Below are 56,567 nucleotides of genomic sequence, written 5' to 3'. Positions count from 1 at the left end.
ATCAGGCTCGTTTGGATCTTTGGGATGGTATCGCTGCCAAAGCGAAATTCCCGCAACCGCAAGCAGTGTCACGGCGAGGCCATACCAGGTTACCGCATATTGCAGGTGGCTGTTTGGCAGATCGATGATCGTCACACCGCCGACCGGCAGGCCCCCGGGATTTGGCGTCTTGTCGGCATCGATGAAAAAAGGAACCAGCTTGTCATCTGCAATGCCCGACTGTCCCGCCATCGTTGGCAGGTCTTTCCAATAGTAGATATTGGTCATGAGGTCGTTATTCGGCACGATCGACGAAGGCTTGTCATAAAGCGGATTGCGCGCAAGCCCCGTCACAACCATCTGTCCCTCGACTTCGCCTTGTGGCCGTGTCACGGAATTCTTCTTGTCATAGGGAACAAAGCCGCGATTAACGAAGACTGCGCGACCGTCGTCAAGCAAAAGCGGCGTATAGACGTAGAACCCGGAAGTGCCGTCATAGGTCGCGAAATAGTGACGCTCGCGATCATTAAGCAGCCGGCCGGTCACTGTCACTGTCCGGTAGTCGACATCCTTTTCAGCCGCCCAGACTTTCTCGATCTCGGCGAGCGAAGAGGGCTTCGCATGCGTTCGAGCATCTATCTCCGCCAGCAGGCCTTCCTTCCAGTACAGGCGTTCGACCTGCCAGGTCCCGAGGGCGATCAAGATTGCGAAAACGATTGCACCCAGGACAACTTTTATCCACGGGAAGCGGTTGCTTGGTAAAGGTGTCACACGCTCAGTCATGGCTATCCAGCGTATCAAGCCGACCCTCTGCGGCTTTATGCTTGTACTGCAAGGCTATCAGAATGCCCTTCATCCAGCGGAGCGCCGTAAGGCAGAGCACGAGGGCCAGGGGTATCCACATGATAAAATGCAGCCACAATGGCGGATCGAGCGTCACCTCCATCCAGAGGGCAAGGCCGACGACAATGAAGCCGATCAAGAGCATCACCAGAACTGCCGGGCCCTCGCCCGTGTCGATGAATGAATAGTCCAGCCCACAGGTGGAACAGTGCTTCGCCGGCGTCAGGAAGCCATCGAACAGCTTGCCCTGTCCACAGCGTGGGCACCTCGCCTTAACGCCGGCAGCTACCGGGTCAACTGGGGGGTAAAGCGCCGTGTCTTGATTCATGGTCATGTGCCTCAAGGCCGGAGGGGCTTTGCAGTGAGTATATCGGATGGTTGCGCAGGAATGTGCTGAAAAAGTGAGAGCGGCCGTGTTTCCACGACCGCCCGCAAATTTTAGACAAAGTCCGCCTATTCCACGGCTATCGGAGCACCCCAGGATGCCCATACATAGATCGAGAAGAACAGGAACAGCCAGACCACGTCAACGAAGTGCCAATACCAGGCCGCAGCCTCGAAGCCGAAATGTTTGGTCGGCGTAAAGTCACCCCGGAGCGAACGAAGCAAGCATACAGCGAGGAAGATGGTTCCAATGATGACGTGGAAACCGTGGAAACCAGTCGCCATGAAGAATGTTGCACCGTAGATCGAATCCTTGAACGCAAATGGAGCGTGAATGTATTCGTATGCCTGCACCGAGGAAAAGAGCAGACCAAGCAGGACGGTGAGCGTCAGGCCCGTGATCAGGCCCTTGCGATCATTGTGGATCAGAGCATGGTGCGCCCACGTGACCGTCGTGCCGGACAAAAGCAGGATAACGGTGTTATAAAGCGGCAGGTGCAACGGGTCGAGAACTTCAATACCCTTCGGGGGCCATACACCGCCGGTGAATGCTGTCCGCGCTACTTGCGCTGCTTCCCCGGGGAAAAGACTGGCATCGAAGAAAGCCCAGAACCAGGCAACGAAGAACATCACTTCTGACGCGATGAACATGATCATGCCGTAGCGCAGATGCAACGAGACCACGCGCGTGTGATGGCCTTCCTTGCTCTCCTTGATCGTGTCGGACCACCAGCCGTACATCGTATAAAGAACGATCATCACGCCTATAAGCAGGATCCAGGGGTTTGTGAGATTAGCACGGAAAAGGACAAGCTCGCCGCCGGCATGATAACGCATGAAAGCGATGCCGCCGATTGCGAGAACAAACGCGCCAACCGAGCCAAGAAACGGCCAAGGGCTGGGATCGATGATGTGGTAATCGTGGTTCTTTTGGTGCGTCTCGGCCATTCTAACCCTCGCAAGGTCTGTTCATTGGTTTTGACACCGGGCTAAGCCGGCGCAGTTTAGAGTTGTCCTGATGTACCATTCTTCTTGACCTCGGTATTGGCAGCAATGGGTGCCGGCATAGGGATCGGGAAGAATGTGTAGGATAGAGTGATTGTGTTGACGCCCTTCAGCTCAGGCGCATTGACGATGTCCGGATCGACAAAAAAGACGACCGGCATTTCCAGATCTTCACCTGGCTTCAGGACCGTATCCGTGAAGCAGAAGCACTCGACCTTGTTGAAGTAAGCACCCGCAGCCTGCGGCGTCACGTTGAATGACGCGCGCCCGGCGGTCGGCTTGTCGACAATATTCTTGGCCTCGTATTTGATCAGCTTGGTTTCGCCGATATTCATCGTGACTTCGCGCTGTACAGGCTCGAACTGCCACGGCAAGCCACCAGAAGTATTGGCGTCGAAACGCACAGTGATTTTTTTGTCAAGAATTGTATCGGACATCTGTTCAACACGCTGGGTCGTGCCACCATATCCCGTGACCTGGCAGAACATGGCGTAGAGCGGGACGGCAGCAAACGCCATACCCACCATGCCGAAGAAGAACGCGAGGCAAGAAATTGCGATCGTCCGGTCGGAAACCTTGCGCTTCGGTGCATCGCTCATTGTGCGGGCCTCGTTACGGGTGCCGTTTGCGAAGAGTGATTGGCCCCGATTTTGGCCCATGTCCCGACATAGACAACGACAACAAACGCGGCCAACGCCAGCGCGAGCGCCAGGGAGCGACTGCGCTGTGCCCGCTTCTGCTTGTCCGTGAGAGTTACCATGTCGTTGCTCATATTAAACACCAGCCACCAGAAATGCCTTGCGCACCAGAATCTCGCCGAGGAGCACCGCATATAAACTGAAAAGATAGAAAATGGAGAAAGCGAACATCTTCTTGGCAGGCTTCAACATCGCATCGCCAACTGGAGCACGCCATACAGTGAAGGCCGAAGCAAGAAAGGCACCGCCCATCGCTATGGCAAACAGGCCATACCCTGGCCCCGCGAATCCCATGATCCAAGGGAGGACACCAACTGGTGCTACCAGCAAAGTATAGAGAAAAATCTGAAACTTCGTCGATGCGGCTCCCGCCACATTGGGCATCATCGGGATTTTCGCCTTCTCATAGTCATCCGACATGAAGAGCGACAAAGCCCAGAAATGCGGCGGCGTCCACAGGAAGATGATGAGAAAAAGGACGATGCTTTCCATGCTCACAGAATTCGTGACCGCCGCCCAGCCGATCATGGGTGGAAACGCACCCGCTGCTCCTCCGATAACGATGTTCTGCGGCGTGGAACGCTTCAGCCACATCGTATAAATGACAGCATAGAAGAAGATCGTGAATGCCAGAAGAAATGCCGACAAGAGATTGACGAAAAGGCCCAGCGTTACGACTGAAAAAGCCGACAGTAGGAGACCAAATGTCAACACCTCGCCGCGCGAGATACGTCCTGCAGGGATCGGTCGCTTCGAGGTGCGCTTCATAATGGCGTCGATGTCGGCATCGTACCACATGTTGAGTGCACCTGAGGCGCCTGCCCCGACTGCAATGCAAAGGATGGCGATTGCGGCCAAGACGGGATTTATCTGGCCAGGAGCAGCCATCATTCCAACGAAGCCAGTAAAGACAACCAAGGACATGACGCGTGGCTTGAGCAGCGCAATATAATCCGACGCATTGGCTTCCGAGAGGCCAATACTCGCATCAAGATTTGCGTTTTTCTCAATCAGTGCCATTTGATCCGTCTTGTATTATTCGATGCCGGGACAACCTTTGGCAGTCCCGGCATTGACGTGTTTACTTGATGCGCGGGAGCTGTTCCCACTGGTGGAACGGCGGCGGCGATGAAAGCTGCCATTCGAGTGTCGTGGCGCCCGCACCCCAAGGATTGGCTCCAGCCTCACGCTTCTTGGCGAACGCCTCGAATACGCCGAAGAGGAAGATCAGAACGCCAACGCCTGAGATGTACGAACCGATCGACGATACTTCGTTCCACCCTGCAAAAGCATCCGGGTAATCGATATAGCGGCGCGGCATGCCGGCGAGACCAAGGAAATGCTGCGGGAAGAAAACCAGATTGACACCAATGAACATCACCCAGAAATGCGTGTGGGCAATTTTATGGTTGTACATGTAGCCGGTCATTTTCGGGAACCAGTAGTACCAGCCGGCGAAGATGCCGAACACTGCGCCCAACGACAGCACGTAGTGGAAATGCGCGATCACGTAGTAGGTGTCATGCAGCGAACGGTCGAGACCGGCATTAGCCAATTGAACGCCCGTCACACCGCCAACGGTGAACAGGAAGATAAAGCCGATCGCCCAGACCATTGGCGGCTTGAACTCGATGGACCCACCCCACATCGTGGCGATCCAGGAGAAGATCTTGACGCCGGTTGGAACCGCGATGACCATCGTGGCGAAGACGAAGTAGCGCTGCGTGTCGAGTGACAGGCCCACTGTGTACATGTGGTGGGCCCAAACGATAAACCCGACGACGCCGATGGCAACCATGGCGTAGGCCATTCCGAGATAACCGAAGATCGGTTTACGCGAGAATGTCGATACGATGTGGCTGATGATGCCGAATGCCGGCAGGATCATGATGTAAACTTCAGGGTGACCGAAGAACCAGAACAGATGCTGGAACAGGATCGGATCACCACCGCCTTCAGGCGCGAAGAACGCCGTGCCGAAGTTGCGGTCGGTCAGAAGCATCGTGATACCACCCGCCAAAACCGGGAGCGCCAGCAATAGCAGGAATGCAGTGATCAAAACCGACCAGGCAAACAGCGGCATCTTGTGCAATGTCATGCCGGGAGCGCGCATATTGAAGATCGTGGTAATGAAATTGATGGCACCAAGGATCGACGACGCGCCAGCAATGTGAAGCGCGAGAATGGCAAAATCCATCGCCGGGCCAGGCTGACCTGATGTCGAGTATGGCGGATAGATTGTCCAGCCACCGCCCGTACCGAAGCCACCGGCAGGACCCGGAACGAACATCGACAGTATCAACAACAGGAGTGCGGGCGGGAGCAGCCAGAACGAAATATTGTTCATGCGCGGGAAGGCCATGTCCGGGGCACCGATCATAATCGGAACCATCCAGTTGGCGAAACCGCCGATGAGCGCAGGCATGACCATGAAGAAGATCATGATCAGACCGTGTGCGGTCGAAAACACGTTGTACATCTGCTTGCCGGCATCGATAGCCGCGTCACCTTCAAAGCCGTAAACCATGGAGGCCAGACCGTGGAAAATCTGGATGCCTGGCTGTTGCAACTCGGCGCGCATGGCGATCGAAAGCGAACCACCGATAAGGCCAGCTATGATCGCGAAGATCAGATACAGCGTACCGATGTCCTTGTGATTGGTCGAATAAACCCAACGCGTCCAGCCTGTCGGCTTGTGAGCGTCGTGTGCTTCGTGAGCTGCAGAACCTGCCATCAAAGTGCTCCCGTTCCTCAATAAATTGCGTAAAACCGGCTTAGTTGCCAGCCACGCTTACATTCTTGTCTGCGTCAATTGCTGCGGTCAGCGCCTTGTAGGCACCCGGAAGATCTTTCCCGGCGGCAGTAAACCACGCATTGTACTGATCCTGTGAAACGACATGGATCGCAATCGGCATGAAGGCATGATCCTTACCGCAAATCTGCGAGCACTGACCATAGTACATGCCCTCCTTGTTAGCCTTGAACCAGGTTTCGTTGCTGCGGCCAGCAACGGCATCCATCTTCACACCAAAGGCAGGCATGGAGAAAGAGTGGATGACGTCGGCACCGGTGACTAGCAAACGCACAGTCGTATCAACAGGGACGACCATTTCGTTGTCGACCGCCAGCAGGCGCGGGTAGGCCTTTTTGTCTTCCTTCCCGGTAGCGGCGCGATCCGTCTCTTTCAACATGACAGAATCAAACGAAACAGGGGCTTCGCCTGCCTGATATTCGTAACCCCAATACCATTGATAGCCGGTGGCCTTGATCGTCAACTTCGGCTCTTCGGGCGAATACTGCGCCGTCAGCAACTGGAAGGAGGGAATCGCCAAGAAGAGAAGAATGACGACAGGGCCTACGGTCCAGACGATCTCAACCGCCGTATTGTGGCTGGTTTTTGACGGGACCGGATTGGCACTGGCGCGATAGCGATACATCACCCAGGCCAGCAGTGCCATCACGAAAAGCGTAATGGGAACGATAAACCACAATGTATAGCGTTCAAACCACTCGATCTGCTCCATAATGGCGGAAGCTGCCGGTTGGAAAGTCATTTGCCAAGGCTCCGGCTGGGCTGCATAAGCAGTGCCGGCACCGAGCAGGCCACTCAGGATACCCATCAGCGTGACAATATTCTTCTTCACCTAGAAATCTCCCGAATGAAGCATTGATTCCATAGAATAAGACTGGGCAGCGTGATGGCCCGATGTATGGCGCGTTCAAACCACACATTAGCTTACATCGCAAGGAAGGCGAACGTGATCTCATGCGGCATTTTTGCGCGCGGCTTTCCAGCAGCAAGCCCCAGACCGCTCGAAGCAGCAGTTTTTTCGTTCTTGCAGCTGTTTTGCAGCACACAGGGCCATTAGGCTCACAATCCGGCCATTTTTCGGCTACACCACGTCTTATAGGCCGCGCTATGCTGGGGAGCGTTTGAGCGGTATTCTTTTCATCCGGGGCGGAGCGGTTTAACGTCTGGATGATTCGTTTTGGAGCCTACATGTTCTCTTTCGCGCTACGTAGCATCGCTGCTGGTCTGCTTGCTCTGTCAATGACTGTCGTTGCGGGCACCGCAATGGCAGCGCAGCAAAGCGGCACAGTCAAGTCCACCCATGGCGCATGGTCGATCCTCTGCGATACGCCGGCGGGTGCCAAATCGGAGCAATGCGCGCTGATCCAGAACGTCGTCGCGGCGGATCGTCCGGAAATGGGCCTCTCCGTCGTCGTTCTGAAAACGGCGGACAACAAAGCGAAGATCTTGCGTGTACTTGCCCCCCTTGGTGTACTCCTGCCCAACGGCCTTGGCCTCAATGTGGATGGTAAAGATATCGGCCGGGCTTACTTCGTTCGTTGCTTCGAGGATGGTTGCTATGCCGAGGTCATTCTGGAAGATCAGCTTGTCCAGACGCTAAAGACCGGCAAGGCGGCAACATTCATTGTCTTCCAGACACCGGAAGAAGGTATCGGCATTCCGGTCGAACTTAATGGGTTTGGCGAGGGTTTTGACGCACTTCCATAAGTTTCGAGGGAGTTTGCGGTTGTCGAAAGGGCTATGAAGGCCTACATCCCGTTCACACCATTTGAACCGGACCCATTCTCATGAAAAGTCTCATCGACAGTTTTGATGCGCCGCGCGACAAAATCCTTGAAACCGTAAAGCAGAGTCTCGACGGGGCGGATGATGGCGAACTCTTCATCGAATACAGAGAATCAGAGGGTCTCGCCTTTGACAATGGCCGGCTGAAAAACGGTTCATTCAACCAGGATCAGGGTTTTGGGCTGCGCGCCGTGGCCGGTGATTCGGTCGGTTATGCTCACGCCGGCGAGTTGTCGCTAGGCGCATTGAAGCGTGCCTCGGATGCAGCTTCGGCGGTAAGGACTGGCTACGCCGGAACTTATACCGCAGCGCCGCCCGGAACAAACCGGAGCCTCTACAGCGATGAAAATCCGCTTGGCTCGCCGAGTTTCGAGGCGAAGGTGAAACTGCTCCAGGAGATTGATGCCTATCTCCGGGCGAAGGACCCGAAGGTGCGGCAGGTTTCCGTCTCGCTTGCGGCTTCATGGCAGCAGGTAGAAATTCTGCGTGCCGATGGACATTTTGTGCGCGATGTTCGCCCCATGGTCCGGCTTAACGTGTCCGTTGTTGTCGGCGATGGCGACCGGCAGGAAAGCGGTACATATGGTGCAGGCGGCCGCAAGGGCTTCGGCGAATTCATCGTCGCAGATAAATGGCAATATGCTGCCGATGAAGCACTACGGCAGGCTCTGGTAAATCTGGAAGCAATCCCCGCCCCCGCTGGCACATTTGACATCGTGCTTTCCAGCGGTTGGCCGGGCGTGATGCTTCACGAAGCTGTAGGCCACGGTCTCGAGGGGGATTTCAACCGGAAGAAGACGTCTGCCTTTGCCGGTTTGCTCGGCCAGAAGGTAGCATCGAAGGGCGTAACCGTCGTTGATGACGGTACCATCTCCGAACGGCGGGGCTCACTGACTGTCGACGACGAAGGCATGCCGACCAACAAGACTGTGTTGATCGATGACGGCATTCTTGTCGGCTACATGCAGGATCGGCAAAACGCGCGCCTGATGAGAATGGAGCCAACCGGCAACGGACGGCGCGAATCCTACGCTCATGCACCGATGCCGCGCATGACCAACACATATATGCTTGGCGGCGACAAACCGCCGGAAGAAATCATCGCCTCGGTCAAGAACGGAATCTATGCCGTTTCCTTCGGTGGTGGCCAGGTGGACATCACCTCCGGCAAATTCGTGTTCGGCTGTACGGAGGCCTACATGATCGAGAACGGCAAGCTCGGCGCGCCCGTCAAGGGCGCCATGCTGATCGGCAATGGACCCGACGCGATGCAACGCATTTCAATGATCGGCAATGACCTGCAGCTTGATACGGGCATCGGCAATTGCGGCAAGGGCGGTCAATGGGTGCCGGTGGGTGTCGGCCAACCACATCTGCGCATGGATCAGATGACCGTTGGCGGGACGGCGGTCTAACTAGGTCCCTATTTTTTGCTGAGCAAGGCCACCACTTCGACGTGCGATGACCAGAGAAACTGATCGATTGGCACCACGCGGTCGATTTTATAGCCACCCTTGACGAGGATGCTCAGGTCGCGGCCGAGGGTGACGGGATTGCACGAGATCGCCGCAACTTTCGACACGGTGGATTTCGCGATCTCGATTGCCTGTGCTTCCGCGCCCGCACGCGGCGGATCAAAAACGAGACCCGCATACGGCTTCAGTTCCCGCGCCAGAAAAGGTCGCCGGAACAAATCACGGCGCTCCGCCGTGACCGGCTTGAGACCCTGAACATGCCGGATGCTGCGATCCATCGCATCAACGGCGGACTGCTCGCCCTCAACAGCGTGGACTGCTGATTTCTCTGCCATTCTGAATGTGAAGGTGCCAGAACCGCTAAAGAGGTCGATCGTCTTCTTTGCCTTGGCCAGATGCCCGGTAACCAATGCAGACATGGCTATCTCGGCTTCCAAGGTCGCCTGGAGAAAGCCGCCAGCGGGCAGAAATACTGGAACTTTGCCAAAATGGACAATAGGCTTTCGTGGCTCGACGATGATTTCGCCTTCAAAGCTTAGTCGGGCAAAATCCTTTTTGATAACCAGCGCTGTCAGCGCCTGACGTTTGGCGGCGTCGGGTGCGCCACACCCTGATGCCACAATATCCAGGCCTGAAGCCGTGGATGTGACTGTCAGCTTGAAGGGTTTCATACCGCCACCAAGAACAGCAACCAGTTCGCGGAGGTCGTCAAGACGCGCAACGATTTCCGGCACTGTTACTGGACATTCCACAATATCCACCAGTTCGTGACTGAGATGCTTGTTGAAACCGAGTACGGCACCCCTCTCACTCGTGCGGACGGCAAAAACTGCACGGCGCCGGGTCTGCGGGGCACACGGCACAAGCGGATCGAGCGTGAACGCGAACCCCCGGCCCGCAAGCGTATCGTGGACGAGCGATCTTTTCCAATCGCGATAAGCGCTGTCCTGCCAATGCTGCAAGGTGCAGCCTCCGCACTCCTCAAAGTGGCGGCAGGCGGGCGCAATGCGCTCGGGCGATGGTTCCAGCAGCGCCACAAGCGTGGCACGGCCATTTTCCAGCGCCACATTGGCAACCTCGCCGGGCAACGAAAACGGCACATAGGTGCTTCCCGCGGAAGTGGCGGCAATGCCGTCGCCGCCGGCGCCCATCCGTTCGATCGTTACGCGCGTACTCATCAGATTTTACTTCTCAATCGTGGCTTTCAGGCCGGTCAGCAGAAACTCGCGATTGCCATCGCCGCCCTCTATGGGCGAAGGGCAGTACCCAAGAGCTTTCCAGCCCGGCAATCCATCCAACCAGTTCCTTAGATCATTTGCGGCGCGTTCACCATCCTTCGGATCGCGCAAAATGCCGCCTTTCCCGATAGCTTCGCGACCGGCCTCGAATTGCGGCTTGACGAGAAGAACGCAGTGGCTGCCAGGCTCTGCCAGATGCAAGGCCGGTGGCAGCGCAAGTTTTAGTGAAATGAAGCTGACGTCAGAAACGACGAGATTGATCTTGCGACCCTCAAGATGCTCGCGGACCAATTCCCGGGCATTGAGCATTTCAAGATTTATGACACGTGCATCGGCTTTGAGACTCCCATGCAGCTGGCCATGACCAACGTCGACGGCAATGACATGGTCCGCGCCTCTTTCCAGCAGGACCTGCGTGAACCCGCCGGTCGATGCTCCGATATCGAGTGCTGTGCATCCTTTCACGTCGATGGCAAAATGATGGAGGCCGGTGACAAGTTTCAACGCTGCGCGCGAGACATAGCTACTGGCGGGATCATCGGCAAGGACTGCTGCGTCGATGGAAACCGTGGTGCCCGGCTTGGTGATGACAAAACCGTTGACTTGCACCGTGCCGCGTATGATGGCGTCGCGCGCCCGTGACCTGCTTGCAAAAAGCCCCTTATCAACCAGAAGCTGATCGAGCCGCATCGACGTTACGCGCGGGCTGGCGAAATAATGTGCTCGCGGCCAAGTGCGCCAAAGACAGTTCGCACGATGCCCGCACTGTCGAGACCCGAACGGGCATACATTGCTTCGGGTTTGGCGTGGTCGAGATAAAGGTCAGGCAATGTCAACGTCCGGACACGAAGGCCATTGTCCAACAGGCCGTCCCGGCTAAGGAAATGCAGAACGTGGGAGGCGAAACCACCAATCGCACCCTCTTCCACCGTAATGAAGACCTCGTGCTCCCGTGCCAGACGACGAATCAAATCCTCGTCCAACGGCTTGGCAAACCGTACGTCGGCAACGGTTGTAGAAAGTCCCGCTGCATCCAACTCGTCTGCTGCGGCCAAACATTCTTGCAGGCGGGTGCCAAACGAGAGTAATGCGATCTTCGACCCTTCACGGACAACTCGGCCTTTGCCGATCTGCAGAATCTGTCCCCGCTCAGGCAAATCGATACCGACGCCGTCACCGCGAGGATAGCGAAACGAGATCGGCCCCTCATCATACTCGGCCGCCGTTCGCACCATATGGCGCAACTCGGCCTCATCAGATGCGGCCATGACGACGAAGCCCGGCAAAGCAGCCAGGAAACCCGTATCGAATGAGCCGGCATGGGTCGCGCCGTCGGCACCGACCAGCCCCGCCCGATCTATGGGAAAACGTACCGGCAAGTTCTGCAGTGACACATCATGCACCACCTGGTCGTAACCACGCTGCAGAAATGTCGAATAGATCGCGGCAAACGGCTTTAAGCCTTCGCTTGCCAGACCCGCTGCGAAAGTCACGGCGTGCTGCTCGGCGATACCAACATCGAAGGTACGTTCCGGGAAAACTTCCCCAAAAAGGTCGAGACCGGTTCCGCCCGGCATCGCTGCGGTTATGGCAACGATCCTATCGTCGTGACGCGCTTCCTCGATCAGACTCGTGGCAAAGACCTTCGTGTAACTTGGCGCGTTGGCCGGCGGCTTCGCCTGCGCTCCAGTAATGACGTCGAACTTATTAACACCGTGATATTTGTCCGCAGCTGCCTCCGCCGGAGCGTAACCCTTGCCCTTTTGGGTAACGACATGGATCAGCACCGGGCCGTCCATCGTATCGCGGACGTTCTTCAGGACGGGCAACAGATGGTCGAGATTGTGCCCGTCGATGGGCCCGACATAGTAGAAGCCGAGCTCTTCGAACATCGTTCCGCCAGTCCAGAAACCACGCGCATACTCTTCCGACAGGCGCGCCTTTTCCTGCAGGAATTTCGGCAGTTTCTTGGCAAGCTGCTTGGCGGTTTCGCGGAATGAACGGTAAGCGCGCCCGGAGACAAGGCGCGCCAGATAGGCGCTCATCGCGCCGGTGGGCGGTGCAATGGACATGTCATTGTCATTGAGAATGACGATCAGCCGCGCATCGAGAGCTCCAGCATTGTTCATCGCCTCATAGGCCATGCCTGCCGACATCGCTCCGTCGCCTATCACCGAGATCACGTTGCGCTTCGTGCCGGAAAGATCGCTGGCAACGGCCATTCCGAGACCTGCGGAAATGGACGTGGACGAATGGGCAGCGCCGAAGGGGTCGTACTCGCTTTCGCCGCGCTTGGTAAAACCGGAAAGCCCGCCTTCCTGCCGCAGGGTCCGGATACGGTCGCGCCGGCCGGTTAGTATCTTGTGCGGATAGGCTTGATGGCCGACGTCCCAAATGATCCGGTCATGCGGCGTATCGAAAACATGATGGAGTGCGACCGTTAGTTCGACGACCCCAAGACCGGCGCCGAGATGGCCGCCCGTCGTCGAAACCGCATCAATCAGTTCGGTGCGCAGTTCCTGCGTCAGTTGAGGCAGATCGGATTCCGGCAGTTGGCGCAAATCCAAAGGAACTTTAACGCGATCAAGCAGTGGTGTTTCAAAATTCTTGGCCAAAGCGCAGGTTCCAATTCCAAGCTCAATTCTTGCCGTTCCCTAAAGGAAAACCAGCCGACCAGCAAGAAGCGGAGTTTACCGCTCCATGGGTCGGTTTTCAGGCAGCGGTATGAATTCTTCCTCGTCGCCAGGAACGATATCGAAACGGCCCGTGCGCCATTCTTCTTTTGCCTGCTCGATCCGCTCTTGGGATGAAGACACGAAATTCCACCAGATATAGCGCTTGGACGGAAGAGCAGCACCTCCAAACAGCATGAAGTGCGCGCCTTGCGGTGCACGGACAATAATCTCGTCACCGGCGCGGAACACCAATAGACGGTCCGCCGGGAAGTTCTCTCCTGCCACTTCTACCGAGCCGTCCAGCGTATAGATGGCCCGCTCTTCGGCAATGTTTGCTGGCAACTGGATATGGCTCCCCGGATCGAGCCGAATGTCCACGTAAAGCGTTTCCGCATGCTGTTTGACTGGCGAACCAGCCCCATGGAACTTGCCCATGACGATGCGGGCTTCCATTCCTGCCTCGCGCAGTACCGGCAGTTCACCTACACCTGTATTGGCAAAGGCCGGGTTGATTTCCTCCAGATGATCTGGCAGCGCGAGCCAGGTCTGCAGCCCCGAAATCGGTAACGGTTCGGTCCGCAACTCCTCCGGTGAACGTTCTGAATGAACGATTCCGCGGCCCGCCGTCATGAGATTGACGTCACCAGGTTTGATGACCATCTCCGTGCCGAGGCTGTCGCGGTGGCGGATGTTCCCATCGAAAAGATAGGTCACAGTCGAAAGGCCGATGTGCGGATGCGGCCGCACATCAAGCGCGTCCGTCGGGCGAAGGATCGCCGGACCCATCCGGTCGAAGAAAATGAAGGGACCGACAAGTCGGCGCTTGGCGCTCGGTAGGGCACGCCGAACTTCGAGCCCGCCAACATCGCTGGTGCGCGGGATAATTAGCGTCTCGATTGCATCGATTGCGACTAAGTCACCTATCTTGGGATCTGGGCAGGGGGAAAAACTCATGCGCGCTACTCCGAAGGGGCCGGAGCCTTAGCATAGCGGTTCTTCATGGTGCTGAACAGCATCGCTGTGCTTCACTCCGGATCGAGCGGCTCTGTGCCGACGGGTTCACCGTTACGGCCAAGGCGGATTTTCTGCACCTTGTCTTCAGCAGCGCTCAAGAGCGTATCGCAATGCTTCTTGAGAGCTTCGCCCCGCTCATAGATCCGGATCGACTGTTCAAGTGGCACGTCACCACGTTCCAGATCATCGACTATTTTTTCCAGCTGATCGAGCGCCTGCTCGAAGCTCATGGCAGCGATATCGGAATTGTTCTCTACATCGGCCATGCTTCATCCTCCCATCAAGCGTCTTATATGCGCGCCCGCCGAGAGCGACATACCCTTGAGGTCGTAGCCGCCTTCCAGAAGGCTGACAAGGCGGTTTGACGCATAGCTCCCAGCTCTTTCCATCAGGGCACCGGTCGCCCAGTCAAAATCGTCCTCGTTCAGATTTATTTCCGCCAACGGGTCGCGGTGATGGGCATCAAAGCCGGCAGAAACAATAATCAGCTCCGGCCGAAACTCATCGATAGCGGGGAGAATACGCGTGTTAAATGCTTCTCTGAAATGGTCGCTGCCAGTCTGCGGGCTGAGAGGCGCATTGATGATATTGCCAGCACCCGTCTCGTCCTTGGCTCCGGTGCCAGGATAGAGCGGCATCTGGTGCGTCGAACAGTAAAGCACCGACGGATCATCCCAGAAAATGTCCTGCGTACCATTGCCGTGATGCACGTCCCAATCGACGATCGCAACGCGTTCGACGCCATGAGCTTTTTGGGCGTGCCTGGCGGCGATCGCGGCGCTGTTGAACAGACAAAAGCCCATGGCTTTGTCCCGCTCTGCGTGGTGGCCGGGGGGACGCGAAGCTACGAAGACATTGTCCGCGACACCAGTGAATACGTCATCCACAGCGGCGTTCGCTGCGCCGATTGCGGTCAACACCGCTTCCCAGCTTTTAGGGCTCACAGTCGTATCCGAATCGACTCGGGTCAGCCCTTCTTCAGGGATGGTATCGCGGACACGTTCAATAAACGTTTGGGGATGCGCATAAAGGATCGTTGTTTCGTCGCCCATTGGTGCCTGGACGCGATCCAGTGCATCGAAGGTGCTATCCTCCAGCACCTTATTGAGCGCGCGCAATCGATCCGGCCGTTCAGGATGCCCCGGAGGTGTCAAATGTTCCAGATAAATCGGGTGCGAATAAAGACGGGTTACCATGAAAGCTTTCTGCAACAGCAAAAGGGCATGAGCATGACCAGGCGGTCACGTTCAAATTGCACCAGCTACCCGCTGTTGTACAAGAGACATGTCAGCGAATTCTACCGTACGTGCCGATTGGTCAAGCTATACTCAATGCCTGCGTCAGATCGGCAATCAAGTCATCCGGATGTTCTATGCCGATCGACAGCCTGATTGTTGAATCCAGTACGCCAATGCGCTGGCGCACGTCGATGGGGACGCCCGAATGAGTCATCGTTGCCGGATGGCTGGCCAGCGATTCCGTACCCCCAAGGCTGACGGCCAGTTTCAATATCTGCAATGCGTTGAGGAACTTGAAGGCCGCCGGCTGTCCCCCAACGATGTCAAATGAGAAAGTCGAGCCAGCTCCGGTGCATTGAGCGGCAAACGTCTTACCAAGGGGTGAAGACGCGTCGTGATATGGCAGATAGTGTATTTTCTCAACTTTCGGATGATCGCGAAGGAAATTGGCAATGGCCAAGGCGTTGTTGTCAGCCTTCTCCATGCGAATACTGAGCGTTTCGAGTGATCGGCCGAGCATCCAGCAGGAATGCGGATCGAGTTGAGTACCGATCGCGCCACGCAGCGCCTTCACCTGTTTCATCACGGCTCTTGATCCGAGCGCTGCTCCGGCAATCAAATCGGAGTGGCCACCGACATATTTTGTCAGCGAATACAGGGAAATGTCCGCGCCGTGCTCGATGGGCCGTTGGAATACCGGTCCAAGCAACGTGTTGTCGCAGGCGATTATCGGGCGGTGGCCCTGCTTTTCCCCAATGGCCTCGGCGATCCGGCGGATCATTGCCACATCAACCAGGCTGTTGGTTGGATTGGCGGGCGTTTCGATCAGGATCACGGAGACACGGCCCTTCTGCATCGCCTGGTCAGCGGCAGCTTGTACCGAAGCTTCGTTCACGCCATCAGCGAAGCCGACGGCCGCAACGCCCATGTTGAGGAACGTCTTGGCGAGCAGCGTTTCGGTGCCGCCATAGAGCGGCTGCGAGTGCAGGATCGAGTCGCCCGGACGGACGAATGCAAACAGGGTCGTGGCAATCGCCGACATTCCCGAGGAAAAAACCGCACAGCTTTCCGTCCGCTCGTAGACAGCCAGACGGTCCTCAACGATTTCACTGTTGGGATGATTAAAACGTGAGTAGACCAGGCCAGCCACCGTACCGGCCGGCGGTTCCTTGCGACCAGAGACAAAATCGAAGAAATCCCGGCCTTCTTCCGCGGACTTGAATACGAAGGTCGAGGTCAGGAAAACAGGCGGTTTGACAGCCCCCTCGGATAGTTCCGGATCGTAGCCGTAGTTCAGCATCAGCGTCTCAGGATGCAGTTCGTGATTGCCGATATGTGTTTTGGACGGATGGGGAGCGGTCATGGCAGTCTCCTCGCTGAATGAGCCTATCCAGCGAGATTATAGCAAATCCAACGACCATTCCTTGCTATTTTGAAGCGGCCTTCGCAAGAAGCGAGAGCCAGTCTTCAAATAATATCGGTCTTGGTGATCTGGATACCAAAGCCTTCGAGCCCGACATAGTGCCGTTCGCGCGAAGACAATAGACGGATCGATGTGATGCCGAGATCCTTCAAAATCTGGGCACCAAGCCCGATCTGACGCCATTCCTCTTCGCGCACGCGCGCTTCCGCATGGACTTCGCGCTCCTGCAATGCTGCACGATTGCGGTCATCATCCCGGCCAACACCGACCGATCCTTCGCGCAGATAGACAATAACTCCGCGCTTTTCCTCAGCGATGCGCTTCATGATACTGTCAAGCGTGTTGCGGGCGCCGAATACATCGCTTAGCACATCCTCACGCTGCAGGCGAACAGGAACATCCTCACCATCGCGAATATCGCCATAAACGATGGCGGCATGGTGCATCGGCTCCCAAGGCAGTGCGTATGTTATTGCCTTGGCACGTCCGGCACAGGTATCAATCTCGTACTCGCCAATTCGCTCGATCAGCGTTTCCTTGCGCTGGCGGTAGGCAATGAGGTCGGCGACCGTTACCTGATGCAGCTTATGAGTTTCGGCAAAGCTTGCAACCTGGGGACCACGCATGACCGAACCGTCGTCGTTCACCAACTCGCAGATGACTCCGACAGGTGGCAGTCCTGCCAGCTTGCAAAGATCAACAGCGGCCTCTGTATGGCCGGAACGCATCAGTACGCCCCCTTCGCGGGCCACCAGCGGAAAAATATGGCCGGGACGCACAAAATCGATGGCACCAGCATTCGGATTGGCAAGGTTCCTGGCTGTCAACGTGCGATCTTCAGCCGAGATACCGGTTGTCGTGCCGTGTTTGTAGTCGACAGTGACAGTAAACGCCGTCGAATGGGGAGCATCATTGTCGGCCACCATTGGCGCGAGATTCAAGCGTTTCGCGTGCTCGCGGGTCATCGGCGTGCAGACAATGCCTGAAGTGTGGCGAACGATGAAGGCCATCTTCTCTGGCGTACAGTGAACTGCGGCGACGATCAGATCGCCTTCGTTCTCGCGGCCGTCATCGTCCATGACAACCACGATTTCACCGCGTTCGAAAGCGCGTAGGGCATCGACGACCCGTTTTTGATTGTAGGCCATATGAGCGTCCCTTTGCTTAGATACGGCCGGTCTGGCCGCGATGTCTGAGATAATGATCTGCGATGGCGCACGCCACCATTGCTTCACCGATCGGCACGGCACGGATACCGACACATGGGTCATGTCTGCCCTTGGTCATGATATCGACTTGATTTCCGTCCGCATCAATGCTCCGGCGCGGCGTCAAAATCGATGACGTCGGCTTGACGGCAAAGCGCGCGACGACCGGTGCGCCGCTGGAAATGCCGCCCAGAATTCCACCGGCATGGTTGGACAGGAAAATTGGCTTTCCGTCGTTACCCATGCGCATTTCGTCAGCGTTTTCTTCACCGGTAAGTCTGGCAGTGTCGAAACCATCGCCAATCTCTACGCCTTTCACGGCATTGATCGACATCAGGTAGCTGGCGATATCCTGATCAAGCTTGCCGTAGACCGGAGCACCGAGACCTGCCGGAACGTTCTCCGCCACGACTTCAACAATAGCACCAATGGAAGACCCCGCCTTGCGAATGCCGTCCAGATAGTCCGCGAATATGTCGACCGATCCCGCATCCGGTGTGAAGAATGGATTGTTGTTCACTTCATCCCAATCCCAGCGGCCGCGGTCGATGGTATGTATTCCCATCCCAACCAGTGCGCCACGTACAACGAGACCGGGCACCACCTTACGCGCTATGGCGCCAGCTGCAACGCGTGCAGCAGTTTCACGCGCCGAAGAACGCCCACCACCCCGATAGTCGCGTATCCCATATTTGACATCATAGGTGTAATCGGCGTGACCCGGACGATACTGGCGAGCGATATCGCCGTAATCCTTCGAGCGCTGATCGGTGTTCTCGATCATCATCGAGATCGGCGTCCCCGTCGAGATCATGGTAAGGCCGTCATCTTGCAGCATAACGCCGGAAAGCACGCGGACCTGATCAGGCTCACGACGTTGCGTCGTGTATTTCGACTGCCCGGGCCTGCGCTTATCGAGGTACGACTGGATTTCCGCTTCCGTAAAGGAAATACCCGGAGGGCAGCCATCGACCACGCATCCAAGCGCAATTCCATGGCTTTCACCCCATGTGGTGACGCGAAAAAGATGACCGAAAGTATTGTGCGACATAAGCGTACTCGACGTTTTGTCAGGGGGTTTTATGAGCGTTTACTCCTGTGGTCAAACCCGCCGTTGAAATTCCTTTATCCCACACGAAAAAAGCAATTGTTTTGCCACAAATGGAAGCTCTAACTTGCGTCATTGACCGGCATACAGATTTGATAATAGGGGAATTCAAATGCGCTTCATCGTAGCAACGTTCATGTTCATCGCCTCCCTGCTTCCGGTCGGCGCTCTTGCGGACGATGCGCAAGGTACAATCACCAAGATCGATGAAGACAATTCGACTATTACCCTCGACGATGGCAAAGTCTATAAATTGCCCGGCGAATTTGACCTGAGCGTTATCGAGCAGGGTATGAAGGTTACGTTGATGTTCGACGTGGTCAACAAGGAACGCTTCATCACCGACATCGAAGAAACCACTGAATAGCTACAGCCAGGTAAGGTGACCATCCTCCAGGCGCAGAAGCTGATCCTGTGTGATAAGAAGATTGGCAGCATCGTGGCCGTCCAGTTTCTCGACCATACGGAATATCGTTCTCAGGCAACCGCCATGGGTTACGCATACGGTGGGTCCCTTTGCCTCGGCTAACCAACTAGCAACACGAACACTCAATGTCGCATAGCTCTCGGCGGTGTCCCCCGGTGGGACGAAATTCCACTTGTCCCGCCCCCGTTCTTCCACAAGTTCCGGCGTCTTGGCTGCAATGTCTTCAATCATGAAGCCCTGCCAATCTCCGAAACTCACTTCCATCAGGCGTGGATCGGTACGATAGTTCTTAGGATCGAGACCCATGCGGGTCCGGATTCGCTCCATTGTATCGCGCGTGCGCCGCAAAGGGCTGGCAACGAAATCGAAGCCCGCCCCATCGCCGATCAATGATTTCAGCAGATCACCATTGCGATCGGCCTGGGCCCGGCCACGCGCATTCATATCGACATCTGCTTGACCCTGGATTCGTTCGGCGACGTTCCAATCCGTCTCGCCATGACGCGAAAAGTAGATCACCGAGCCAGGCAGAATCACTTGAATTTCAATCCTTGACGACAGAGATATCCGGTGCGTCGACTGCTTTCATTCCTACGACATGATAACCGCTATCAGCGTGATGGATCTCGCCCGTGACGGAGCGCGACAAGTCAGAAAGGAAATAGAGACCCGCATCGCCGACTTCCTCGATCGTCACAGTGCGTCGCAGTGGCGCGTTGTACTCGTTCCACTTCAGGATGTAGCGGAAATCACCGATGCCAGAAGCAGCAAGGGTTTTGATCGGGCCTGCGGAAATCGCGTTGACGCGAATATTGTCCGGGCCGAGATCGACAGCCAGATATTTGACGCTCGCCTCAAGTGCTGCCTTGGCAACGCCCATGACATTATAATTCGGCATGACCTTTTCTGCACCGTAATAGGTCAGCGTCAAGATGGAGCCGCCATCTATCATCAGCTTTTCCGCCCGCTTGGCAACCGCCGTTAGCGAAAAGACGGAAATCAGCATCGTCTTTGTGAAATTGGCTTCCGATGTGTCCACGTAGCGACCGGTGAGTTCGTCCTTGTCGGAGAACCCGATTGCGTGCACCAGGAAATCGATCTTGCCCCAGTGCTGCTCGAGCGCAGCAAAGCAGGCGTCGATGGTAGACGCATCGGAAACATCGCAATGTCCGCATAAAAAAGCGCCGAGCTCCTGTGCGAGCGGCTCAACGCGCTTTTTCAAAGCATCGCCCTGATAGGTAAATGCAAGTTCGGCACCTGCGTCGTGCGCTGCCTTGGCAATGCCCCAGGCAATCGACCGATTGTTGGCGACACCCATTATAAGGCCGCGTTTACCCTGCATCAAACCAGTTTTGGCGGTCATATACCAACCCTTCATGAGACTTATGATTGATGTGGGGTATCGCACAGCCCGCGCCGGGCTTCAAGCGCGGTATCTAATCTGGTTTTGGATTTTCAATGACTGGAATCGCGTAAAAAGGCTTCCAAAGCTGGATCCCCATGTTCCGGCAACATAATGCGGACGTGAGTGAACAGATCGCCATGGCCATCTGGCTTCTTTGGCAAACCCTTGCCTTTCAGCCGTAAAACCCTATCGGAACTGGTCCACGGCGCGACTTTGACCGCTACGCGGCCGTTGAGGGTTTCGACTTCCTGGCGCGAACCGAGGGCAGCGTCGCTCAACGAAACCGGAAGTTCGACATGAAGGTCTCTTCCCTCGACCCGAAATTTCGGATGCGGTTTGAACCGCACTGTGACTAAAGCATCACCAGCGGTGCCTCCAGGAACAGCTTCTCCCTGTCCTTTCAAGCGAATCGTTTGACCGTTTTCCACCTGTGCGGGCAGTTTGATCGCCAGCCTTTTGCCGTTGGGAAATATTGCTTCAACCTTTTCGGCGCCCGCTGCCTGCTCAAGGCTGATATCTATAGTTGCCTGTAGGTCGGCACCTTTGCGTGGCCCGGCGCGACGCGTGGCCCCGCCAAAGCCGCCCATGCCGCCGGTCTCGCCAAACAGACTGCTCAATATGTCTTCGGCACCTAGGCCAGATGTCCCGCCGCTCCGGAACTCGAAATTGCCCGGACGGCGCCCGCCACCAAAACCCGCAAACGGGTCGCCGCCACCGGCGCTCGAGTAACCTTCAAACCCTTGCGGTGCGCGCTGCTTGCCTTCGGCATCGATCTCCCCCCGGTCAAACTGGCCGCGACGTTCTTTGTCACCAACGATTTCGTATGCCTGATTGATTTCGGAGAAATTTGCCTGCGCCTTTGGGTCATCCTGATTCTGGTCAGGATGATATTTCTTGGCGAGTTTGCGAAACGCCGATTTAATTTCCTCGGGCTTCGCCGTCTTGGCGACGCCCAACACGCTATAGGGATCGCGCATGTGTCTGCCTTTCTTCGCAACGGAGCGAGATGTCTTGGGATTCCGCTGCTATATGCTCACGAATAGGAAGAAATTCCAGAGATTTGAAACGAAAAAAGTGAAAACTGGCCCAGATTCTTCATCTGCTACATAGGCGCGAAAGATTTCAACGTCCACTGCCCGCCATTTTGCATGCAGGTCTCGCCCTTGTAAATCATGACCCCGTCAAATGACTCGCGCGAAGTCTGGAACTCGCGGCAAAGACCGGCGTCGTCTTTCTTTTCAGCAATGGTCGTTATTGTACCTTGGCTGCCCGTCTCGGGATTAGACCAAGGAACCGGCTTGTTGCCCCATTGGGTGAAATTCAGCGCCGAGACGATGTTGCGCACTGTCAATTGATCTGACGAGCCCTTGGCGTCGACAGGTTGTGCAGGAGCGACCGACCCTGTTACTGTTGCCTGGTCTGGAGCCGCTTTCTCGATGCTGAAATCCTTCATGGCGCAGCCCGACAACAAGCAAAGGGCAACACCAACGGCAAAGCCCGGATAAGGCCCGTGCCAATGCTGTTTTTTTGCACCAAATTTCTTGCTATCAGATCGTAGAAACGCCAAACACATATCTCTCTTTAACAAGGTCAATCCGAAATGACTATGGGACTATGGATTAAATGAAGTTAACAACAGATGACTTCACGGAGAATTCCGAGCCGTTCGCGCTTTTCGATGAATGGTTGGCGGAGGCAGGTAACACCGAGCCCAATGACCCCAATGCTGTAGCGCTGGCAACAGTGGACAATGAAGGATTGCCAGATGTTCGCATGGTACTCCTCAAGGGATTCGATAGCCAAGGCTTTGTTTTCTATACAAATTTCGATAGTCAGAAGGGCCAGGAAATCTTGGGGTCCATGAAAGCGGCAATGTGCTTTCACTGGAAATCGCTCCGCCGTCAAGTCCGCATCCGCGGTCCGGTCGAGATCGTCAGCAGAGAAGAGGCCGATGCCTACTATGCAACGCGCCCCCGCGGAAGCCGTATCGGCGCCTGGGCATCAAAACAATCTCGCCCCCTCGAAAGCCGGTTTGCGCTCGAAAAGGCCGTCGCCGAATACACCGCTCGTTACGCTATCGGTGAAATTCCGCGACCGGACTATTGGTCAGGGTTTCGTATTCGGCCAACGTCCATCGAGTTCTGGCATGACCGGCCGTTTCGCTTGCATGACCGGGTGGTCTTCAGCCGTCTTATGCCGGAAGGCGACTGGGGCAAGACAAGGCTCTATCCTTAGCCTTTCTTTCGCGTGAGAAAGGCCATCAACGCGCCTCGCGCCTCCTCGGACTGGAGGCGCTCGGCGAAAAATTTTGCCTCCAGTTTGATACGCTCGACGACGTCCTCCCGCGGCATCCGCAGAAGATCGCGTGAAATCTGCATGGCTTCCGGCGGCTTGGCCGCAATCTCGGTCGCCACATTCAAGACAGTGCTTTCCAGTTCCTCAGTGTCAACAAGTTTGTAGACCAGCCCCGCCTCTTTGGCCTCAACCGCGTGCAATCCTTCGCCCATGGCCAGGAAAGCAAAAGCCCTTTGGTGGCCCATCAACGCCGGACCCAGCAAACTGGATCCCGCTTCTGGTACCAGTCCGAGATCGACAAAGGGTGTCTTGAAATAGGATTGCGGCGTAGCGAACGTCAGATCGCAATGGAAATGAATCGTGGTGCCGACGCCAATCGCAAGGCCGTCCACGCCTGCGAGAAGCGGCTTCTTAGCGTTGACCAGCGCAATCAGAAAATCAATAACTTCGCTGCCCATATTGCCGGTGGTGGCAAAGGCCATGAAGTCCTGCAGGTCATTGCCGGACGAAAAGGCTCCTGGCACGCCAAAGAACACGTGTGCGCCAATCGAGGCGTCGGCATCGCCCTCGACGATCGCCTTGGTCATCGTCGTATACATTGCGCGGGTAAGTGCGTTCTTCTTGTCCGGCCGGTTCATGCGGATAATCTGGACAGCGCCATGGCGCTCGATTTGAATATGGTCTGACATGGATTTCCTCATGAAGCGAGGGCAGAACGCCCGTCGAGTAGACTGGCCGCACCATGAATGACGCGGTCTTTTAGGGTGCTGGTTTCAAATAGTAGGTTTTCAGCAAAGAATCGCGCCAACGCCGTCCGTCCAGCATGCTCGCTGCCCAGTGCGCCTTTTGCGAGGTAAGTCGCTCCAGCGGCGAGACCGAAAAGCCGCAGATAAGGTGTCGCTCCGGCGAAAGCCGCGCTGATCTCACCGTTGGCCAGCGCCTGCTGCAGCCAAAGGCTTGCCGCCTCCAGATCATCCAGACCCGCCAGCAGACGTTGCCCTGTCTGTCCGAAATCTACACTGTTCGATGCCGCTACGGCCTCTACTACGGCGCGGAGTTCAGCGATATAGGTTCTGATATGCTCACCCTCGCCCAACTGCAATTTACGCTGGACGAGATCAATGGCCTGGATGCCGTTGGTGCCTTCGTAGATGGGTGCAATGCGTGCATCCCGCAGGAACTGTGCAGCGCCAGTCTCTTCAATATAACCCATGCCGCCATGGACCTGGATGCCGATCGACGCCACATCGACGCCTATATCGGTGGAAAATGCCTTGGCGACCGGCGTCAACAAATTTGCACGGTCTGCCCAGTGCCGGGCATCGTCTTCCGATGCTGTTTTTGCCATGTCGATCGCGTGGGCGCAGGCATAAGCAATGGACCGTGCAGCCCCCGTTAAACCCTTCATCGTCAACAGGTTACGCTGCACATCTGGGTGTTCGATGATCGGGCTCATACCCTCGCCCGTCCAGCCCGGCGCGCGCATCTGACGGCGTTCTTGCGCATAGCCCAATGCCTTCTGGTAGGCGGCCTCCGCCACGGCGACACCCTGAATGCCGACTGCGAGGCGCGCATTGTTCATCATGGTAAACATGCAGGCAAGCCCCCGATTTTCCTCGCCGATAAGCCAGCCAATGGCGCCTGGTTCCTTATCCTTGGCGAAACCATCGCCGTAGATCATCGTGCAAGTGGGAGAGCCGTAAATGCCCATCTTGTGCTCCATGCCACCACAAAAGACGTCATTGCGTGGGCCAAGCGACCCGTCCTCGTTGATCAGAAACTTTGGCACGAGAAACAATGAAATACCTTTGGTGCCAGCCGGCGCATCGGGCAGGCGTGCCAGAACCATATGAATGATATTTTCTGTGAGGTCGTGCTCGCCGTAAGTGATGAATATCTTCGTGCCGAAAATGCGATAGGTACCATCATCGACACGTTCGGCTCTGGTGCGCAGGGCGCCAACGTCGGAACCAGCCTGCGGCTCGGTGAGGTTCATCGTTCCCATCCACTCGCCGGATATGAGCTTTGGCAAATAGGTGCGCTTCAACTCGTCGGTAGCATGCGCTTCAAGCGCTTCGATGGCGCCGAGTGTCAATGTAGGTCCTATGCCGAAGGCCATCGACCCGGAATTCCACATTTCAAATGTCGCGATGGCGAGCATCATTGGCAAGCCCTGCCCGCCAAACTCATGCTTGCCGGTCAAGGCGTTCCAGCCGCCCGCAATCCATTCCCCGTAAACGTCTTTCCAACCCGGCGGCATGGTAACTTCTGCATCTTTGAGCGGAGTACCATGCTTGTCACCAATCTCAAGCAGCGGTGCCACACGGGTAGATGCAAATTTGCCCGCTTCTTCAAGAATGGCGTCTACCAGATCATCCGAAAGATCACCGAAACGCCCTTGCGCGATGACTTCGTCGAGTCCGGCGATTGTCTTCAGAGTATGGGCGATTTCATCGACGGGCGCGCGGTACATCGATCATGTCTCCTCATCAGGTGATGCTCGTTGCGGACCGCACATTGCAACTTCGCGCGGGCTCGAGGCAAGCTTATTTTTACGTAAACGTAAGATATTGCGATAGTGACTTCGAAATCCCGTTCCGGATGGCCATTCAGTGCGCAATTAACGGTGGCTAACTGTTTATTAACCGCGATGCGGTGACCATCATTCGGTACTATCAGATTGAGAGACTTGTTCGCGAGGTGCGAGGGAACCACCATTTGACAATCCGCGTACGTGCTTTTGCCATGTTCGTTGCCGCCCTCATGTCTGGCGGCCTCGTCCATGCGGAGTCGGAGTTCCGCTCGCCTTGGGCAAACAAAGAACGCGCGATCATACTCGACGGGTACGAACACAACTCTTTCAACCTTATGGAAATCGCCAAGGACCCGCGCGTTGCCGCCTTCATCCACAAAGGCTCCGATGGCATGCCGGCCAACTACCATTGCAACCGTATCGTCGATACGATGCAACAGGAATTGTGCAAGCGCATATGGCGCAATTATTCCGTGTCACGCGAGCTATACCAGACGCGCCGCCAGCTCGCCAAAGCACTCGGGCTCAAATGGGGAGCCTATCATCTCGGCCGTCCCGGCAATCCGATCGAGCAAGCCAATCATTTCGTCGATTACACCGATCCGGCTGACGATGAGTTGATGGCGATCGACATCGAAGACAACGACCCTGACAAGTTCATGTCATTGCAGGATGCACAGATTTTTGCCGAACATATCAAGTTCCGCACCGGACGTTATCCGGTTCTGTACACGAACGGCATAACCGCGCGATATATCGCTGATCATCGGCTCGAGTTGCCCATCCTGTCACGCTTGCCGCTTTGGTACGCGCGTTATCAATCGGACATCGCTCCGCATTTTCCCAAGGGCAACTGGCAGGATTATGCGCTTTGGCAGTTCACATCGCAGAACAATTGCACCGAGCGCCGCTGCCCCTATCGCCCGCCCGGGACCAGCCGGGACATCGACGTCAACATCGCCGATATGACGGTGACCGAACTGAAAAGGACGTGGCCCTTCGGTGGTCTGGTCGACGCTATCCCGCCGGATAATCTGCCAACGCCTCGTGACAAGCCAGCATATCAACAACCCGTACTGGTCGCTTCGACCGAACCTTTGCTCCCTCCAGCCAAGGGGGCGGTAGACAGCACAATAACGGCTTCGGTGGCGGAGCAGCCTTCGGGCCGACTAAGGGCCAGGACCCTCACTGTCGACGCGCTGTCTCTCGCACTCAGCCAATCGGTCTCGCGTCAGCTCGATCACTTCTATGAGACCATCCCCTTCGGGATCACGACCGCATGTTTGAAGAAAACCAACATGGCAGCAGATGCGCCCGATCGGATCCGTTACCCCGCCTTGACGCCTTTCCTATAGCGCCTTTTCACGTTCGATGGCGCGCCAGCCAATATCATGGCGGTAAAAACCCTCCGGCCAATCGATCTTCGCAATTGCGGCATAGGCTGCCTTCTGCGCTTCCTGAACCGTCTTGCCGCTTGCCGTGACGTTTAGAACCCGGCCGCCATTGGCGATCAATTCACCATTCCTGTCCGCAGTTCCCGCGTGGAAAATCTCGACGTTTTCATCATCGCCGGCGGCGTCAACGCCTCTGATTACGCTGCCTTTTTCCGGTGCCGCCGGGTAGCCTTTGGCGGCCATGACCACGGTCAGCGCCGGATCGTCATTCCAGCGAACGGACATCTGATCGAGCGCGCCGTCAGCCGCGGCCTTCAGCAGCAGCAACAGATCATCCTTCAGGCGCAACATCAGCACCTGTGTCTCCGGATCGCCAAACCGCGTGTTGTATTCAATCAGTTTCGGTCCGGCGCTGGTGATCATCAGGCCAGCAAACAATACACCGCTGAAGGGCGCGCCGATCTCGGCCATACCGCGCATCGTCGGTTCGATCAGATCACGCATGGTGAGGTCGATGATCGCCTGCGTCATCACCGGGGCTGGCGAATAGGCCCCCATGCCGCCAGTGTTGGCACCTGTATCCCCATCGCCGACACGCTTGTGGTCCTGGGCGGTGCCGAAGGGGAGCGCTGTCTTGCCATCGCACAGGCAAAAGAAACTGGCCTCTTCGCCCTCGAGATATTCCTCCACGACGACTTCGGCACCAGCTCCGCCGAATGCACCTTCGAAGCAGGCATCCACAGCATCGAGCGCTTCCTGAAGTTCGAACGCGACGACCACGCCCTTGCCCGCCGCGAGCCCGTCGGCTTTGACCACGATCGGCACGCCTTCCTGCCGGATATAGGCCTTGGCTGCATCAGCCTGAGTGAAACGCTGATACCTGCCGGTAGGAATATCGAACTGGGCGCAAAGGTCCTTGGTGAAGCCTTTCGAACCTTCGAGACGTGCGGCAGCCTTTGAAGGACCGAATACCGAAATCCCGGCGGCGCGAAGATCGTCGGCGATACCGGCGACCAAAGGGGCCTCCGGGCCCACGACAACGAAATCGATCGACCTTTTCTGGCAGAAGGCAATAATGGCATCGTGGTCTGCCGGATCGAGTGCAACGCATTCCGCAACGCTTGCAATGCCTGGATTACCGGGCGCGCAATAGAGCTTCGACAACACCGGCGAGGCGGCGATCTTCCAGGCCAAGGCGTGTTCGCGGCCACCCGAACCTATCAGCAAGACGTTCATCGAATTTGAGCTCCGCTTTGAAAACTGTCGTCTCGGTATGGTGTGATGCTCTCAGGGTCAAGCGCGCACCATGGATTTGCCCTGAAAAACTGCCTAAACCGCTTGACTGTATTGCCCAGCGCTGCAAGGTCAAAGCATGACTTCAGAAAAAGACATCATCCAGTCTACCCAGGCCCGCGGCAGGGTTTTCGATGCACCGTCAGGTCATTGGGTCTACCGGACATTGCCGAACTGGCTTTGGCCCTATGCGCAGCTGGCACGTTGGGACCGGCCAATCGGTTGGTGGCTCCTGCTATGGCCGTGCTGGTGGGCGACGGCCCTCGCGGCAGCTGCGGGTGCAAAGGTCGGCGCTCCGCTCTGGTCGGTGCTGCCTTCACCCTATCATTTGGTGCTCTTTCTGATTGGCGCTATCGCCATGCGGGGTGCAGGGTGCACCTATAATGACCTCGCCGACGAAGATATCGACAACAAGGTTGCACGAACGCGTTCGCGGCCGCTTCCGTCGGGTCAGGTGACCCGCAGACAGGCCAAGATTTTTCTCGTTCTTCAGGCGTTTGTGGGGTTGGCAGTCGTGGTGCAGTTCAACCTGTTCACGGTAGTCCTTGCCATCGGATCATTGGTTATCGTCGCGATCTATCCTTTCATGAAACGAATAACCAACTGGCCACAACTTGTTCTGGGACTTGCCTTTTCCTGGGGGGCGCTTGTGGGATGGTCCGCGCACTTTGGTTCGCTCGACTGGCCAGCTGTCCTGCTTTATGCCGGATCGATCCTTTGGGTCATCGGCTATGACACGATCTACGCCCACCAGGACAAGGAAGATGACGCGCTGGTTGGCGTGCATTCAACCGCCAGACTGTTCGGTAGCCGCACGCGAGAAGCGCTGATCGTGCTTTATGGCGGCGCATTGGCCCTCTTTCTTGGAGCCTTTGCCGTGGCGGAGGTTCCGATGCCCGCGGTTGCCGGACTGCTGGCTGCGGGCGCGCATATGTATCGCCAGATCATGACACTCGACATCGATAATCCGAACGAATGCCTGAGGCTGTTCAAGTCGAATACCGTGGTTGGCTGGCTGATCTTTCTCGGCCTCGTGTTCGGTGGGTTGTGGACGGTGGTGAAACCGCTGTTCTGAGCTTCATTATGATTTCAAAGACCCGGGTGTGCTTCCCCCTTGCCACGCCCGCTTTTGCGTCTGGCCATTGTTTGCATTGTGGGAAGACGGGCGGTCGTCGAAGCGCGTCTTGGTAGATAAGTAGTGCGATCCGAAGACCGCCCGCTAACGTTTTCCCCCTGCCGACCAGCTTCTGCTTGTTCCGCGGGGCGAGTGGATGAACGCCTGGAGTCCGGGCCCATCGTCGCCGTCGGTGCAGTGTCCGCACGATTGGCGTTGGCGTCAACAACAGAGGCAATATCTGCCTAAAATGCGCAGGCTGACCTCCGAAGACGAACAGGTCGGCCAGCGCTTGGGTCCGTTGCCCGCCTGCTGACACGCCGTCCTTCCCCACTTTCGAACGGCTCCGGAAGCAGCTCCCCATGGAAAGGACGGGGATAGAATAACCGAGGTTTGGAGGTGTTGGATAAATGGCCACGATTATTTCGTCCGAGGCTGCTGATTTGCCGATGGCAATGCTGCTGTGCGTGGTTCGACAAGCTCACCATGAGGGAATTGGGTGGGCTGCACGATAACCGGCCACGTCGCGACAGGCATCAACGTTGCTGTTTCTGGCTCCCTGCAATCAACCCACCTCCCTCATGGTGAGCTTGTCGAACCACGCACAGCAGCACTGCCATCCGGCATCAGCACCGACAGCAAAGTATCTCTTACCCTCCCCCTTGTGGGGGCCGAAGGCGGGCGAGACCAGTGGCTCGCCCCGGAAGAGGCTGCGCAACAGGGAGGGGTATTTTAAATTTATACCCAAACTTATCCCCACCTAGGCGCTTTTCAGTCGGTTACTTCCCGCCCTGAGCGATGATCTCCTCGCCACCAATCACGAGCCGCAGGCCAAGATCACCCATCTTGCGACGGGCAAGAAAGCGCGGACGACGACGGCGCGGCTCGCGGCCCTGACGGCGCTCTTTTGGCGCTGCAACAGCAACCGGCCCGATGCTCTGTTCCAGCTGCCGTGCGACACCGTCTTCCTCGACCAGCATCATCGGCAGTTTGAACAGGGCCGACCAGGCACGCCAATCCGCAGCGATATCGTTGAGATCATGCGCAACCAGCAACGGCACAGAGAGATGCGGGTCCGTGTGCATAAGTTCCAGAGTTACCGTGATATCCCCAATGTCGTCTTCGGCTGCGCGCGCTGTGACGCCAAGAAAGGCGCAGGCGGGTAAGGCGAGCGAAACGGGCAGATGACTTGCCGGCAGCAGCCGCTTCACCACCGCGCCGCGTTCGTGCAGCGTGAAAGTGATATCGTCACGGTCGTCGCGCGTGGCGTAGGTGACCGTCTGTGGCAGATGGAATGGGTCAAGCCGGAATTCCCGACCTGCCCAAACCGGCTTGGCTCCGGTTTTCTTCATGTGACGCCTTCTGTCAATCCTGAGAGCCGGTTTTCCGGTCTTCCCTGTATTTCCCTGTAGTGCGGACCATTTTCCGGTCTCGTTAGGGCAACAATAGGCGCCAACTCTCCCAATCCCGCTTAACGAACGGGGTTAACTCTTTCTGATTAGGTGGAATGGTTATCGAAACCCAACCAGCACCAAGGTTTTGGTAACAGCCGTGAACAATTGGTTTGCACGAAGATCGTGCGTGGTTCGACGGGGCTCACCATGAGGGAGATGGATTGATTGCAGGGAGCCACATTCTGCAATGGTAGTGATTATCCCTACAGGCCACCAAGTCCCCTCATGGTGAGCCCCGTCGAACCACGCACAATAGACATGCAAGCTCGCTGCAGTCCTAAATGACTTTTCCGGGGTTCATGATACCCGCCGGATCGAAGGATTTCTTGATCCGGCGCATGAGATCGAGCGCTACCGGGGATTTCGTCTCGGCAAGCTCCTTGCGCTTCAACTGGCCAATGCCGTGCTCTGCGGAGATCGAACCTCCATAGGCACGGACGATATCGTGGACGCGCTTGTTGACTTCGACCCACCGATCGAGAAACGCCTGCTTGTCGGCGCCTACCGGCTGGGAAATATTATAGTGCAAGTTGCCATCACCCATGTGGCCGAAGGAAACGATGCGTGCGCCCGGGATGAGATCGAGAACGGCGGCGTCAGCCTCGGCGATGAAGTCAGGAATACGAGCAACCGGAACGGAAATATCATGCTTGATTGAGCCGCCTTCCGGCTTTTGGGCGTCGGACATAGCCTCCCGCATGTGCCAGAATGATTTCTCCTGCGCCGTACTTTCCGCAATCGTTGCGTCTTCGACGAGACCGGCTTCGAACGCCTCGGTCAAAATGGTTTCGATGGTCTCGCGAGCGTCCTCAACCGAACGCGACGAGGAAATATCGATCAGCACATACCAGTTGTGCGGCTGTTGCAGCGGGTCGCGCACGCCATCGGTATGGGCGACTGAAAACTCCACGCCGATACGTGGCATCAGTTCGAAGCCAGTCAAGGACGACCCCGCATGGGTCTGTGCGAGGCTCAAAAGCTTCAATGCATCACCCGGACTGGCAAGGCCTGCATAGGCGACGCCCTTGCCCTTCGGCAGCGGAAAAAGCTTCATGACCGCGGCGGTGATCACGCCGAGTGTACCTTCCGCGCCGATAAAAAGATCTTTCAGATCATAGCCGGTATTGTCTTTCTTGACGGTTCGAAGATCGTTCAGGATTTCGCCCGTGGGAAGCACAACCTCCACCCCAAGACAGAGTTCGCGCGTGTTTCCGTAGGCCAGTACAGCGGTTCCACCAGCATTGGACGAGAGATTGCCGCCAATCTGGCACGAGCCCTCCGAGCCGAGTGATAGGGGAAATAAGCGGCCAGCCTGTTCGGCCGCTTCCTGCAACTTTTGCAAGACGACGCCGGCCTCGATGATGGCAAGGTTGCCCGATGTGTCGATGGAACGAATTGCGTTTAACCGGGATAGCGACAGGATGATCTGGTTGCCGCTTTCATCAGGTACCTGCCCCCCCACAAGGCCCGTATTGCCGCCTTGGGGAATAATGGCCGTGCCGGTTTCAGTTGCCAGTTTGAGAATGGCCGAAACTTCTTCAACCTGCGCCGGACGTAACACCAACGATGTCTTGCCACCGAACTTGTCGCGTGGCTCCACGAGATAAGGTTCAACGTCCTGTTTATCGCGCAGCGCATATTTCTCACCGACAATCGCCGTAAAGCGTTCGATCAATTCCAGTGTCAGGGTCATTTTATCTGTTCCATCTCGTCAGTCGAAAGCGAGCGGGGCGCGGCAGCACGCACGAGCCGGTCATTGATGGCTTCGCCCAGTCCGTTAAAGGGAATAGGCTCAACAGCGATCACCGTGCCGCCGAGGCTGTCTAGGCGTTTCATGAAGTCGAAAAGGTTGGCAGCGGCCTCGCGCAAATTACCGGTCTCGCTGAGGTTGAGGCTGGCCGAAGCAAGTTCCACGTCCATGGCACGCACCGGACCGAAAGCAAGCAGGCACTCCCCTTCCCGCACCTCATGCACATTGAGCCGGACGCTCGCCGACGGCGCATAATGCGACGTCATCATGCCCGGCGCCTGAATGGCGGCACGCTGATCCAGGCGTTCCAGCTTGCGGCCGATAACGGCCTCTATGTCTTCGGCAGCAAGCCCGCCCGGACGCAACAACAAAACTGCATCCCCGTGCACTTTGACGATCGTCGATTCCAGTCCGACTTCCGATGGCCCGGCATCGAGGATGAGCGCAATCTTTTGACCAAGATCGTCGGCGACGGCTTCAGCACTCGTGCCGCTGATCTTTCCGGACGTATTGGCGCTCGGAGCCGCGAGGGGCCCATCGAGTTTCGCGATGATCTTTCCGGCAATCCCGCGCGGCATCCGCAGGGCTATGGTGTCCAATCCAGCCGTCACGAGGGGATGAATTCCGGCATCCTGTTTCAGGGGAAGGACCAGCGTAAGCGGACCGGGCCAGAACGCATCGATCAAGCTCCGCGATAGAGGATCGATCAGGGCGTAGCGTTCCGCCATGGCGATATCGGAGACATGACAAATCAGAGGGTTGAAATGCGGCCTGCCCTTCGCTTCGAAAATTCTGGCCACCGCATCGCCATTGGTGGCATCGGCCGCGAGCCCATAAACGGTTTCGGTAGGAATAGCGACGAGCTTGCCTTCGGCAAGCGTGGAGGCTGCCGTCTCGATTGCTGGTTCGTCTGCCGCAAGGATGAGTGCCAAAGCTGTCTCCGATCGCGAGCATTGCCTACACGATGGAGAACACTTGCTGCAAGTATATGCTGATGAACACGCCGAATGACATCATGCATAAAATTGAATCCATCCTGAACAAGGCTTGGCAATAAATCGCTGTTAACAGTCGGCCAAGAAAAGAACAGGGACGGGTTTGCCATGCTTCGCCAAATCATTGCCGCAACGACCATTGCGCTATTCTCGGTATCCGCCCAAGCTGGCTCGATCGACGAAGTCAGCGGGTCGGCCAAGCCAAATTCCGTCTCATATGTCGGCTATGACAGCTTCGATGCAAACGGCAATCCGATCTGCTCGCCTTGCCTGGCGCAAAAGGCAAAAGAGGCAGCCAAGCTGAAAGCTTATGCTGAACGGCGCGAACGGTCGCGCCAGTATATGGCGCGTCTGCAGGGCAATGGTACACAATCCGACTCGATGATGGCCGCCAATGCAGCGCCGCTTGTGCAACCCGGCCAGCCCGCTCCAGCAAAGGTAATCGCCGATGTTGGCGAAACACCGCTGCGCGCCGGCGTGCAATAGACGGGCGCTAACAGCAGCGCCTATCTTCTTGTTATCCCGCGATTTTTGAGAAATCCGCGACCGTGTTCGTTGCTGTCCTGATGCGGGAGAGCAACGCCAGACGGTTTGCGCGGATGTCCGGATTGTCGTCGTTAACCAGCACTTTCTCAAAGAATGAATCAACTGGTTCACGCAAAGCGCTAAGTGCGATCATGGCGTCGGAAAAGTCTTCGTTTTGAATCGCTTGCGCCGCCTGGCTCTCAGCTTGATTCACCGCCGCTGAAAGCTCCCGCTCTTCTTCCAGTATGAAAAGCGCGGCGTCGACAACCGGGGAAATCGGGGTTCCCTTCTTTTCCTCGGCGCTTAAGATGTTGGCGGCACGCTTGGTGCCGGCAAGAAGGTTCTTGCCGTCTTCCGTGTTGAGGAAAACCACCAGTGCTTCGACCCGGCGCGCGATCAGCAACAGATTGTCAGCGCCTTCGGTCAGCACCGCGTCGATCAGATCGTGGCGCGCACCGAGTTCGCGAAGGTGTACTTTCAGGCGCTCGTGGAAGAAGCTGAGCAGGTCGAGGAGAATGGGCTGGGACCGCTCGGAAAGCTGGCCGCGTATACGCTTCTCGAAGCCGGAGATGGCGTTGGTGACATCCTCCTCGCCGTCGACGTCGCCAGTATCCTGCGCCGCCTGGTCTTCCTCGAAATGCTGGATGCGCTGTTCGATCTTTTCTTCGCGCAGCTGAATGAACGCCGATTGAAACAATGGCAATAGTTCGATTTTCCATTCGCTGGAAAGAAGCAGGCGAATGACGCCAAGGGCTGCACGTCGCAACGCGAAAGGATCTTTCGAGCCGGTCGGTTTTTCATCGATGGACCAGAAACCGACAAGCGTGTCGAACTTGTCGGCGAGGGCAACGGCGACAGAAACCGGATCGGCTGGCACAAAATCGGAGGGACCTTGCGGCTTGTAGTGTTCCTCGATAGCAGCCGCGACGGAAGGATGCTCCTTCTGCAGCAGCGCATATTTGCGACCCATGCCGCCCTGAAGCTCCGGAAATTCGCCGACAATTTCGGTCGTCAGATCGGCCTTCGCGAGCACGGCGGCGCGCATTGCAAGCGCTGGATCAGCGCCAACCAGGGGGGCGATTTCACGCGCAAGATTCTTGATCCGGGTGACGCGTTCGCCCTGCGTGCCGAGCTTGGCATGGAAGGTAACGTTCAATGCATCGAGCCGCGCCATGCGCTGGTCCAGTGGCTTCTTGAGATCAAGATCGAACTTGATTGCGGCAGGCGCTAGGGTGTGCATATCCGGCAGATCGTGCTGATCGGTATTCCAGAAGTACAGCGCATCGGAAAGGCGCGCACGCACGACCTTGCCATTGCCGTGGGCGATCTCACGGCCGCCATCGGTCGCCTCGATATTGGAGACGAGAATGAACTTGTTGGACAGCCTGTCGCTTTCGCCCTGTTTACGCGTGACGAAGCATTTCTGGTTCGTCTTGATCGTCAGGCGGATGACTTCTGGTGGAATAGCCAGAAATTCTTCCTCAAACTCGCCCATCAGCACAACCGGCCATTCAACCAGGCCCGACACTTCTTCGAGCAGCGCATCATCTTCGACCAGATCGAGACCGGACGCGAATGCGATATTCTGTGCATCCGACAGGATGATTTCCTTGCGGCGGTCCGCGTCCAGAACGACCTTGGCTTTTTCAAGCTTGGCGACGTAGTCGTCGAAACGGCGAACGGTGATCGGTTGGCCGTCGCTCAAAAACCGATGGCCATAGGTGACATTGCCGGCGCGTAACCCATCGATCTCGAAATCGACAACAACGGGTTCTTCGGTTTCGGGACCGAAGGTGCAGGCGATCGATTGCAGCGGACGCACCCAGCGCAGGCTGCCGGGCGTTGACGACGCTTTACCCCAACGCATGGATTTCGGCCAGGGAAACGCGGCTATGATCCTGGGCATGATTTCTGCGATGATCTCTTCAGCGGCGCGGCCGGGCTTGGTCAGATGAGCGACGTAGAAATCGCCCTTCTTTGGATCGGTATGGACGTGCGCTTCGGATATATCGGCAAGGCCTGCAGAGCGCAGGAAGCCTGCAATCGCCTGATCTGGAGCGGTAACGCTCGGGCCCTTGCGATCCTCATGCACGTCCTTGGAACGCGCCGTGAGCCCACGTATGTCCAGCGTCAGACGGCGCGGTGTCCAGTAGTCACCGGCGGCCTCATAGGTGAGACCTGCCTCGACCAAGGCATCGGTCACGAGTTTTTTCAGGTCGCCCGCGGCCTTGCGCTGCATTCGGGCGGGAATTTCTTCCGAGCGAAGTTCGAGCAAAAGATCAGGCATTACACGGACTCGCTTTTAAGATTGACGCCGCCGGCTTCAGTCAGCAGGAAGGCCTCGCCGCATGCCTTGGCGAGGTTGCGGACCCGCAGAATATAGCTCTGGCGCTCGGTCACCGAAATGACACCGCGCGCATCGAGAAGATTGAAGGCGTGCGAGGCCTTGATGCACTGGTCGTAGGCCGGCAGTACCATCTTGTGCAGCGGGCTATTGTCACCCGCCTTGGGGGCACCGGCGCGCAGGAGTGCCTCGCACTCGGCTTCCGCATCCTCGAAATGCCGCAGCAGAATGGCAGTGTTCGCATGCTCGAAATTGTGCCGCGAATACTCCTGCTCGGCTTGCAGGAACACGTCGCCATAGGTCACTTTTTCATCGCCTTCGAGGCCATTGAAGTTCAGGTCGTAGACATTGTCGACGCCCTGCACATACATGGCGAGCCGTTCGAGACCGTAGGTCAATTCGCCAGAAACCGGTGCACACTCGATGCCGCAGACCTGCTGGAAATAGGTGAATTGCGAAACCTCCATGCCGTCGCACCAGCATTCCCAGCCAAGCCCCCAGGCGCCGAGGGTCGGGCTCTCCCAGTCATCCTCGACAAAACGGATATCGTGCAGCAACGAATCAAGACCGATCGCCCGCAGAGAACCGAGATAGAGCTCCTGCAGATTGGGCGGCGATGGCTTCATGATCACCTGGTACTGGTAATAGTGCTGCAAGCGGTTCGGATTTTCACCGTAGCGGCCGTCCTTGGGGCGGCGCGAAGGCTGCACATAGGCTGCCTTCCATGGTTTTGGTCCAAGCGAGCGCAGGGTCGTTGCCGGATGGAACGTGCCGGCGCCGACTTCCATGTCATAGGGCTGCAGGATCACGCAGCCATGCTGGGCCCAGTAATTGTGAAGCGTGAGGATAAGACCCTGAAACGAGCGGGTCGGCTGCATATGATCGGGAAGTGAAGCGGTCACCGCATGGGCCTTTGACAACTAGGAACGGAGTGCACGTCCTAAGACCTGCACTCCAGCCGGTCAAGTAGAACCAAGCAGTCAGCCCTTCTTGTCGGGAGCCGCTGCGGGCGCTGGTGCAACAGGTGGCTTCGGTGCATCGGGGCCATTCTTGGCAACGCCAGGATCCTTGTCATCGGGAAGGCCGTTCTTCAGCTTTTCCTCAATCTTGACCAGGTCTTCCGGTTCGGGCTTGGAATCCCGTGCATGCGCCCATTGGAACGTTGCTTCCAGTTTGCGGCCGGCCCGCCAGTAGGCGTCACCCAGATGGTCGTTGATCGTTGCATCTTCCGCCCGTAACTTCACGGCCTGTTCAAGCTGGGTCACAGCATCATCATAGCGGCCAAGACGGTAGTAGGCCCAGCCAAGGGAATCAACGATGTAGCCGTCCTGTGGACGAGCTGCGACGGCCTTCTTGATCAGATCAAGACCCTGCTCGAGTTTGGTATTCATGTCGATCCACGAATAGCCGAGATAGTTCAGCACCTGCGGCTGATCCGGATAAAGTTCAAGCGCCTTGAGGAAATTCGGCTCGGCCTTGTCCCATTGCTTCAGGCGCTCATAGGCGATCCCGCGTTGATAGAAAATCGTCCAGTCGGTGCGAGTCGGCTCCTTCAGCGCTGCAACAGCTTGATCGTAGGTCTCAGCAGCTTTCTGATAATTCTTGTCTTGCGAATAGATGCTGCCGATCGCGAGATAGGTGCGCATGTCTTCGGGTTGGCTCTTCAGCAGGCCATTGAGGTGCTGGATAGCCTCGTCATTGCGCTTTAGGATCGCCAGATTGATGGCGAGTTGCATCTCGGCATCGCGGCTATAGGGAGAATCCGCAGAAATCTTGCCGAAATAGTCGATCGCCTTGTCTGACTGTTCAAGCTTGGCGCTGATATCGCCGAGTTGGTACAGCGTCGCATCGTGATCTGGGCGAAGTGGCAAGGACATCTGCAAATAGAGCTTCGAGAAAGCTTCGCCGCCATTGCGGTTGATGGCTGTCGCCACCGTATAGAGCACCTCGGCCGCGCCCTGTTGCGGCGTTTGTATTAGTGGTTTTACCGTCTTCCCATCAGCAATCTGCTTGCCGAATTCAGCGAGCACCATGCGGCCGGAAAGCACTTCCGAGGCTTCCTTGACCAAGGCTTGTGCACCGTCCTTATCGCCCGATCGCATCTTGAATGACGCATAGGCTTCGACGAGACGTTCATAGGTGTCGGGTGCTGCCGCAACATTTGTCTTGTCGTCGATCGCGCTCTGGTAGAACGCCGCAGCCTTATCCTTCTGGCCCGCCATATCCGCGATCAGTGCGGAATTGTACGTCTTGAACAGTGTGAAACCTTCCGGCCCCTGCAACTTGTCGATCATCGAAAGCGCTTCGTTCGGCTTGCCAGCGCCCGCCTTGGCCCAAGCGGCAACCAGCCCGGTTATCATGCGATCAAGATCGGACTGGAGCGACAGCATCATCAGGGTATCGACCTGTCGGTATTGTTTCCTGTTGAGAGCGTCGATACCGAGAGCCAGCCGCGAAAACCGTTCGATTTCCGGAACGGCCTTCAGTTCTTCTGCTAACGGCAGTGCTTGCTTGAACTGTCCGTTGGTCAACAGCACCAGCATCAGGCTCTGGCGCAGCTCCGTGTTCTTCGGATCATACGCCAGCGCTTGCCGGTAGAACGAGATTGCGCTGTCGAAATCATTGCTGCGCTCGGCGGTACGCGCGGAAAGGAATGCGCCGGAAAGAGTTCCCGCATTCAACGTTGGTGTGTTGTTGGTCGCGGCCTGAGCGGACGCAGCGCCCACCGTTAACGCAGCGAGCGTTGCGCCCATGACCGAGCCAAGCAATTTACTACGCTGCATAACAAAACCCTCTTTGTGTTCCCGAATTGAGATGATTGTCCGAATCCTCAAGGAAACCATGGCCTTTTTACGGTTTTCGCTCAAGGTTGATCGAATGTTCCGAGTTTTGGGCCTTTACGCAGCGTAAGAACCCATTAATTGACCCGGCTGATGCAGAAGTCGATGACTTCGAGAAGCGCATCCTTCTGCGGCGACTGATCGAGTGGAGCGAGTGCATCCCGGGCGATGCCGCCAAAATGCCGGGCGCGCTGTATTGTATCACTCAATGCACCATAGCGCGTCATCAATCCTTTGGCTTTTTCCAGGCCCTTGTCGTCATTTGCACCGTTTTCCAGCGCGTCTTTCCAGAAAAGCCGCTCTTCGGGTGTTCCGCGCCGGTAGGTGAGCACGACCGGCAGGGTAATCTTGCCCTCCCGGAAATCATCGCCGGTATTCTTGCCCAGATCTTTGGCATTGCCGCCATAATCGAGGGCATCATCGACAAGCTGGAAGGCGAGCCCGAGATTAAGCCCATAGGAGCGGAGCGCCTGGCGGTCGGTCCGCGACGCGCAAGCGATGATCGGTCCGACTTCAGCGGCTGCAGAAAAAAGCGCTGCCGTCTTCGCCTTGATGACGGCAAGATATTCGTCTTCGGTGGTTTCGAGATTTTTTGCAGCCGCAAGCTGCATTACTTCGCCTTCAGCAATCACCGACGCCGAAGTTGCGAGCACATCAAGGGCGTCCAGCGAGCCAACATCGACCATCATCTTGAAAGCCTGGCCCAAGAGAAAATCACCGACCAGAACGCTCGCCTGATTGCCCCAGATCATGCGCGCCGTACGCTTTCCCCGGCGCAGATCGCTTTCGTCGACAACATCGTCGTGCAGCAGTGTCGCCGTGTGCATGAATTCGACGCTGGTCGCGAGCTTGACATGGCCATCGCCATGGTAGCCGAACATGCGGGCAGCAGCGAGCGTGATCATCGGGCGCAAACGCTTGCCGCCGGAAGAGATCAGATGGTTCGCAACCTCCGGAATCATCTCGACGTCAGAGCCGGCTTTCGACAGGATGAGTTCGTTGACGCGGGCCATATCGGCGCCCGTCAAATCAATCAGCGGCTGTACCGATCCGGTATTGTTTTTCTTATCGTCAAGACTGACAACGACGCCCAAAACGAAACTCCCTGCGGTTCTGGCCTGATGCGGCGACACCTTATTTTGACAGCCTGTAACCCGCAAGCGGCGAATTGGCGCGCAAAATTTGTACTAGTGGAACGAATTTGACATTTGAGTCCTGCGGGGCAGCAATGCTCATGCTCAAATGTCAAATTCAAGGTTCCACTAGAAACCAATAACTTGCTAGTGGTCCTTTGATTCTGGCATTCGCAAAGAGCGTCCTGCAAAAATGGGATGCGAATGTCAGAATCGGACCACTAGGGTGACAAATTCGTGATAAGGCCATGCACTGCTTCATACAATCAGGGGGAAGCGCTTTTCGCTACCCCGCAACGGTAGTCAAAATGATTGAAATACTGCGCACAAATGATCCGGTTTTAATCTCTTTTGTCGAATCATTGCTGAAGGAAGCGAAGATAAACCACTTCGTTGCCGATTCGAACATGAGCATTCTCGAGGGTTCACTTGGTATTCTTGGACGCCGCATCATGGTTGATGGCGATCGTGAAAAAGAAGTGCGGCAATTGCTGATAGACGCCGGTATCGAACAGGAGCTTCGCGACTGACTTATGCTCGCCGATGCCTCACAGACGAAGGACGCGTTTCATCGCGGCAGATTTTACCTGTTGCAACCCGCTGCAAAAGGGCACCGTTCCGGTGTGGACGCGATGATTCTCGCCAGCATGGTGCCGACTGATTTTACCGGGCGGGTCGCCGATCTTGGCGCCGGTGCCGGTGCCGCAGGCCTTGCGGTGCTCTCCCGCTGCAATGGCTCAACTGCCGTCTTGATCGAACGATCGGATTTCATGGCTGACTTTGCGCGCAGTTCGCTGGCGTTGCCTGAAAACGGCGCATTTTCCGGCCGCGCCGAGGTACTTCAGGCGGACGTAACGTTGACAGGCAAGACCCGTAATGCCGCCGGACTTGTCGACAACAGCTTTGATTTCGCCATCATGAACCCACCCTTCAACCAGCCTAGCGACCGTGCGACGCCCGATCCGGTAAAGGCGGAGGCGCATGTCATGACCAAGGACATGATGGAAAAATGGGTGAGGACGGCGGCGGCCATCGTGAAGCCCGGCGGATCGATCGGGATCATCGCGCGGCCAACATCGATAACGGATTTGCTCGATGCGCTTGAGGGACGCTTTGGCGGGCTGACCATCGTTCCCGTGCAGCCAAGACCGCAGGACGCCGCCATTCGCATCGTCATAAAGGGTATCAGGGGAAGCCGCGCGGGACTCTCGCTCTATCCTGCCCTTGTCTTGCACCATGAAACCGGAAATGCATTCACCGAGCGGGCAATTGCCATCAATAATGGATTGGCGTCGCTTTTTTAGACTTTGATCCCATTGTGATTTCCTGCATGTGGCCTACATGGTTCTGACAACACATAGCCACAGGAGACACGCTTGGCTCGATTTATCCGGAAACTATTGCCCCGTCGCTGGCGTCCCGACTATCAGGAAATTCCGGTTGTTCGCCTACACGGCGTGATCATGTCCGGCGGCGGTCCCTTCCGGCAAAATCTCTCGCTTGCGTCGACGGCAGCTGTCCTGGAGAAGGCTTTTGCAGAAAAAGACGCACCCGCAGTGGCAATCTCCATCAATTCCCCGGGTGGATCGCCGGTTCAATCGCGTCTGATCTACCGGCGCATTCGCGATCTGGCCACGGAGAAGAACAAGAAGGTCTACATGTTCGTCGAGGATGTTGCGGCCTCGGGAGGCTATATGATCGCTGTAGCCGGCGATGAAATCATAGCCGATCCCTCCTCCATCGTCGGCTCCATTGGCGTGGTCTCGGCAAGTTTCGGATTCACCGAACTCATCAAGAAAATCGGTGTTGAACGCCGGGTACATACAGCGGGAAAGAACAAGGCAACGCTTGATCCGTTCCGGCCCGAAAACAAGGAAGATATCGAGCATTTGAAGGCTCTTCAGCTCGAAATCCACGAGACGTTCATCAATCTCGTCAAGGAGCGGCGGGGAGAGAAACTGAGCGACAATCCCGACTTGTTCACAGGTCTCTTCTGGACAGGATCGCGGGGCGTTGAACTTGGACTTGTCGATGGTCTTGGCGATATAAGATCTTATCTGCAGTCACAATACGGCCCAAAGACCCGGCTAAAATTGATCACGCAGCCACGGGGCATGTTCGGACGCAAGATTCCGTCTACCGAAACCAGAATTGAGGCGCTTGGAGCCAATCTGGCCAATGGTGTAGTCAGCGCTGCCGAGGAACGGGCGCTTTGGTCGCGATTTGGGCTATGATCTGAGCGCCGCGAATTTTGGCAAGCCCGCAGTGGCGTGCTATTAATACTCAGAACATCTGGTTTTCGAGGTTGGGACGATGCCACAATTGATCTTTTTCGCTCTGGTCGGCTGTGCTGCCTTTTACGGCTATCGCTCGTTCAAGAAAGAGGCGCAGCGCGTTTCAGAGCGGGTTCGCGAAGCGGAAAAAGAAGTGCAGAATCGTGCGCAAGGAACATTGGTGCAGGATCCCGAGACGGGCGAATACCGTTTGCGCAAAGACTGATTTCAAATGCTGGACAGTGTAGAGCGTACGATCAGCTTGATCGCCCCGGCCAAGATCAATCTTGCCCTGCATGTTACTGGGCGCAGGGATGACGGCTATCATCTGCTCGACAGCCTGGTTGTGTTTGCGCATGTCGGCGACAAGGTGAGCGTGAAGCGAGCGCCGGTCGATTCCTTCGAAGTGTCAGGTCCCTTTGGACGAACTTTGCCCGATGACGAAACCAACCTCGTACTCAAGGCAAGGAACGCTCTGCGCGCCCGGTTTCCCGAAAAGGCAGCTCTTCCTGTTGCTATTCATCTTGAAAAACGCCTTCCGATCGCTTCCGGTATCGGCGGCGGTTCGAGCGATGCCGCAGCCACTTTGCGGGCGCTGACAGCGCTCTGGGGTATCGAAACGGACGAACTGGCTGCAATCGGTCTGACCTTGGGCGCTGATGTCCCCATGTGTCTGTATGGCCAGCCATTGATTGCACGAGGCATCGGCGAGGAAATCGAAGGTATCGACGACTTTCCGCATTTGCCGATGGTCCTCGTCAATAGTGGTGTAGCAACCTCAACCCCTCAAGTCTTTTCGGCGCTTGCAAAGCGGGACAACCAGTCTCTTCCCAACCTGCCCAAGCTCTCCAGCGTGCACGATGTCTGCAACTATCTCAGGCAGACCGACAACCATCTCTTTTCAGCGGCTGAAATGCTCACTCCGGCAATCGGCGATGTTATGACGGCGTTGCGTAACACCGATCCTCGACTGGTGCGCATGTCCGGTTCCGGCGGTACCTGTTTTGCAATTTACGGCAGCGACCAAGAGGCCGAAGCTGCGGCAGCGGCGCTCAAGCGGGCTCAGCCGGGTTGGTTCGTTGTTGCCACACACAATGGCATGGAAAGGAGCTGAGCTTGGCCCGGATCGATGAGACACGACCGTTTGTACCGGTCAAGATCGCCGTCCTGACGGTTTCCGATACCCGCACGCTCGAAGATGACAAATCGGGAACCACATTGTCCGAGAGGCTTCTCGCCGCAGGTCATATATTGGCAGAGCGCACCATCGTTACCGATGACGCCGAGAAAATTCGAGATCGCGTGCTTTCATGGTCAAAAGACCCGCAAATCGACGTGATCATCACCACCGGCGGCACCGGTTTTACCGGCCGCGATGTTACTCCGGAAGCGCTCGAGCCGATCTTTGAAAAGCGCATGGACGGCTTTTCCGAAGTGTTCCACCGCATTTCCTACGACAAGATCGGCACTTCGACGATTCAATCACGGGCAACCGGCGGCGTCGTCAATGCGACCTTCGTTTTCGTTCTGCCCGGTTCGCCCGGCGCCTGTAGAGACGCTTGGGATAATATTCTGCAGTACCAGCTGGATTACCGGCACATGCCGTGTAATTTCGTCGAGATCATGCCGCGGCTGGATGAACATCTGACGCGCGGCGGCAAGGGCTAGGACTTCGTTGACGGGGCCGGAATAATCTCCGCGCGAAGCCGTTTCATCGCAAGCCCACGCGCGATATCGGCCGCCTTCTTTCCTGGACTGAACAATGCCATTGATTGGCGCTTCGAAATGAGCAACCCATCTGCCAACGGGTTGCCAGGAGAGAATACGCGGCTCAGAAACGGCCTGCGATGAGTGTGCGAGCGGGTAAAGCAAGCAGGCCCTTGCATGCGCTCTACATGTACTGCCGCGGGCTCCATCCAACCATCCAGAAGTCGCGCGCCAGGCTCGAGAAACAGAAACCATTCGCTACGCGCCCGCCTGAAACCATCGATCAAAGTCTGGTCCTGCAGAAAGATGCATCCGGCAGCATCGGCAACACGATGGGTCTGATCGACAGAGCCCTGATCGATGATGATCACATCGCTCAAAATGCCTTCCACGGCGCCGCCGACCAGACCGCTGAGCGTCCTCGCCAAAGCCTCATCCGAATTTTGGGTTTCAATCAGGACGGAAATCATCAGGAGCCAATATAGTATTATTATAAGAAATTCCATCACTCCTTTCGGCGAAGATTGTTCTTGATTTGTTCTCAAAGTTTGCTAGGAATAGATTCATGTTGCGGCTATGACGAGCGACTCGTTTCGCTCCCTGCCAAAGGAGACAAGGCAAATGAACATTGTGGTGCAAGCAGACAAGGCTGCCTTTGGTCAGGGCCGTGCACAACATGCGAACGCGTTGATCGAGGAAGCTGGCCTGCGGGTTGACCATCAACGGCGGCGCGGCCGCGGAGCCGGTATCAATCCAACCGGCAGGTTCGAAGCAGAAACCCGTCATGTTTACGATGATGGCTGGGAAACCATCGAGGATCTGCCACCTTTCAAGACCGAAGTGCAGGTGGAAAAACCGCGCACGATCATTACCCGCAACGACTCGCCGGATATCAGTTTCGACCGTTCGATCAATCCCTATCGCGGCTGCGAGCACGGGTGCATCTATTGTTTCGCCCGCCCGACCCACACCTATATGGGTCTTTCGGCAGGGTTGGATTTTGAATCCAAGCTGTTTGCCAAGCCCGATGCAGCGAAGATGCTGGACAAGGAATTGTCCAAGCCCGGCTATACGGCAAAGACGATTGCGATCGGCACGAACACCGATCCGTATCAGCCTGTGGAAAAGAAATGGCGTATCATGCGGGACATTCTGCAGGTGCTGGAGGCGCATCAACATCCCGTTGGAATCGTTACAAAATCCGCGTTGGTTGTGCGGGATCAGGACATTCTTGCGCGCATGGCCGAGAAAGGCCTCGCCAAGGTAGCGCTTTCGGTGACATCGCTCGATGGCAAGCTTGCGCGTACGATGGAGCCTCGCGCCTCGACCCCGACGCGGCGTTTGCAAGCGCTTCGCAGTCTCTCGGATGCCGGTATTCCAGTAAGCGTGATGGTTGCCCCGATCATTCCCGGCCTCAATGATCATGAGATCGAACGTATTCTCGATAGTGCCCACGCCATGGGCGCCAGGGAGGCTGGCTATGTGCTCTTACGCCTGCCGCTGGAGGTCAGTCCGATCTTCAAAGACTGGCTGCTACGCAATTATCCGGACCGCTATCGGCACGTTCTGTCGCTTGTCCGGTCAATGCGAGGTGGCAAGGATTACGATGCGGAATGGGGTAAACGCATGCGCGGTGAAGGACCCTATGCCTGGCAGATCGGCAGGCGATTTGAGATAGCTGCCAAGCGGCTCGGCATCAATGTGGACAAGCGCCGGCTGCGTACGGACTTGTTCGAAGCCACCCCCGGAAGCGAACAATTGTCACTGCTATAAGCCGGTACGCGAAGTCCAAAAAAATCCCACGAGAGATTGTTCATTGAATCAATAACTTGCTTCCGTCAGGCAGCCCCCCATCGAGCCTGACGTGACCCTGGCGTCCGCCCCATCTGCGCCAGGGGACTTGCAGAGAATCAGAGCGAATGCGAGGCTCGTCGCAACATGGCTCGATCGCGTTCTGATTCTCTGCTTCTTCCTATCGAACCTGGCAAACCGGATTTTGCCAGCGAGCGAAAGCTTATGCGTAGCGGGATTGAGCTTATCGCCGGTATAGACGAGGCTGGACGCGGGCCGCTGGCAGGACCAGTGGTAGCCGCCGCGGTCATTTTGAACCCCAAGAAAATTCCCAAAGGCCTTGACGATTCGAAACGGCTGACACCGCAGCGCCGCGAGGAACTGTTTGATATTATTACGGAAACGGCGCTCGCCTGTGCGGTGTCGAGCATCTCCGCGCCGGTTATCGATGCAACCGATATTCTGAAAGCCGCGCTTGAGGCGATGCGCCGGGCTGTGTGCGGTCTGGCAATCCTTCCGGGTCATGCGCTCATCGACGGGCGCGACGTGGCCCCAGGGCTTCCCTGCCCGGCGACGGCGCTGATCAAGGGCGATCAACGTTCCGTATCGATCGCGGCGGCCTCCATCCTCGCCAAGGTGACACGCGACCGGATGATGTCACAGACCGGCAAATACTTTCCGCTTTATGGTCTGGAAATGCACGCCGGATATGGGACGGAGTTCCATCGCAATGCCATGCAGGAGCATGGTCCGGTGGTCGGCCTGCACCGCTTCAGCTTTTCGCCGCTGAAAGAGCGCCAAGCCTAGGGCCTGTCGGTATTCACACTCTGACGTGACGGAAATGGCGTTCTTCTGCGCTCTGGTGCCCACGTACCAAAATGTACGCTGCGCTCCGATGCTCGAAGAACGCCATTTCCGTCACGTCAGAGCGTGAATCTCAACAGCCCTGGCATTTCAACCCGACACCACCAAATTTCCCTCATCGGTTGAAATTCTTGAGCCAGAATCGAACTTTCTTGCATCGGAATCGCGAACTCTTGTGCGAGATTCAAGGATTCCTGCGTAAAATATCTACGGGATTCAGATCAAAGTGAGAATTAAAAAGAAAGCCGCCTTTCGGCGGCTTCGTGAACGTTCGAAGTTCCCGTTCTTGGCTTTAGTTGAGGCGGGATTTTACCTCAGTCAGCGATGACTTGAAGAAGTCAGCCGATGTCTTGGCGTCCACCTTCTTGCCAAGAATATGGCTGGCCGCGGCGACAGCGATATCGACGGCCGACGCCCGAACTTCGTTGACGGCTTCGGTCTCGGCCTGAGCGATCTTCTGCTCGGCGAGCTTCTTGCGGCGCGCCACATATTCCTCGGTTTTCTGTTTGGCTTCCTCGAGAAGGCCATGCGCTTCACGCTCGGCAGCAGCGACGATCTCGCCCGCTTCCTTTTCGGCTTCCTTACGCTTGCGCTGGAATTCCGCCAGCAGGGATTGCGCTTCCTCGCGCAGGCGGCGGGCCTCTTCAAGCTCGTCGCGAATTTTATCAGCGCGACCGTCCAGCGATTTGTTAACGACTGCCGGAACCTTGAGATAGATCATCAGCGCCAGGAAGATGACCAGACCGACCAAGGCATAGAATGTTGCGTCGAATTCCATTGTGGTTCTCCTCAGCCCCGAACAGCTTTGACCGCGGCGGATATGCTTGCCTTGTCGATGCTACCGCCGAGGATCTTCTTGACGATCTCGCTTGCAGTATCTTCAGCAATCGTACCGACTTCCTTCATCGCCTTGTCCTTGATGGCGGCAATGCTGGCTTCGGCGTCGCTCAATTTTTTCTCGAGAGCAGCCGAAATGTCCGCCTGTTCGGCATCGGCTTTTGCCTTGGCTTCATCGCGGGCGGTCTGAGCAATGCCACCGGCCTTCTTCTTGGCGTCGGCCAGTTCCTGCTCGTAGGCAGCAAAGGCATCATCCGAGTCCTGCTTCATGCGAGCAGCCTGATCGAGATCGGTCGCGATGCGATCACGACGGGTTTCGATGATACCACCGATGCGTGGCAGAACCACCCGCGACAAGAACAGGTAAAATGCGGCAAATGTCACCGCCAGCCAGAGAATCTGCGATGCAAAATGGCTGGAGTCGAAGGGTGGGAAAACACCTTGCTGATGCGGCACACCGGTCTCAGTGTGCGTCTCGGCGGCGTGGGCGTCAGGCGTCGCGCCCGGTACAGCCGCTTCGGGTGTACCATGCGTATCGGTCTGAGCGACTGTTTCCGTTGTGGATGCGGCGTTTGCCGAAGACACAAACATATATAATCCCCTTGAAGTCGGGCGTTTCCCAAATCAGCAAACATGGTTTGCTGCAGATAAGAAACTGGCCACGCAAAGCGCAGCCAGTATCAAGCGCCGTTCAGATTAAACAGCGAAGAGAAGCAGAAGAGCGATGAGCAGCGAGAAGATGCCCAAAGCTTCGGTAACGGCGAAGCCGAATACCAGACGGCCGAACTGGCCATCAGCTGCTGAAGGGTTGCGCAACGCACCGGAGAGATAGCTGCCGAAAATATTGCCGAGGCCGAGGGCCGTTCCGGCCATACCAAAACAGGCAAGACCTGCACCGATGTACTTTGCTGCTACCGGATCCATATTAAACTCCTTTTAGATCGATTCATCATTGATAGATTGCGTTTGGCGGAACTCCGCCGGTGAAGTCTTTTTTAGTGACCGCCGGGATGGACTGCGTCGTTCAGATACATGCAGGTCAGCACGGTGAAGACGTAGGCCTGAAGGAAAGCCACCAAAAATTCGAGACCGGTCAGCGCCACTGTCATCGCAAGCGGCAGCACGGCTCCGCCTATACCGAGCGCACCGAGAGCGCTCAAGGAAGCGACGAAACCAGCAAACACTTTCAGCGTGATGTGGCCAGCAAGCATGTTGGCGAAAAGACGAACCGAAAGGCTGATCGGACGGGAAAGGAACGAGATGATCTCGATCGGCACCACCAGCAAAAGCAGCGGCGCGGGTACGCCGGACGGAATGAACACGCCGAGAAACTTGAAGCCATGCTTGGCAAAACCATAGGCAAGCACGGTACCGATCACCAGAAGAGCAAGCGCAAAGGTGACGATGATCTGGCTGGTGACTGTGAAGAAATAAGGAAACATGCCAAGCATGTTGGCAACGAGCACGAACATGAACAGCGAGAAAACGAACGGGAAGAACTTCATTCCGGCGTTGCCTGCCGATTCGCGCAAGGTCGAGGCGACGAATTCATAGGCCATTTCCGAAATGGATTGCAGGCGGGTTGGAATGAGACCGCGATTGGAGGAGGTCAGATAGAGAAATGCCGATGCAACGCCAACCGTTGCAACCATGAAGGCAGACGAATTGGTGAAGGATAGATCAATTCCACCCAGATCAATGGGAATCCACTTGGTGATATGGAATTGATGAATCGGATCGTTGGACACTGTAACCTCGTCTCTCTCGCATCATTCCCGCAAGCATCAGCCCGCAAGGCTATTCCGGTTTGTCGCGCTCGGCATCCTTGATGGACTGCAGACCGCGGTTTTCCGCCACACGTCCCGCAGAGCGCAGGATATTCAGCGTTCCAGCACAAAAACCAAGGAGGAGCAGAATGATAAGCCCCCAAGGTGAAGTACCCAAAAATCGGTCAGCTAACCAGCCCAACCCCGCACCAACCAGAACGCCGGCGATAAACTCGCTCGACAGCTTCATGGCCTGTGCGACACCGGAGGCGGTTTCCGTCCCCTTGTCGTCTGAACCGGATTTTCGCGCTGCGCCTCTAGAAGCAAGTTTTGCTCCCAAAGCACGACGACGGCTCTCCAGTTCCTCCGAAGTCAGCATCTTCCCGGCACCCGGCGTGCTACCGACAGAACCTGACTTATCGGGATCCTTACCCGTGGCCAATGGCATGTCCTTTACACGCTGAATGCGAGGCTTCACCCCCGCTTCGAAGTCGCGCGCAACATATTGTTACGGTCCACGCTAGTCAAGGCGCATACCCGAGACTCTCAAGGGTAATTTTCGTGGTGAAATTCAATATGTTAGCCAAATATGACTATATGTCTCACCTCTTGATCGAAGTTTTGCGGCCGAATCCCCGCCAATCGCGCTGATGTAGGGCGTTTGAACGAACCCCGAGAGCCGACAATTTCAGATGTCGCACAGCCTGGTTCAACCCTGCGTTTCTTGCGGGGCGCATTTTTCCAAACGTAAATGAAAAGCGGACAGCGTCATGCGATTTGAGGGCTAAAGCAGGAAGCGCCGAGCCAGCCGGCGCATCGAAGGGATGGCCGCTTCGACCTTTGGGCAAAGGCCCTGCCCTCAAATCTGGAGGTGAGCGATGTGGTTTAAACCGCTGAGCGTCACCCTGACAATGAAAAGAACCCGGACAGGCTGGCAAGTCGTGCTCCGGGTTCAATTCAAATGATCAGGAACGGGGGACGGGCGAAAGCTCGTTCCCCACTCCAGAAGCAATATAGCAGCTTTCCCGTTGTTTCCAAGCGTGCGACGATCAAATCCAGCCGCCGCCGTAGGTGCGATAAAAGATGTGCTGGCCGATCCTGTCGATGCGCTTCATCGTATGCGCCCACATCGCCCGGACGTAGACTGCGTGATAATGCGTGGCTGAGCCAATCTCTGGCAGGAAAATCCGCCCCGATGTGACGGCCATGGCGACTTCCTGCGCAACTTTCCATTGCTTGGGCTCGGTTACATTGAGTTTGCGACCTTCGCAGGCAAAGGAAAACTGGCAACGATTGATCCAGTCATCGTTCTGGTAGACGACCTTGCAAATGGTTTTCGGATAGGCCGGATTGCGCACGCGATTGAGAATGACCTGCGCCACGGCCGCCTGGCCTTTGACGCTTTCACTCCTCGCTTCAAAATAAATGGCGGTTGCCAAGCATTTCTGTTCTTCCTTGGTGAATACGACGGGGGGCAAGGGCGTCGCAAGCCAATCATGGTCGCCGGCGCCGAGCTGCGGAATAAAGCGGCCCGGGAGTTTCGGCTCATTCAAGATTGTGTCGAACGGAGATGTTTTGGAATAATCCGGAGCTGCAGGCGCATAACCGAGTGCCAGGACATCTGGCTGATTGTTGTTGACGAGGTTTGCCAGCATCGGCGGCAAATCCGGTTCAGGCTTGTCAGGGACACGGTTGTGGAACGCGAGCGCGATCTCGAATTCCTTGCCGGCAATCTTCGGTTTGGCAAATGCCATCTCGACCTCAACGCCATGGGTCGGGCGAATCAGCATGCTTTGGCGCTGCAGGATAGAACCGGCGCTGAAGGCCTTGGGCGGCGTTTTTTTAGAGATTGTGACGATGCGTCCCTGTTTTTCAGCACGATTGATACGATCTTCGTCCGGTGTCGCGCCAGGTGCTTTCTGCGAGCCATTGATGACGATCGGGCCAATACCGGGCGCATTGATACCACTCGCGGGAATGCCGGACGTGATCGCTTTTTCGTCAACGAAGGACATGTTGGCCTTCTGGATGGAGCCGGCCGGAGATTTTTCCAGATAGGAAGTCCAGCGGCCTTGCCCGGACTCAGAACCGGACAGCATGCTAGCCATGTCCTGATAGGCAGTGACGGTCGGGGAGAGCAAGTAAATCGCCGCTCCGATGACCAGTGGACCAATGATATTCCGATCTGTCCGGGTCTTCAGCTGGGAACACGCCCGCAACAATCCAGAGAAACGCACGCCGATACCCCACTCACAACCGAACAATTCTGGTCGTAAAAATGAAGCATTAACCTTGATGGAGGGTTAACGAGATCGGGAGAATGGTAGTGAAAATCCTTCCCCTACCGCTTCTTCTTTGCCCGTCCGGCGAAGGGATTGTCCGAGGTGCGGAGCACAAGGCGGATAGGAACACCCTGAATATCGAACGTCTCGCGAATCCCGTTGGCGAGATAGCGTACATAGGATGTCGGGAACGCATCGGGACGCGAGCAGGAAATGACGAAGCCCGGCGGACGCGTCTTGACCTGCGTGATGTACTTGATCTTGAGGCGCCGGCCAGCGACAGCGGGCGGTGGATGATGTGCAAGAACGCCTTCCAGCCAGCGATTTAGACGGCCGGTCGAAATGCGGCGGTTCCAGATTTCGTCCGTCGAGGCAACAGCAGCCATCAGCTTGTCGATGCCCTGATTGCGTTCGCCCGAGATCGGCACCGCGCGGATGCCCCGGATTTGCGGCAACAGACGTTCGGTCTTTTCGCGCAGGTCAGCCAGAACCATCTGGCGGTTTTCGACGAGGTCCCATTTGTTGAACGCGATGACCGGCGCACGGCCTTCGCGGATGATCAGATCGGCGATCTGCAGGTCCTGCTTCTCGAAGGGGATCGTCGCGTCGAGCACGATGATGACGACTTCGGCAAAGCGGATGGCACGGAGTGCGTCGCCGACTGAAAGCTTTTCGAGCTTGCCCTGCACACGCGACTTGCGGCGCAGACCAGCGGTGTCGAAAAGCTTGATCTTGCGACCGTTCCATTCCCAATCGACAGAGATGGAATCTCGGGTGATACCGGCTTCCGGACCGGTGAGCAGCCGGTCTTCGCCAAGCATGGTATTGACGAGAGTGGACTTGCCGGCGTTGGGGCGGCCGACAATCGCGATGCGCAACGGCTTCGATGCATCATAGGCCGGGATATCGTCGGCGTCGGGATCATCGATATCATCGCCGATCAGTTCATCGAGCGAGCGCGGAACCGCAGGGATGGTAACGGCGACGCTATCGTCTGCATCATCCTTTTTGTGCTCGTCAGGAAAGACGCGCTCTTCGCCCATGATCTCGACAATGGCATCGCGTAAGTCCGGAAAGCCCTGGCCATGTTCGGCCGAAATCGGCGTCGGCTCGCCGAGACCGAGCGCGTAGGAATCATACATGCCGGATTCGGCGCCGCGCGCTTCGGCCTTGTTGGCGACCAGAATAACCTTCTTGCCCGAACGCCGCACGAGATCGGCGAAGGTTACGTCGGTCGGCGTGATGCCAGCCTTGGCATCGACAAGGAAGAAGACGAGGTCGGCTTCGCCGATGGCAAGTTCGGTCTGAGCGCGCATACGGCCTTCGAGCGATTCGCTGTCAACCTCCTCGAGCCCTGCCGTATCGATGACATCGAACTTCAGATCGTAAAGCTTGGCGCCATGGACGCGGCGATCGCGGGTGACGCCGGGAAGGTCGTCGACGAGCGCGATCTTGCGGCCGACGAGCCGGTTGAACAACGTGGACTTACCGACATTCGGACGGCCGATTATTGCGACGGTAAAGCTCATGGAATTCCTGTTCTTCAGCCGGCGGCAGCGGCAGGTGTGGCGCCGGTGCTCTTCAAGAGATCAAGCATGGTATCGGCGAACTGGCGCACATTGGCGGGTGCAGCCTGATCATCGGAAATCTGCTGGAACAGCTTGGTCGCATCTGCACCGCGGCCGGCCTTCCAGGCGGCAAGACCAAGCGCTTCGCGGGCGGAGTGGCGCATGGGATTGCTGTCGGATGAAAGCGGCTCGACGCGGGACGCCACGTCATCGTAGGAGCCGGTATCGACGAGGATGAAGGCGGCGCGAAGCTTGGCGAGATCGCGGATAGCCTGCGAGATGGATGTGTCGGCGGAGACCTTGTCGAAAGCAGCAACCGCCCCGGCGAGATCGCCTTTCTGGGCGATGACACCGGCTGCACGCATGCGGGCCAGCACCGGATAGGCGCCGTAGCCATCCTTTTCAAGCTGATCGAGGGTCTTCAACGCTTCGTCGTTCTTGCCGTCGCGGACAAGATTGAGCGCGGCAAGAAACTGATCGCCGGACTGCGAGGCCTGCTTTTCCGTCCAGTACTCGTAGAAGGCAAAGATGCCTGTGCCGACAACAAGCGCCACAACCGCGCCGATCAGGAGCGAGCCATAGCGCTTCCAGAATGCCTTCACCTTGTCGGAGCGCAGTTCTTCATTTACCTCACGGAAAAAGCCGTCGTCAGTCATGGTGCCTCTGGGTAGCCTTGTGCCACCGGATCAATTGATAAAACGCGGTGCAGCTCTCGCCGTCTGCGCATGGAGTTCAGGGGCTTTTAGTCGGAAAAGTTACGCGATGTAAGGGCTAACTTCAAAATAGCCCTCGAATTGAGCTACATCGGCTGAACGCCAATCAAAAGCGCATGCAATTTCCATACGAAGAGGACGTAGAGCACGAGACCAATGACAACGCCGATCACATCGTTGGAGACCGGGCCGGGAACGATATAGGGCGCCGCCAGTCCTGCCCGCTCCTGCCGTTTGATGGCGATGCGATCGACCACAGCCCAGGCCAGGAACGACAGAAACAGGATGAGCGACGCGAGATCGCCATTGGCGAGCAGATGCGCCAGCGCCCAGGTCTTTATGGCGATCAGCATCGGATGTTTCAGGGCGGGTTTCATCCGGCCGGCTTTTGCAATGAAAAGCCCGAGGAAAATGAAGGCGAACAGCATCAGCAGCGCGGTGACGTGCTTCATCCAGACTGGCGGTTCGTAGAGCACCGGAGCGTCGGGCCTTGCCATGCCATAGCCCCACACAAGAAGCACGAAACCGACGAGCGAAATGACCGAGTAAAGGCCTTTCCACGTGTTCTCGCCCCACTGCTCCATCTTGGCGAGACGCCATTCCGGCGCAACGATGCGTACCGAATGAATTCCAAGAAAAACGATGATCCCAAGAATCAGTATCAGCATGACCGCCTCCCTCAATGCTGGCGGGAAGATAGACCCATGCGGCACGGGTTAGAAGGTGTATCGCTTGCGGTGGATCGCCGCGTCCGATCATCGCCACATTTCACCTGTAGCGCCTAGTGGAGCGGATTTGACATTCGCATCCCGCGTGACATCGGTCTCTCAGGCGAATGTCAAATCCAAAGCTCCACTAGCACGTTGAATTTGCTAGTGGTCTTTCGATTCTAACATTTGTCAGTGACTGGTATAGGTGGATGCAAATGTTAGAATCGGACCACTAGTATCCCTCCCCCGGAGCCGCGTATCCCGCATCATGCGTTCGACCTGTACCGTTCTCGCCGCGTCCCTCGCGTTCTCATTATCCGCGCCCGCCCTGGCAACAAGTGGAGTGGAGCTGCGCGGTTCGATTGGCTCCAAGCCGCAATACGTGCTGATCTCGTTCGACAATTCGGGCAGCAACGCGCTTTGGGACCGCAGCCGCGCATTGGCACAACGTTCAAACGCCAAATTCACCTATTTCCTCTCCTGCGTATTTTTGATCGACCGCGCCGACCGCAAGTCCTACCAGGCGCCGAATGAACCGGCGGGACGTTCCAACATCGGCTTTGCCACCTCGAAGGAGGATATTGCCCAGCGCCTCGACAATATCTGGCGGGCTCGCAACGAGGGCAACGAGATCGCCAGCCATGCCTGCGGGCATTTCGACGGCAAGACCTGGTCGAAGGCGGACTGGGAACATGAATTGACGACATACAAACAAGTGCTCAGCGATGCCTGGAGCAAATATGGTGGCGACCCGGAGCCTGCCGGCTGGAAGCACTTCGTCGATACGGAAATACGCGGGTTCCGCGCGCCGTACCTTTCGGAAAGTCCCGCGCTGCTTTCAGCGTTGAAGGATAAGGGCTATGTCTTCGACGGCAGCGGTGTATCACGCGGTCCGGCGCTGCCGCTGCATGCCGGCGGTCTTTATCAATTCGGACTGCCGACTATCGACGAGGGGCCGAAAAACAAGCCGGTCATCGCCATGGACTATAACCTCTTCGTGCGCCATTCAGGGGCAGTGGAGCGCCCCGATCACCTCGACGAATTCGAGAACCGTGCCTATGACGCATTCAAGGGTGCTTTCGAGCGCCAGTATGAGGGAAAGCGCATTCCGTTCCAGATCGGCCTGCACTTCACGCTGATGAATGGCGATGCTTATTGGCGCGCGCTGGAGCGTTTCACCAGCGAGGTTTGCGTCAAGGCGGACGTGCGCTGCACGACTTACAGCGAATATTTGAAGGAGACTGGCGGAACAATGCCAGTCGCCGGCGCGGACCTCTTGAAACCGGCCGCGAGCGGCGGGATCTAGAGCAAGTTTTGCTCTAGCCGCCGCCCACTATGCGATCATCGCGCTTCGGCTTGCGTCTGCAGATAATGCTGGTCAATTTCAGGCAGGGGTTCTTCGTAGATCACGGATTCGAAGGCCTTCAGACGCTTATAGATGGAAATGAGCTCGACTATCGTGGGCCAGGCCGTCACCAGATATTGGAATGAATTGCTAACCTGGCCAAACGCGGTCGAAATCTGTTGCCAAAGGCCCATGGTCAATTTTCCAGCCACGATACTGGGAATAAGAATGACGTCGAGAATTAGCCCATCTGCCTGTCCATAAAAGCTTCTGGCAATGTTGAAATATGCGTAATGGAAGTAAAGCCGGAAGTAGTTTCTCCGC

At 56.7% G+C, this 56,567-nt stretch carries 58 protein-coding genes (2 of these 58 only partly in view); 16 read left to right on the top strand and 42 right to left on the bottom strand.

Annotation, left to right across the window (positions count from 1 at the left end):
• The 8 genes from FHS21_RS05820 to coxB all read right to left on the bottom strand — a co-directional run.
• Positions 1-762 carry the 5' portion of an SURF1 family protein gene (locus FHS21_RS05820; RefSeq protein WP_112527329.1) on the bottom strand. The gene continues 39 nt to the left of window position 1, outside the view, so 762 of the gene's 801 nt are visible here — the first part of the coding sequence; the start codon lies at positions 760-762; its stop codon lies off the left edge, out of view.
• Entirely contained in the window at positions 755-1,150 is a 396-nt protein-coding gene (locus FHS21_RS05815) for a DUF983 domain-containing protein (RefSeq protein ID WP_112528046.1), read from the bottom strand. Before FHS21_RS05815 ends, FHS21_RS05820 begins: the two co-directional genes overlap by 8 nt.
• Positions 1,151-1,275: 125 nt before the next feature.
• Complete coding sequence (locus FHS21_RS05810) at positions 1,276-2,154, bottom strand: cytochrome c oxidase subunit 3 (protein WP_183661206.1); 879 nt, start codon at positions 2,152-2,154, stop codon at positions 1,276-1,278.
• 56 nt (positions 2,155-2,210) lie between these two features.
• A complete protein-coding gene (locus tag FHS21_RS05805) occupies positions 2,211-2,810 on the bottom strand; it encodes a cytochrome c oxidase assembly protein (RefSeq protein WP_112527325.1) in 600 nt (199 codons plus the stop codon).
• Positions 2,807-2,983, bottom strand: a complete 177-nt coding sequence (locus FHS21_RS05800) for a cytochrome c oxidase system small membrane protein (RefSeq protein WP_210283366.1) — start codon at positions 2,981-2,983, stop codon at positions 2,807-2,809. The genes FHS21_RS05805 and FHS21_RS05800 overlap by 4 nt, the downstream gene beginning before the upstream one ends.
• A gap of 1 nt (position 2,984) precedes the next feature.
• Positions 2,985-3,929 (bottom strand): heme o synthase, encoded by a 945-nt coding sequence (gene cyoE, locus FHS21_RS05795; RefSeq protein WP_112527323.1) that lies wholly within the window; start codon positions 3,927-3,929, stop codon positions 2,985-2,987.
• A gap of 61 nt (positions 3,930-3,990) precedes the next feature.
• A complete protein-coding gene (gene ctaD, locus FHS21_RS05790; RefSeq protein ID WP_114432781.1) occupies positions 3,991-5,643 on the bottom strand; it encodes a cytochrome c oxidase subunit I in 1,653 nt (550 codons plus the stop codon).
• Positions 5,644-5,683: 40 nt separating this feature from the next.
• On the bottom strand, positions 5,684-6,529 hold the full coding sequence (coxB, locus tag FHS21_RS05785) for a cytochrome c oxidase subunit II (protein WP_183661493.1): 846 nt from the start codon (positions 6,527-6,529) through the stop codon (positions 5,684-5,686).
• A gap of 431 nt (positions 6,530-6,960) precedes the next feature.
• Here coxB and FHS21_RS05780 point away from each other — a divergent pair, with 431 nt between their 5' ends.
• Both FHS21_RS05780 and tldD read left to right on the top strand, forming a co-directional pair.
• A complete protein-coding gene (locus FHS21_RS05780) occupies positions 6,961-7,428 on the top strand; it encodes an invasion associated locus B family protein (protein ID WP_245426596.1) in 468 nt (155 codons plus the stop codon).
• Between the two features lie 80 nt (positions 7,429-7,508).
• Positions 7,509-8,921 carry a metalloprotease TldD gene (gene tldD, locus FHS21_RS05775; protein WP_183661200.1) on the top strand — a complete coding sequence of 471 codons (1,413 nt, stop codon included), beginning with the start codon at positions 7,509-7,511 and terminating at the stop codon, positions 8,919-8,921.
• A gap of 8 nt (positions 8,922-8,929) precedes the next feature.
• Here the strand turns inward: tldD and FHS21_RS05770 are convergent, their stop codons facing one another.
• The 9 genes from FHS21_RS05770 to aroC form a co-directional block, all read right to left on the bottom strand.
• Positions 8,930-10,159 (bottom strand): class I SAM-dependent RNA methyltransferase, encoded by a 1,230-nt coding sequence (locus FHS21_RS05770; RefSeq protein WP_376772066.1) that lies wholly within the window; start codon positions 10,157-10,159, stop codon positions 8,930-8,932.
• A 6-nt stretch (positions 10,160-10,165) separates the two neighbouring features.
• Complete coding sequence (locus FHS21_RS05765; protein WP_183661197.1) at positions 10,166-10,909, bottom strand: TlyA family RNA methyltransferase; 744 nt, start codon at positions 10,907-10,909, stop codon at positions 10,166-10,168.
• A 5-nt stretch (positions 10,910-10,914) separates the two neighbouring features.
• The gene (gene dxs / locus FHS21_RS05760; protein ID WP_112527311.1) at positions 10,915-12,834 is read right to left on the bottom strand and encodes a 1-deoxy-D-xylulose-5-phosphate synthase; all 1,920 of its coding nucleotides are present in this window, start codon (positions 12,832-12,834) and stop codon (positions 10,915-10,917) included.
• Between the two features lie 75 nt (positions 12,835-12,909).
• Positions 12,910-13,848: a pirin family protein gene (locus FHS21_RS05755; protein ID WP_112527309.1), complete on the bottom strand. Its 939-nt coding sequence runs from the start codon at positions 13,846-13,848 to the stop codon at positions 12,910-12,912.
• A gap of 71 nt (positions 13,849-13,919) precedes the next feature.
• Positions 13,920-14,174, bottom strand: a complete 255-nt coding sequence (locus tag FHS21_RS05750) for an exodeoxyribonuclease VII small subunit (protein ID WP_112527307.1) — start codon at positions 14,172-14,174, stop codon at positions 13,920-13,922.
• Between the two features lie 3 nt (positions 14,175-14,177).
• On the bottom strand, positions 14,178-15,104 hold the full coding sequence (locus FHS21_RS05745; RefSeq protein ID WP_112527305.1) for a histone deacetylase family protein: 927 nt from the start codon (positions 15,102-15,104) through the stop codon (positions 14,178-14,180).
• Between the two features lie 121 nt (positions 15,105-15,225).
• On the bottom strand, positions 15,226-16,509 hold the full coding sequence (locus FHS21_RS05740; RefSeq protein WP_112527303.1) for a cystathionine gamma-synthase family protein: 1,284 nt from the start codon (positions 16,507-16,509) through the stop codon (positions 15,226-15,228).
• 104 nt (positions 16,510-16,613) lie between these two features.
• Complete coding sequence (gene ribB / locus FHS21_RS05735; protein ID WP_112527301.1) at positions 16,614-17,717, bottom strand: 3,4-dihydroxy-2-butanone-4-phosphate synthase; 1,104 nt, start codon at positions 17,715-17,717, stop codon at positions 16,614-16,616.
• Positions 17,718-17,733: 16 nt separating this feature from the next.
• Complete coding sequence (gene aroC, locus FHS21_RS05730; protein ID WP_112527299.1) at positions 17,734-18,828, bottom strand: chorismate synthase; 1,095 nt, start codon at positions 18,826-18,828, stop codon at positions 17,734-17,736.
• A gap of 169 nt (positions 18,829-18,997) precedes the next feature.
• Between aroC and FHS21_RS05725 the strand changes: the two genes are divergently transcribed.
• Positions 18,998-19,252, top strand: a complete 255-nt coding sequence (locus tag FHS21_RS05725) for a DUF1344 domain-containing protein (RefSeq protein ID WP_112527297.1) — start codon at positions 18,998-19,000, stop codon at positions 19,250-19,252.
• Here FHS21_RS05725 and FHS21_RS05720 read toward each other — a convergent pair whose 3' ends face one another.
• The 4 genes from FHS21_RS05720 to FHS21_RS05705 all read right to left on the bottom strand — a co-directional run bounded on the left by FHS21_RS05720 (position 19,253) and on the right by FHS21_RS05705 (position 22,170).
• Positions 19,253-19,843, bottom strand: coding sequence for a histidine phosphatase family protein (locus tag FHS21_RS05720; RefSeq protein ID WP_112528042.1), 591 nt, complete (start codon positions 19,841-19,843; stop codon positions 19,253-19,255). It lies immediately after the preceding gene.
• A gap of 13 nt (positions 19,844-19,856) precedes the next feature.
• Positions 19,857-20,675 carry an enoyl-ACP reductase FabI gene (gene fabI / locus FHS21_RS05715; protein ID WP_112527295.1) on the bottom strand — a complete coding sequence of 273 codons (819 nt, stop codon included), beginning with the start codon at positions 20,673-20,675 and terminating at the stop codon, positions 19,857-19,859.
• A 92-nt stretch (positions 20,676-20,767) separates the two neighbouring features.
• Positions 20,768-21,694, bottom strand: coding sequence for a DnaJ C-terminal domain-containing protein (locus FHS21_RS05710; protein WP_112527293.1), 927 nt, complete (start codon positions 21,692-21,694; stop codon positions 20,768-20,770).
• A gap of 125 nt (positions 21,695-21,819) precedes the next feature.
• On the bottom strand, positions 21,820-22,170 hold the full coding sequence (locus tag FHS21_RS05705) for an RT0821/Lpp0805 family surface protein (protein ID WP_112528041.1): 351 nt from the start codon (positions 22,168-22,170) through the stop codon (positions 21,820-21,822).
• Positions 22,171-22,340: 170 nt separating this feature from the next.
• Between FHS21_RS05705 and pdxH the strand changes: the two genes are divergently transcribed.
• Positions 22,341-22,952 (top strand): pyridoxamine 5'-phosphate oxidase, encoded by a 612-nt coding sequence (gene pdxH, locus FHS21_RS05700; protein WP_112527291.1) that lies wholly within the window; start codon positions 22,341-22,343, stop codon positions 22,950-22,952.
• On the opposite strand, the gene FHS21_RS05695 is transcribed toward pdxH, so the two are convergent.
• The gene (locus FHS21_RS05695; RefSeq protein ID WP_112527289.1) at positions 22,949-23,701 is read right to left on the bottom strand and encodes a crotonase/enoyl-CoA hydratase family protein; all 753 of its coding nucleotides are present in this window, start codon (positions 23,699-23,701) and stop codon (positions 22,949-22,951) included. The genes pdxH and FHS21_RS05695 overlap by 4 nt on opposite strands.
• Positions 23,702-23,709: 8 nt before the next feature.
• The gene (locus FHS21_RS05690; RefSeq protein ID WP_183661195.1) at positions 23,710-25,485 is read right to left on the bottom strand and encodes an acyl-CoA dehydrogenase family protein; all 1,776 of its coding nucleotides are present in this window, start codon (positions 25,483-25,485) and stop codon (positions 23,710-23,712) included.
• Between the two features lie 245 nt (positions 25,486-25,730).
• Between FHS21_RS05690 and FHS21_RS05685 the strand changes: the two genes are divergently transcribed.
• Positions 25,731-26,900 carry a glycoside hydrolase family 25 protein gene (locus FHS21_RS05685; protein ID WP_246410846.1) on the top strand — a complete coding sequence of 390 codons (1,170 nt, stop codon included), beginning with the start codon at positions 25,731-25,733 and terminating at the stop codon, positions 26,898-26,900.
• Here FHS21_RS05685 and purD read toward each other — a convergent pair.
• On the bottom strand, positions 26,895-28,175 hold the full coding sequence (gene purD / locus FHS21_RS05680) for a phosphoribosylamine--glycine ligase (RefSeq protein ID WP_112551550.1): 1,281 nt from the start codon (positions 28,173-28,175) through the stop codon (positions 26,895-26,897). The two genes, FHS21_RS05685 and purD, sit on opposite strands and share 6 nt — an antisense overlap.
• Positions 28,176-28,311: 136 nt before the next feature.
• Between purD and ubiA the strand changes: the two genes are divergently transcribed.
• Positions 28,312-29,307, top strand: a complete 996-nt coding sequence (gene ubiA, locus FHS21_RS05675) for a 4-hydroxybenzoate octaprenyltransferase (protein ID WP_112527283.1) — start codon at positions 28,312-28,314, stop codon at positions 29,305-29,307.
• An 818-nt stretch (positions 29,308-30,125) separates the two neighbouring features.
• Here ubiA and FHS21_RS05670 read toward each other — a convergent pair.
• The 3 genes from FHS21_RS05670 to FHS21_RS05660 all read right to left on the bottom strand — a co-directional run bounded on the left by FHS21_RS05670 (position 30,126) and on the right by FHS21_RS05660 (position 33,482).
• The gene (locus FHS21_RS05670; protein WP_112525782.1) at positions 30,126-30,698 is read right to left on the bottom strand and encodes a DUF6101 family protein; all 573 of its coding nucleotides are present in this window, start codon (positions 30,696-30,698) and stop codon (positions 30,126-30,128) included.
• A 379-nt stretch (positions 30,699-31,077) separates the two neighbouring features.
• Entirely contained in the window at positions 31,078-32,493 is a 1,416-nt protein-coding gene (locus FHS21_RS05665) for an FAD-binding oxidoreductase (protein ID WP_183661192.1), read from the bottom strand.
• On the bottom strand, positions 32,490-33,482 hold the full coding sequence (locus tag FHS21_RS05660) for an L-threonylcarbamoyladenylate synthase (RefSeq protein ID WP_112525786.1): 993 nt from the start codon (positions 33,480-33,482) through the stop codon (positions 32,490-32,492). The genes FHS21_RS05665 and FHS21_RS05660 overlap by 4 nt, the downstream gene beginning before the upstream one ends.
• A 171-nt stretch (positions 33,483-33,653) precedes the next feature.
• On the opposite strand from FHS21_RS05660, the gene FHS21_RS05655 reads away from it, so the two are divergent.
• Positions 33,654-34,031, top strand: coding sequence for a hypothetical protein (locus FHS21_RS05655; protein ID WP_112525788.1), 378 nt, complete (start codon positions 33,654-33,656; stop codon positions 34,029-34,031).
• 31 nt (positions 34,032-34,062) lie between these two features.
• Here the strand turns inward: FHS21_RS05655 and glyS are convergent, their stop codons facing one another.
• The 4 genes from glyS to FHS21_RS05635 form a co-directional block, all read right to left on the bottom strand.
• Positions 34,063-36,357 (bottom strand): glycine--tRNA ligase subunit beta, encoded by a 2,295-nt coding sequence (glyS, locus tag FHS21_RS05650; RefSeq protein WP_112551893.1) that lies wholly within the window; start codon positions 36,355-36,357, stop codon positions 34,063-34,065.
• A complete protein-coding gene (locus FHS21_RS05645) occupies positions 36,357-37,292 on the bottom strand; it encodes a glycine--tRNA ligase subunit alpha (RefSeq protein ID WP_210283393.1) in 936 nt (311 codons plus the stop codon). Before FHS21_RS05645 ends, glyS begins: the two co-directional genes overlap by 1 nt.
• A gap of 102 nt (positions 37,293-37,394) precedes the next feature.
• Positions 37,395-39,197: a tetratricopeptide repeat protein gene (locus FHS21_RS05640; RefSeq protein ID WP_112526317.1), complete on the bottom strand. Its 1,803-nt coding sequence runs from the start codon at positions 39,195-39,197 to the stop codon at positions 37,395-37,397.
• Between the two features lie 134 nt (positions 39,198-39,331).
• Positions 39,332-40,348, bottom strand: coding sequence for a polyprenyl synthetase family protein (locus FHS21_RS05635; protein WP_112525792.1), 1,017 nt, complete (start codon positions 40,346-40,348; stop codon positions 39,332-39,334).
• 347 nt (positions 40,349-40,695) lie between these two features.
• Here FHS21_RS05635 and FHS21_RS05630 point away from each other — a divergent pair, with 347 nt between their 5' ends.
• The 6 genes from FHS21_RS05630 to moaB all read left to right on the top strand — a co-directional run bounded on the left by FHS21_RS05630 (position 40,696) and on the right by moaB (position 44,328).
• Positions 40,696-40,917, top strand: coding sequence for a putative signal transducing protein (locus FHS21_RS05630; RefSeq protein WP_112525794.1), 222 nt, complete (start codon positions 40,696-40,698; stop codon positions 40,915-40,917).
• 3 nt (positions 40,918-40,920) lie between these two features.
• A complete protein-coding gene (locus FHS21_RS05625; protein ID WP_112525796.1) occupies positions 40,921-41,691 on the top strand; it encodes a tRNA1(Val) (adenine(37)-N6)-methyltransferase in 771 nt (256 codons plus the stop codon).
• 72 nt (positions 41,692-41,763) lie between these two features.
• Positions 41,764-42,621 (top strand): S49 family peptidase, encoded by an 858-nt coding sequence (locus FHS21_RS05620; protein WP_112525798.1) that lies wholly within the window; start codon positions 41,764-41,766, stop codon positions 42,619-42,621.
• A 79-nt stretch (positions 42,622-42,700) separates the two neighbouring features.
• Positions 42,701-42,886, top strand: coding sequence for a hypothetical protein (locus FHS21_RS05615; RefSeq protein ID WP_112525800.1), 186 nt, complete (start codon positions 42,701-42,703; stop codon positions 42,884-42,886).
• A 6-nt stretch (positions 42,887-42,892) separates the two neighbouring features.
• Positions 42,893-43,774, top strand: a complete 882-nt coding sequence (locus FHS21_RS05610; protein WP_112525802.1) for a 4-(cytidine 5'-diphospho)-2-C-methyl-D-erythritol kinase — start codon at positions 42,893-42,895, stop codon at positions 43,772-43,774.
• 2 nt (positions 43,775-43,776) lie between these two features.
• Positions 43,777-44,328: a molybdenum cofactor biosynthesis protein B gene (gene moaB / locus FHS21_RS05605; RefSeq protein ID WP_112525804.1), complete on the top strand. Its 552-nt coding sequence runs from the start codon at positions 43,777-43,779 to the stop codon at positions 44,326-44,328.
• Here the strand turns inward: moaB and FHS21_RS05600 are convergent.
• Positions 44,325-44,873, bottom strand: coding sequence for a glycosyltransferase family protein (locus FHS21_RS05600; RefSeq protein WP_112525806.1), 549 nt, complete (start codon positions 44,871-44,873; stop codon positions 44,325-44,327). The two genes, moaB and FHS21_RS05600, sit on opposite strands and share 4 nt — an antisense overlap.
• A gap of 115 nt (positions 44,874-44,988) precedes the next feature.
• On the opposite strand from FHS21_RS05600, the gene FHS21_RS05595 reads away from it, so the two are divergent.
• Both FHS21_RS05595 and rnhB read left to right on the top strand, forming a co-directional pair.
• Positions 44,989-46,140, top strand: coding sequence for a PA0069 family radical SAM protein (locus tag FHS21_RS05595; RefSeq protein ID WP_112551892.1), 1,152 nt, complete (start codon positions 44,989-44,991; stop codon positions 46,138-46,140).
• 165 nt (positions 46,141-46,305) lie between these two features.
• Positions 46,306-46,965, top strand: a complete 660-nt coding sequence (gene rnhB, locus FHS21_RS05590) for a ribonuclease HII (RefSeq protein ID WP_112525810.1) — start codon at positions 46,306-46,308, stop codon at positions 46,963-46,965.
• Between the two features lie 349 nt (positions 46,966-47,314).
• On the opposite strand, the gene FHS21_RS05585 is transcribed toward rnhB, so the two are convergent.
• The 9 genes from FHS21_RS05585 to FHS21_RS05545 all read right to left on the bottom strand — a co-directional run bounded on the left by FHS21_RS05585 (position 47,315) and on the right by FHS21_RS05545 (position 54,856).
• On the bottom strand, positions 47,315-47,800 hold the full coding sequence (locus FHS21_RS05585) for a F0F1 ATP synthase subunit B (protein ID WP_112525812.1): 486 nt from the start codon (positions 47,798-47,800) through the stop codon (positions 47,315-47,317).
• An 11-nt stretch (positions 47,801-47,811) separates the two neighbouring features.
• Entirely contained in the window at positions 47,812-48,450 is a 639-nt protein-coding gene (locus FHS21_RS05580) for a F0F1 ATP synthase subunit B (RefSeq protein ID WP_112525814.1), read from the bottom strand.
• A 105-nt stretch (positions 48,451-48,555) separates the two neighbouring features.
• On the bottom strand, positions 48,556-48,783 hold the full coding sequence (locus FHS21_RS05575; protein WP_008125314.1) for a F0F1 ATP synthase subunit C: 228 nt from the start codon (positions 48,781-48,783) through the stop codon (positions 48,556-48,558).
• Between the two features lie 71 nt (positions 48,784-48,854).
• On the bottom strand, positions 48,855-49,607 hold the full coding sequence (locus tag FHS21_RS05570) for a F0F1 ATP synthase subunit A (RefSeq protein WP_112525816.1): 753 nt from the start codon (positions 49,605-49,607) through the stop codon (positions 48,855-48,857).
• Between the two features lie 49 nt (positions 49,608-49,656).
• On the bottom strand, positions 49,657-50,067 hold the full coding sequence (locus FHS21_RS05565) for an AtpZ/AtpI family protein (RefSeq protein WP_112526319.1): 411 nt from the start codon (positions 50,065-50,067) through the stop codon (positions 49,657-49,659).
• Positions 50,068-50,674: 607 nt separating this feature from the next.
• Complete coding sequence (locus FHS21_RS05560; protein WP_312879848.1) at positions 50,675-51,733, bottom strand: cell wall hydrolase; 1,059 nt, start codon at positions 51,731-51,733, stop codon at positions 50,675-50,677.
• A 233-nt stretch (positions 51,734-51,966) separates the two neighbouring features.
• Complete coding sequence (der, locus tag FHS21_RS05555; RefSeq protein ID WP_112525818.1) at positions 51,967-53,436, bottom strand: ribosome biogenesis GTPase Der; 1,470 nt, start codon at positions 53,434-53,436, stop codon at positions 51,967-51,969.
• A gap of 14 nt (positions 53,437-53,450) precedes the next feature.
• Positions 53,451-54,131 (bottom strand): tetratricopeptide repeat protein, encoded by a 681-nt coding sequence (locus tag FHS21_RS05550; protein ID WP_112525820.1) that lies wholly within the window; start codon positions 54,129-54,131, stop codon positions 53,451-53,453.
• Positions 54,132-54,274: 143 nt separating this feature from the next.
• On the bottom strand, positions 54,275-54,856 hold the full coding sequence (locus tag FHS21_RS05545) for an NnrU family protein (RefSeq protein WP_112525822.1): 582 nt from the start codon (positions 54,854-54,856) through the stop codon (positions 54,275-54,277).
• A 310-nt stretch (positions 54,857-55,166) separates the two neighbouring features.
• Between FHS21_RS05545 and FHS21_RS05540 the strand changes: the two genes are divergently transcribed.
• Positions 55,167-56,204 carry a polysaccharide deacetylase family protein gene (locus FHS21_RS05540; protein WP_112525824.1) on the top strand — a complete coding sequence of 346 codons (1,038 nt, stop codon included), beginning with the start codon at positions 55,167-55,169 and terminating at the stop codon, positions 56,202-56,204.
• Positions 56,205-56,239: 35 nt separating this feature from the next.
• Here FHS21_RS05540 and sbmA read toward each other — a convergent pair whose 3' ends face one another.
• A protein-coding gene (gene sbmA / locus FHS21_RS05535; protein ID WP_112526323.1) for a peptide antibiotic transporter SbmA crosses the window boundary here: on the bottom strand, positions 56,240-56,567 show its final stretch. 926 nt of this gene lie beyond the right edge of the window; 328 of the gene's 1,254 nt are visible here — the last part of the coding sequence; its start codon lies beyond the right edge, outside the window; it ends in the stop codon at positions 56,240-56,242.

Source organism: Phyllobacterium trifolii, from assembly GCF_014192095.1.
GTDB lineage: Bacteria > Pseudomonadota > Alphaproteobacteria > Rhizobiales > Rhizobiaceae > Phyllobacterium > Phyllobacterium trifolii.
This window is presented reverse-complemented; position numbering and strand designations above follow the sequence as displayed.

What these genes read in the sequence shown, in the direction of transcription:
- FHS21_RS05610 (WP_112525802.1), top strand. Translation starts at nt 42,893, where the DNA reads ATGCTGGACAGTGTAGAGCGTACGATCAGCTTGATCGCCCCGGCCAAG.
- FHS21_RS05630 (WP_112525794.1), top strand. Translation starts at nt 40,696, where the DNA reads ATGATTGAAATACTGCGCACAAATGATCCGGTTTTAATCTCTTTTGTC.
- FHS21_RS05745 (WP_112527305.1), bottom strand. Translation starts at nt 15,104, where the DNA reads ATGGTAACCCGTCTTTATTCGCACCCGATTTATCTGGAACATTTGACA.
- FHS21_RS05575 (WP_008125314.1), bottom strand. Translation starts at nt 48,783, where the DNA reads ATGGATCCGGTAGCAGCAAAGTACATCGGTGCAGGTCTTGCCTGTTTT.
- FHS21_RS05560 (WP_312879848.1), bottom strand. Translation starts at nt 51,733, where the DNA reads ATGGCTAGCATGCTGTCCGGTTCTGAGTCCGGGCAAGGCCGCTGGACT.
- ubiA (WP_112527283.1), top strand. Translation starts at nt 28,312, where the DNA reads ATGACTTCAGAAAAAGACATCATCCAGTCTACCCAGGCCCGCGGCAGG.
- FHS21_RS05665 (WP_183661192.1), bottom strand. Translation starts at nt 32,493, where the DNA reads ATGACCCTGACACTGGAATTGATCGAACGCTTTACGGCGATTGTCGGT.
- FHS21_RS05705 (WP_112528041.1), bottom strand. Translation starts at nt 22,170, where the DNA reads ATGAAGGATTTCAGCATCGAGAAAGCGGCTCCAGACCAGGCAACAGTA.
- FHS21_RS05645 (WP_210283393.1), bottom strand. Translation starts at nt 37,292, where the DNA reads ATGCAGCCGACCCGCTCGTTTCAGGGTCTTATCCTCACGCTTCACAAT.
- coxB (WP_183661493.1), bottom strand. Translation starts at nt 6,529, where the DNA reads ATGGGTATCCTGAGTGGCCTGCTCGGTGCCGGCACTGCTTATGCAGCC.
- der (WP_112525818.1), bottom strand. Translation starts at nt 53,436, where the DNA reads ATGAGCTTTACCGTCGCAATAATCGGCCGTCCGAATGTCGGTAAGTCC.
- rnhB (WP_112525810.1), top strand. Translation starts at nt 46,306, where the DNA reads ATGGCTCGATCGCGTTCTGATTCTCTGCTTCTTCCTATCGAACCTGGC.
- FHS21_RS05625 (WP_112525796.1), top strand. Translation starts at nt 40,921, where the DNA reads ATGCTCGCCGATGCCTCACAGACGAAGGACGCGTTTCATCGCGGCAGA.
- FHS21_RS05595 (WP_112551892.1), top strand. Translation starts at nt 44,989, where the DNA reads ATGAACATTGTGGTGCAAGCAGACAAGGCTGCCTTTGGTCAGGGCCGT.
- FHS21_RS05710 (WP_112527293.1), bottom strand. Translation starts at nt 21,694, where the DNA reads ATGCGCGATCCCTATAGCGTGTTGGGCGTCGCCAAGACGGCGAAGCCC.
- cyoE (WP_112527323.1), bottom strand. Translation starts at nt 3,929, where the DNA reads ATGGCACTGATTGAGAAAAACGCAAATCTTGATGCGAGTATTGGCCTC.
- FHS21_RS05750 (WP_112527307.1), bottom strand. Translation starts at nt 14,174, where the DNA reads ATGGCCGATGTAGAGAACAATTCCGATATCGCTGCCATGAGCTTCGAG.
- tldD (WP_183661200.1), top strand. Translation starts at nt 7,509, where the DNA reads ATGAAAAGTCTCATCGACAGTTTTGATGCGCCGCGCGACAAAATCCTT.
- FHS21_RS05615 (WP_112525800.1), top strand. Translation starts at nt 42,701, where the DNA reads ATGCCACAATTGATCTTTTTCGCTCTGGTCGGCTGTGCTGCCTTTTAC.
- FHS21_RS05600 (WP_112525806.1), bottom strand. Translation starts at nt 44,873, where the DNA reads ATGGAATTTCTTATAATAATACTATATTGGCTCCTGATGATTTCCGTC.
- FHS21_RS05585 (WP_112525812.1), bottom strand. Translation starts at nt 47,800, where the DNA reads ATGGAATTCGACGCAACATTCTATGCCTTGGTCGGTCTGGTCATCTTC.
- FHS21_RS05695 (WP_112527289.1), bottom strand. Translation starts at nt 23,701, where the DNA reads ATGTCAGACCATATTCAAATCGAGCGCCATGGCGCTGTCCAGATTATC.
- FHS21_RS05550 (WP_112525820.1), bottom strand. Translation starts at nt 54,131, where the DNA reads ATGACTGACGACGGCTTTTTCCGTGAGGTAAATGAAGAACTGCGCTCC.
- FHS21_RS05805 (WP_112527325.1), bottom strand. Translation starts at nt 2,810, where the DNA reads ATGAGCGATGCACCGAAGCGCAAGGTTTCCGACCGGACGATCGCAATT.
- FHS21_RS05690 (WP_183661195.1), bottom strand. Translation starts at nt 25,485, where the DNA reads ATGTACCGCGCGCCCGTCGATGAAATCGCCCATACTCTGAAGACAATC.
- FHS21_RS05755 (WP_112527309.1), bottom strand. Translation starts at nt 13,848, where the DNA reads ATGAGTTTTTCCCCCTGCCCAGATCCCAAGATAGGTGACTTAGTCGCA.
- ribB (WP_112527301.1), bottom strand. Translation starts at nt 17,717, where the DNA reads ATGGCCTACAATCAAAAACGGGTCGTCGATGCCCTACGCGCTTTCGAA.
- FHS21_RS05655 (WP_112525788.1), top strand. Translation starts at nt 33,654, where the DNA reads ATGCTTCGCCAAATCATTGCCGCAACGACCATTGCGCTATTCTCGGTA.
- glyS (WP_112551893.1), bottom strand. Translation starts at nt 36,357, where the DNA reads ATGCCTGATCTTTTGCTCGAACTTCGCTCGGAAGAAATTCCCGCCCGA.
- ctaD (WP_114432781.1), bottom strand. Translation starts at nt 5,643, where the DNA reads ATGGCAGGTTCTGCAGCTCACGAAGCACACGACGCTCACAAGCCGACA.
- FHS21_RS05640 (WP_112526317.1), bottom strand. Translation starts at nt 39,197, where the DNA reads ATGCAGCGTAGTAAATTGCTTGGCTCGGTCATGGGCGCAACGCTCGCT.
- FHS21_RS05765 (WP_183661197.1), bottom strand. Translation starts at nt 10,909, where the DNA reads ATGCGGCTCGATCAGCTTCTGGTTGATAAGGGGCTTTTTGCAAGCAGG.
- aroC (WP_112527299.1), bottom strand. Translation starts at nt 18,828, where the DNA reads ATGTCGCACAATACTTTCGGTCATCTTTTTCGCGTCACCACATGGGGT.
- FHS21_RS05815 (WP_112528046.1), bottom strand. Translation starts at nt 1,150, where the DNA reads ATGAATCAAGACACGGCGCTTTACCCCCCAGTTGACCCGGTAGCTGCC.
- FHS21_RS05800 (WP_210283366.1), bottom strand. Translation starts at nt 2,983, where the DNA reads ATGAGCAACGACATGGTAACTCTCACGGACAAGCAGAAGCGGGCACAG.
- FHS21_RS05770 (WP_376772066.1), bottom strand. Translation starts at nt 10,159, where the DNA reads ATGAGTACGCGCGTAACGATCGAACGGATGGGCGCCGGCGGCGACGGC.
- FHS21_RS05580 (WP_112525814.1), bottom strand. Translation starts at nt 48,450, where the DNA reads ATGTTTGTGTCTTCGGCAAACGCCGCATCCACAACGGAAACAGTCGCT.
- fabI (WP_112527295.1), bottom strand. Translation starts at nt 20,675, where the DNA reads ATGACCGCCAAAACTGGTTTGATGCAGGGTAAACGCGGCCTTATAATG.
- FHS21_RS05540 (WP_112525824.1), top strand. Translation starts at nt 55,167, where the DNA reads ATGCGTTCGACCTGTACCGTTCTCGCCGCGTCCCTCGCGTTCTCATTA.
- purD (WP_112551550.1), bottom strand. Translation starts at nt 28,175, where the DNA reads ATGAACGTCTTGCTGATAGGTTCGGGTGGCCGCGAACACGCCTTGGCC.
- FHS21_RS05780 (WP_245426596.1), top strand. Translation starts at nt 6,961, where the DNA reads ATGACTGTCGTTGCGGGCACCGCAATGGCAGCGCAGCAAAGCGGCACA.
- pdxH (WP_112527291.1), top strand. Translation starts at nt 22,341, where the DNA reads ATGAAGTTAACAACAGATGACTTCACGGAGAATTCCGAGCCGTTCGCG.
- FHS21_RS05740 (WP_112527303.1), bottom strand. Translation starts at nt 16,509, where the DNA reads ATGACCGCTCCCCATCCGTCCAAAACACATATCGGCAATCACGAACTG.
- FHS21_RS05725 (WP_112527297.1), top strand. Translation starts at nt 18,998, where the DNA reads ATGCGCTTCATCGTAGCAACGTTCATGTTCATCGCCTCCCTGCTTCCG.
- FHS21_RS05810 (WP_183661206.1), bottom strand. Translation starts at nt 2,154, where the DNA reads ATGGCCGAGACGCACCAAAAGAACCACGATTACCACATCATCGATCCC.
- FHS21_RS05670 (WP_112525782.1), bottom strand. Translation starts at nt 30,698, where the DNA reads ATGAAGAAAACCGGAGCCAAGCCGGTTTGGGCAGGTCGGGAATTCCGG.
- FHS21_RS05545 (WP_112525822.1), bottom strand. Translation starts at nt 54,856, where the DNA reads ATGCTGATACTGATTCTTGGGATCATCGTTTTTCTTGGAATTCATTCG.